Annotated in this window: 44 protein-coding genes, 30 tRNA genes, 2 pseudogenes and 2 riboswitches (1 of these 78 running past the window's edge); of the genes and pseudogenes, 65 read left to right on the top strand and 11 right to left on the bottom strand. The window is 38.3% G+C overall.

The annotated features are described in order from the left end of the window. Together LQ50_RS14400 and LQ50_RS14395 are read right to left on the bottom strand one after the other, a co-directional pair. Positions 1 to 997, bottom strand: the 5' portion of a protein-coding gene (locus LQ50_RS14400; RefSeq protein ID WP_034630576.1) for a glycoside hydrolase family 1 protein. Its footprint begins 446 nt before the window's first position; the window shows 997 of its 1,443 coding nt (coding positions 1-997); it begins with the start codon at positions 995 to 997; the stop codon falls past the left edge of the window. Positions 998 to 1,243: 246 nt separating this feature from the next. Further along, the gene (locus LQ50_RS14395) at positions 1,244 to 2,122 is read right to left on the bottom strand and encodes a Cof-type HAD-IIB family hydrolase (protein ID WP_034630574.1); all 879 of its coding nucleotides are present in this window, start codon (positions 2,120 to 2,122) and stop codon (positions 1,244 to 1,246) included. A gap of 299 nt (positions 2,123 to 2,421) precedes the next feature. On the opposite strand from LQ50_RS14395, the gene licT reads away from it, so the two are divergent. The 3 genes and pseudogenes from licT (at position 2,422) to LQ50_RS14375 (ending at position 6,931) form a co-directional block, all read left to right on the top strand. Further along, positions 2,422 to 3,270: a BglG family transcription antiterminator LicT gene (gene licT, locus LQ50_RS14385; RefSeq protein WP_034630570.1), complete on the top strand. Its 849-nt coding sequence runs from the start codon at positions 2,422 to 2,424 to the stop codon at positions 3,268 to 3,270. Positions 3,271 to 3,463: 193 nt separating this feature from the next. Beyond that, positions 3,464 to 5,404: a beta-glucoside-specific PTS transporter subunit IIABC gene (locus LQ50_RS14380; protein ID WP_034630569.1), complete on the top strand. Its 1,941-nt coding sequence runs from the start codon at positions 3,464 to 3,466 to the stop codon at positions 5,402 to 5,404. Between the two features lie 91 nt (positions 5,405 to 5,495). After that, positions 5,496 to 6,931 (top strand): annotated as a pseudogene (locus LQ50_RS14375) (6-phospho-beta-glucosidase). Between the two features lie 335 nt (positions 6,932 to 7,266). On the opposite strand, the gene LQ50_RS14370 reads toward LQ50_RS14375, so the two are convergent. Further along, entirely contained in the window at positions 7,267 to 8,523 is a 1,257-nt protein-coding gene (locus LQ50_RS14370) for an ATP-binding protein (RefSeq protein WP_034630566.1), read from the bottom strand. A 230-nt stretch (positions 8,524 to 8,753) separates the two neighbouring features. On the opposite strand from LQ50_RS14370, the gene LQ50_RS14365 reads away from it, so the two are divergent. The 14 genes from LQ50_RS14365 (at position 8,754) to LQ50_RS14300 (ending at position 23,570) form a co-directional block, all read left to right on the top strand. Further along, a complete protein-coding gene (locus LQ50_RS14365; protein WP_034630565.1) occupies positions 8,754 to 10,145 on the top strand; it encodes a M14 family zinc carboxypeptidase in 1,392 nt (463 codons plus the stop codon). Between the two features lie 49 nt (positions 10,146 to 10,194). Further along, positions 10,195 to 11,802 carry an amidohydrolase gene (locus LQ50_RS14360; RefSeq protein ID WP_034630563.1) on the top strand — a complete coding sequence of 536 codons (1,608 nt, stop codon included), beginning with the start codon at positions 10,195 to 10,197 and terminating at the stop codon, positions 11,800 to 11,802. Positions 11,803 to 12,099: 297 nt separating this feature from the next. Further along, a complete protein-coding gene (locus tag LQ50_RS14355; protein ID WP_161784685.1) occupies positions 12,100 to 13,479 on the top strand; it encodes an MFS transporter in 1,380 nt (459 codons plus the stop codon). Positions 13,480 to 13,860: 381 nt separating this feature from the next. Next, positions 13,861 to 15,492, top strand: coding sequence for a DUF2339 domain-containing protein (locus LQ50_RS14350; RefSeq protein WP_034630561.1), 1,632 nt, complete (start codon positions 13,861 to 13,863; stop codon positions 15,490 to 15,492). Between the two features lie 181 nt (positions 15,493 to 15,673). Continuing rightward, entirely contained in the window at positions 15,674 to 16,672 is a 999-nt protein-coding gene (locus tag LQ50_RS14345; RefSeq protein ID WP_034630559.1) for a LacI family DNA-binding transcriptional regulator, read from the top strand. A gap of 34 nt (positions 16,673 to 16,706) precedes the next feature. Beyond that, complete coding sequence (locus LQ50_RS14340; protein ID WP_034630558.1) at positions 16,707 to 17,660, top strand: sugar kinase; 954 nt, start codon at positions 16,707 to 16,709, stop codon at positions 17,658 to 17,660. Positions 17,661 to 17,675: 15 nt separating this feature from the next. Continuing rightward, complete coding sequence (gene hxlA, locus LQ50_RS14335) at positions 17,676 to 18,314, top strand: 3-hexulose-6-phosphate synthase (RefSeq protein WP_034630556.1); 639 nt, start codon at positions 17,676 to 17,678, stop codon at positions 18,312 to 18,314. Beyond that, positions 18,298 to 18,855 carry a 6-phospho-3-hexuloisomerase gene (gene hxlB / locus LQ50_RS14330; protein ID WP_034630555.1) on the top strand — a complete coding sequence of 186 codons (558 nt, stop codon included), beginning with the start codon at positions 18,298 to 18,300 and terminating at the stop codon, positions 18,853 to 18,855. The genes hxlA and hxlB overlap by 17 nt, the downstream gene beginning before the upstream one ends. A gap of 55 nt (positions 18,856 to 18,910) precedes the next feature. After that, positions 18,911 to 19,957: a TRAP transporter substrate-binding protein gene (locus tag LQ50_RS14325; RefSeq protein ID WP_034630553.1), complete on the top strand. Its 1,047-nt coding sequence runs from the start codon at positions 18,911 to 18,913 to the stop codon at positions 19,955 to 19,957. A gap of 73 nt (positions 19,958 to 20,030) precedes the next feature. Further along, positions 20,031 to 20,510, top strand: a complete 480-nt coding sequence (locus tag LQ50_RS14320; protein WP_034630552.1) for a TRAP transporter small permease — start codon at positions 20,031 to 20,033, stop codon at positions 20,508 to 20,510. Next, positions 20,510 to 21,796 carry a TRAP transporter large permease gene (locus tag LQ50_RS14315; RefSeq protein WP_034630549.1) on the top strand — a complete coding sequence of 429 codons (1,287 nt, stop codon included), beginning with the start codon at positions 20,510 to 20,512 and terminating at the stop codon, positions 21,794 to 21,796. Before LQ50_RS14320 ends, LQ50_RS14315 begins: the two co-directional genes overlap by 1 nt. 30 nt (positions 21,797 to 21,826) lie before the next feature. Beyond that, positions 21,827 to 22,105: a cupin domain-containing protein gene (locus tag LQ50_RS14310; protein WP_034630546.1), complete on the top strand. Its 279-nt coding sequence runs from the start codon at positions 21,827 to 21,829 to the stop codon at positions 22,103 to 22,105. 106 nt (positions 22,106 to 22,211) lie between these two features. After that, a complete protein-coding gene (gene rpiA / locus LQ50_RS14305; RefSeq protein WP_308417926.1) occupies positions 22,212 to 22,904 on the top strand; it encodes a ribose-5-phosphate isomerase RpiA in 693 nt (230 codons plus the stop codon). 30 nt (positions 22,905 to 22,934) lie between these two features. Continuing rightward, positions 22,935 to 23,570, top strand: a complete 636-nt coding sequence (locus LQ50_RS14300) for a bifunctional 4-hydroxy-2-oxoglutarate aldolase/2-dehydro-3-deoxy-phosphogluconate aldolase (RefSeq protein WP_034630541.1) — start codon at positions 22,935 to 22,937, stop codon at positions 23,568 to 23,570. 108 nt (positions 23,571 to 23,678) lie between these two features. On the opposite strand, the pseudogene LQ50_RS14295 reads toward LQ50_RS14300, so the two are convergent. Beyond that, a pseudogene (locus LQ50_RS14295) lies at positions 23,679 to 25,812 on the bottom strand (catalase). A 67-nt stretch (positions 25,813 to 25,879) separates the two neighbouring features. Between LQ50_RS14295 and LQ50_RS14290 the strand changes: the two are divergent. Further along, positions 25,880 to 26,443: a hypothetical protein gene (locus LQ50_RS14290; RefSeq protein WP_034630539.1), complete on the top strand. Its 564-nt coding sequence runs from the start codon at positions 25,880 to 25,882 to the stop codon at positions 26,441 to 26,443. A 239-nt stretch (positions 26,444 to 26,682) separates the two neighbouring features. Here the strand turns inward: LQ50_RS14290 and LQ50_RS14285 are convergent, their stop codons facing one another. After that, entirely contained in the window at positions 26,683 to 26,961 is a 279-nt protein-coding gene (locus LQ50_RS14285) for a thiamine-binding protein (protein WP_034630536.1), read from the bottom strand. Positions 26,962 to 27,349: 388 nt separating this feature from the next. On the opposite strand from LQ50_RS14285, the gene LQ50_RS14280 reads away from it, so the two are divergent. From LQ50_RS14280 to LQ50_RS14270, 3 genes are all read left to right on the top strand, one after another. Then, positions 27,350 to 28,348, top strand: coding sequence for a DUF4003 family protein (locus LQ50_RS14280; RefSeq protein WP_034630533.1), 999 nt, complete (start codon positions 27,350 to 27,352; stop codon positions 28,346 to 28,348). Between the two features lie 185 nt (positions 28,349 to 28,533). Further along, entirely contained in the window at positions 28,534 to 29,298 is a 765-nt protein-coding gene (locus LQ50_RS14275; protein WP_034630531.1) for a MerR family transcriptional regulator, read from the top strand. Positions 29,299 to 29,768: 470 nt separating this feature from the next. Continuing rightward, a complete protein-coding gene (locus tag LQ50_RS14270; RefSeq protein ID WP_034630528.1) occupies positions 29,769 to 30,995 on the top strand; it encodes a dicarboxylate/amino acid:cation symporter in 1,227 nt (408 codons plus the stop codon). A 111-nt stretch (positions 30,996 to 31,106) separates the two neighbouring features. Here LQ50_RS14270 and LQ50_RS14265 read toward each other — a convergent pair whose 3' ends face one another. Further along, on the bottom strand, positions 31,107 to 31,562 hold the full coding sequence (locus tag LQ50_RS14265) for a DinB family protein (protein WP_034630526.1): 456 nt from the start codon (positions 31,560 to 31,562) through the stop codon (positions 31,107 to 31,109). A gap of 234 nt (positions 31,563 to 31,796) precedes the next feature. On the opposite strand from LQ50_RS14265, the gene LQ50_RS14260 reads away from it, so the two are divergent. From LQ50_RS14260 to tenA, 4 genes are all read left to right on the top strand, one after another. Beyond that, complete coding sequence (locus LQ50_RS14260; RefSeq protein ID WP_034630523.1) at positions 31,797 to 33,023, top strand: Bcr/CflA family efflux MFS transporter; 1,227 nt, start codon at positions 31,797 to 31,799, stop codon at positions 33,021 to 33,023. Positions 33,024 to 33,090: 67 nt separating this feature from the next. Next, positions 33,091 to 33,513, top strand: a complete 423-nt coding sequence (locus LQ50_RS14255; RefSeq protein WP_034630521.1) for a DUF4430 domain-containing protein — start codon at positions 33,091 to 33,093, stop codon at positions 33,511 to 33,513. Positions 33,514 to 33,515: 2 nt separating this feature from the next. Then, the gene (locus tag LQ50_RS14250; RefSeq protein ID WP_034630518.1) at positions 33,516 to 34,031 is read left to right on the top strand and encodes an ECF transporter S component; all 516 of its coding nucleotides are present in this window, start codon (positions 33,516 to 33,518) and stop codon (positions 34,029 to 34,031) included. 237 nt (positions 34,032 to 34,268) lie between these two features. Further along, positions 34,269 to 34,378, top strand: a riboswitch (TPP riboswitch). 104 nt (positions 34,379 to 34,482) lie between these two features. Then, positions 34,483 to 35,151 (top strand): thiaminase II, encoded by a 669-nt coding sequence (gene tenA / locus LQ50_RS14245; RefSeq protein WP_034630517.1) that lies wholly within the window; start codon positions 34,483 to 34,485, stop codon positions 35,149 to 35,151. 109 nt (positions 35,152 to 35,260) lie between these two features. Here the strand turns inward: tenA and LQ50_RS14240 are convergent, their stop codons facing one another. After that, positions 35,261 to 36,544 carry an Nramp family divalent metal transporter gene (locus LQ50_RS14240; RefSeq protein ID WP_034630515.1) on the bottom strand — a complete coding sequence of 428 codons (1,284 nt, stop codon included), beginning with the start codon at positions 36,542 to 36,544 and terminating at the stop codon, positions 35,261 to 35,263. Between the two features lie 466 nt (positions 36,545 to 37,010). Here LQ50_RS14240 and LQ50_RS14235 point away from each other — a divergent pair, with 466 nt between their 5' ends. The 25 genes from LQ50_RS14235 (at position 37,011) to LQ50_RS14115 (ending at position 45,192) form a co-directional block, all read left to right on the top strand. Further along, entirely contained in the window at positions 37,011 to 37,553 is a 543-nt protein-coding gene (locus LQ50_RS14235; RefSeq protein ID WP_034630512.1) for a DUF2179 domain-containing protein, read from the top strand. A 137-nt stretch (positions 37,554 to 37,690) separates the two neighbouring features. Beyond that, positions 37,691 to 39,004, top strand: coding sequence for a putative bifunctional diguanylate cyclase/phosphodiesterase (locus tag LQ50_RS14230; RefSeq protein WP_034630510.1), 1,314 nt, complete (start codon positions 37,691 to 37,693; stop codon positions 39,002 to 39,004). A gap of 170 nt (positions 39,005 to 39,174) precedes the next feature. After that, on the top strand, positions 39,175 to 41,067 hold the full coding sequence (locus tag LQ50_RS14225; protein ID WP_052144772.1) for a putative bifunctional diguanylate cyclase/phosphodiesterase: 1,893 nt from the start codon (positions 39,175 to 39,177) through the stop codon (positions 41,065 to 41,067). A gap of 296 nt (positions 41,068 to 41,363) precedes the next feature. Next, a complete protein-coding gene (locus LQ50_RS14220) occupies positions 41,364 to 41,867 on the top strand; it encodes a MarR family winged helix-turn-helix transcriptional regulator (protein ID WP_034630508.1) in 504 nt (167 codons plus the stop codon). A gap of 191 nt (positions 41,868 to 42,058) precedes the next feature. After that, on the top strand, positions 42,059 to 42,559 hold the full coding sequence (locus LQ50_RS14215) for a CBO0543 family protein (RefSeq protein WP_034630506.1): 501 nt from the start codon (positions 42,059 to 42,061) through the stop codon (positions 42,557 to 42,559). 275 nt (positions 42,560 to 42,834) lie between these two features. Beyond that, positions 42,835 to 42,910, top strand: a tRNA-Ala gene (locus tag LQ50_RS14210). 5 nt (positions 42,911 to 42,915) lie between these two features. After that, a tRNA-Ile gene (locus tag LQ50_RS14205) sits at positions 42,916 to 42,989 on the top strand. Between the two features lie 12 nt (positions 42,990 to 43,001). After that, positions 43,002 to 43,094: transfer RNA gene (locus LQ50_RS14200), tRNA-Ser, on the top strand. Between the two features lie 406 nt (positions 43,095 to 43,500). Beyond that, a tRNA-Met gene (locus tag LQ50_RS14195) sits at positions 43,501 to 43,574 on the top strand. 74 nt (positions 43,575 to 43,648) lie between these two features. Continuing rightward, positions 43,649 to 43,722: transfer RNA gene (locus LQ50_RS14190), tRNA-Trp, on the top strand. A gap of 23 nt (positions 43,723 to 43,745) precedes the next feature. Then, positions 43,746 to 43,818: transfer RNA gene (locus LQ50_RS14185), tRNA-His, on the top strand. A gap of 5 nt (positions 43,819 to 43,823) precedes the next feature. After that, positions 43,824 to 43,898 (top strand) — tRNA-Gln (locus tag LQ50_RS14180). A 2-nt stretch (positions 43,899 to 43,900) separates the two neighbouring features. Further along, positions 43,901 to 43,972 (top strand) — tRNA-Gly (locus LQ50_RS14175). A gap of 10 nt (positions 43,973 to 43,982) precedes the next feature. After that, positions 43,983 to 44,053, top strand: a tRNA-Cys gene (locus LQ50_RS14170). A gap of 22 nt (positions 44,054 to 44,075) precedes the next feature. Beyond that, positions 44,076 to 44,164, top strand: a tRNA-Leu gene (locus tag LQ50_RS14165). 8 nt (positions 44,165 to 44,172) lie between these two features. After that, a tRNA-Arg gene (locus LQ50_RS14160) sits at positions 44,173 to 44,249 on the top strand. A gap of 16 nt (positions 44,250 to 44,265) precedes the next feature. Continuing rightward, a tRNA-Pro gene (locus LQ50_RS14155) sits at positions 44,266 to 44,342 on the top strand. A gap of 168 nt (positions 44,343 to 44,510) precedes the next feature. Next, positions 44,511 to 44,581: transfer RNA gene (locus LQ50_RS14150), tRNA-Gly, on the top strand. Between the two features lie 16 nt (positions 44,582 to 44,597). Continuing rightward, a tRNA-Ile gene (locus LQ50_RS14145) sits at positions 44,598 to 44,671 on the top strand. Between the two features lie 6 nt (positions 44,672 to 44,677). Next, positions 44,678 to 44,752, top strand: a tRNA-Asn gene (locus LQ50_RS14140). A 1-nt stretch (position 44,753) separates the two neighbouring features. Next, positions 44,754 to 44,844: transfer RNA gene (locus LQ50_RS14135), tRNA-Ser, on the top strand. Between the two features lie 23 nt (positions 44,845 to 44,867). Further along, positions 44,868 to 44,942 (top strand) — tRNA-Glu (locus tag LQ50_RS14130). 8 nt (positions 44,943 to 44,950) lie between these two features. After that, a tRNA-Val gene (locus LQ50_RS14125) sits at positions 44,951 to 45,026 on the top strand. Positions 45,027 to 45,030: 4 nt separating this feature from the next. Then, positions 45,031 to 45,106: transfer RNA gene (locus LQ50_RS14120), tRNA-Thr, on the top strand. Between the two features lie 4 nt (positions 45,107 to 45,110). Further along, positions 45,111 to 45,192: transfer RNA gene (locus tag LQ50_RS14115), tRNA-Leu, on the top strand. A gap of 488 nt (positions 45,193 to 45,680) precedes the next feature. Here the strand turns inward: LQ50_RS14115 and LQ50_RS14110 are convergent. Together LQ50_RS14110 and LQ50_RS14105 are read right to left on the bottom strand one after the other, a co-directional pair. Continuing rightward, positions 45,681 to 45,977: a 2Fe-2S iron-sulfur cluster-binding protein gene (locus LQ50_RS14110; RefSeq protein ID WP_034630505.1), complete on the bottom strand. Its 297-nt coding sequence runs from the start codon at positions 45,975 to 45,977 to the stop codon at positions 45,681 to 45,683. 5 nt (positions 45,978 to 45,982) lie between these two features. Then, entirely contained in the window at positions 45,983 to 47,644 is a 1,662-nt protein-coding gene (locus tag LQ50_RS14105; RefSeq protein ID WP_034630504.1) for an FAD-binding protein, read from the bottom strand. A 179-nt stretch (positions 47,645 to 47,823) separates the two neighbouring features. Here LQ50_RS14105 and LQ50_RS14100 point away from each other — a divergent pair, with 179 nt between their 5' ends. The 5 genes from LQ50_RS14100 (at position 47,824) to LQ50_RS14080 (ending at position 53,697) form a co-directional block, all read left to right on the top strand. Further along, positions 47,824 to 48,564, top strand: coding sequence for a maleate cis-trans isomerase family protein (locus LQ50_RS14100; protein WP_034630503.1), 741 nt, complete (start codon positions 47,824 to 47,826; stop codon positions 48,562 to 48,564). A 17-nt stretch (positions 48,565 to 48,581) separates the two neighbouring features. Then, positions 48,582 to 49,313, top strand: a complete 732-nt coding sequence (locus LQ50_RS14095; RefSeq protein WP_034630501.1) for an aspartate/glutamate racemase family protein — start codon at positions 48,582 to 48,584, stop codon at positions 49,311 to 49,313. A gap of 240 nt (positions 49,314 to 49,553) precedes the next feature. Further along, positions 49,554 to 50,765, top strand: a complete 1,212-nt coding sequence (locus tag LQ50_RS14090; protein WP_034630500.1) for an ATP-binding protein — start codon at positions 49,554 to 49,556, stop codon at positions 50,763 to 50,765. Between the two features lie 198 nt (positions 50,766 to 50,963). Next, the gene (gene trpB, locus LQ50_RS14085) at positions 50,964 to 52,115 is read left to right on the top strand and encodes a tryptophan synthase subunit beta (protein WP_034630498.1); all 1,152 of its coding nucleotides are present in this window, start codon (positions 50,964 to 50,966) and stop codon (positions 52,113 to 52,115) included. A gap of 159 nt (positions 52,116 to 52,274) precedes the next feature. Continuing rightward, positions 52,275 to 52,354: riboswitch (ZMP/ZTP riboswitch) on the top strand. Between the two features lie 146 nt (positions 52,355 to 52,500). After that, entirely contained in the window at positions 52,501 to 53,697 is a 1,197-nt protein-coding gene (locus LQ50_RS14080) for a phosphoglycerate dehydrogenase (RefSeq protein WP_034630496.1), read from the top strand. A gap of 155 nt (positions 53,698 to 53,852) precedes the next feature. Here the strand turns inward: LQ50_RS14080 and LQ50_RS14075 are convergent, their stop codons facing one another. Both LQ50_RS14075 and rsbQ read right to left on the bottom strand, forming a co-directional pair. Further along, positions 53,853 to 55,064 carry a SpoIIE family protein phosphatase gene (locus LQ50_RS14075; RefSeq protein WP_034630493.1) on the bottom strand — a complete coding sequence of 404 codons (1,212 nt, stop codon included), beginning with the start codon at positions 55,062 to 55,064 and terminating at the stop codon, positions 53,853 to 53,855. Continuing rightward, entirely contained in the window at positions 55,064 to 55,909 is an 846-nt protein-coding gene (gene rsbQ, locus LQ50_RS14070) for a sigma factor SigB/phosphatase RsbP regulator RsbQ (RefSeq protein WP_034630491.1), read from the bottom strand. Before rsbQ ends, LQ50_RS14075 begins: the two co-directional genes overlap by 1 nt. 328 nt (positions 55,910 to 56,237) lie before the next feature. Between rsbQ and LQ50_RS14065 the strand changes: the two genes are divergently transcribed. From LQ50_RS14065 to LQ50_RS14020, 10 genes are all read left to right on the top strand, one after another. Then, a tRNA-Ala gene (locus LQ50_RS14065) sits at positions 56,238 to 56,313 on the top strand. 11 nt (positions 56,314 to 56,324) lie between these two features. Next, a tRNA-Met gene (locus LQ50_RS14060) sits at positions 56,325 to 56,398 on the top strand. Positions 56,399 to 56,536: 138 nt separating this feature from the next. After that, positions 56,537 to 56,608 (top strand) — tRNA-Gly (locus tag LQ50_RS14055). Between the two features lie 23 nt (positions 56,609 to 56,631). After that, positions 56,632 to 56,720 (top strand) — tRNA-Leu (locus tag LQ50_RS14050). A 10-nt stretch (positions 56,721 to 56,730) separates the two neighbouring features. After that, a tRNA-Arg gene (locus LQ50_RS14045) sits at positions 56,731 to 56,807 on the top strand. 16 nt (positions 56,808 to 56,823) lie between these two features. Further along, positions 56,824 to 56,900 (top strand) — tRNA-Pro (locus LQ50_RS14040). Positions 56,901 to 57,067: 167 nt separating this feature from the next. Continuing rightward, a tRNA-Gly gene (locus LQ50_RS14035) sits at positions 57,068 to 57,138 on the top strand. Between the two features lie 16 nt (positions 57,139 to 57,154). Next, positions 57,155 to 57,228 (top strand) — tRNA-Ile (locus LQ50_RS14030). A 76-nt stretch (positions 57,229 to 57,304) separates the two neighbouring features. Next, positions 57,305 to 57,379, top strand: a tRNA-Glu gene (locus tag LQ50_RS14025). 8 nt (positions 57,380 to 57,387) lie between these two features. Further along, positions 57,388 to 57,463: transfer RNA gene (locus LQ50_RS14020), tRNA-Val, on the top strand. Positions 57,464 to 57,671 lie beyond the last annotated feature (208 nt).

Below are 57,671 nucleotides of genomic sequence, written 5' to 3'. Positions count from 1 at the left end.
AAGCTTTTTCATCATCTGTTAGCACCTTTTTTTCTGTGCGAGACATATAATAGCTTAACGAGATGAAGTCTACTGTGTATTGTTTAAGTGTTTCAAAATCGCCATCTTCCATCTTAATTGTAATATTGTTTTCTTTAAAAAAGCGTTTTGAGAAGGCTGGATATTCCCCGCGTACATGAACATCACCACAAATATAGTTAAAGACTTGCTCTTCTTTCATCGCATGTAGGACATTTTGTGGATTGCAATCATACGCATAAACAGGCATATAAATTAACATACAACCAATTTGCGAACCAGGAATGATTTCATGACAAGCCTTAACAGCTAAGCTGCTCGCAACAAACTGGTGATGTAGGGCTTGGAAGCTTTCTTGGAGACGAACATCTTCTGTGGCAGGGGAGAACCCAAGACTCATAATTGGAAGATGTGTTGCTCCATTGATTTCGTTAAATGTTAGCCAGTATTTTACTTTGTCTTTATAACGGTTAAATAAAGTAATGGCATAACGCTCGAAGAATGAGATCACTTCACGGCTTTTCCAACCACCGTACTCTGTAATTAAATATAAAGGCATTTCATAGTGTGAGATCGTTACAACTGGTTCGATTCCATGTTTTAAACATTCATCGAAAACACGATCGTAAAAAGCTAGACCTGCCTCGTTTGGCTCAAGCTCGTCTCCTTTAGGGAAGATACGTGACCAAGCGATCGACATACGGTATGTTTTAAATCCTAATTCAGCGAATAACGCGATATCCTCTACATAACGATGATAGAAATCGATCGCTTCGTGATTTGGATAGGTTGAGTATTTTTCTGTGTCAATTTTAAAGTCGAATCCAGGTTTTGAGATGACATCTAAACGGACTTTCCCGCCAGGCATCACATCTGCTAGGTTCATTCCTTTGCCGTCTTCAAGATAGGCACCTTCTACTTGATTAGCAGCTGTAGCACCGCCCCATAAAAATCCTTCTGGGAATTGATAGTTATTCATATAGAAAACCTCCATATCAAAATTTGAAATGATTTAAAATGAATCGTCATTCACTAAGGCAAACAAAAAAACCTAAACCACGTAAGGAAGACATACTAGTCTTTAGGAGATACGTGATTTAGGTTTTGCCTGTGTGAACAGTTACAATCCTAAATGGGTTGTTTGATTATTTGCGATAACTATATCATGATTTTTTTTTGCTAGCAAGAAATTTGTAACCGTTTTTTTATCCGAATCTTGTTTATCTTACTTAACGAGCTGTTTGCTGTTGCCTTTAAGTACTTCTTCAATGGCAACGGCTACGCCATGTTCTGTATTCTTTTTTGTCGTAAAATCAGAGATTTCTTTAAGTCCTGGAGCCGCATTTTCCATCGCAACTCCTAGCCCAGCAACTTCAAGCATCGAATAATCATTGAAATTATCACCAATGGCCATGACATCCTCTAGCTTGATTCCTTGTCTATTAGCATAAAAAGTGAGGGCTGCTCCTTTATTTGCATCCCGGTGGTTAACTTCGAGGTTTTGGTGACCAGAGGAGGTGATAATAAGATCATGCTCACCTTTTAACTGTTCACGAATGAAATTTAAAGAATCTTCTTCTAGAGAAAAGGCAAGAAATTTAAAGACGTCAATGTTGTTATTATTAAAAATATGGTCAAAATCATCGACGGTTTGAATCTTTTCATCTTGAAAACGCTGCTTCACTTTTTCTTTCAGTACGTCTATTTCCACATCTCGATAGTGGTACTTCATGACATCAACTAATATATCAATAAAAGTCTCCCTATTGACTGAATAACCTCCAGCGCTAGTAAAGATTTCAAAATAAATAGATTGACTTGTGCATGCTAGTTCAATTTTCCTACATGCATCCTTATCTAGAGGAATATTACGAATTAATTCTCCATTTTTTAAATAAATTTGTGCCCCGTTCAAACAAATAATGGGACAAGATAGTCCAGCTTCTATTAAAGGTTTTGACGCAGCTTCGTATGATCGTCCTGTTGCAATGACAACCTCAATGTTTAACTCCTGGGCTTTGCGGATGGCTTTTACATTTTCTGGACTAACTTCGCTTAACTCGTTTAAGAGCGTACCGTCCATATCTGTTGTGATTAATTTCATCGTTTTCGCCTCTCTATCAAATATAATAACTTACGAATAAAGAGTATACTAGTTTTGAGAAAATGAATAATATTTTTTTTGAAAGAGTTGTTGACAATGAATAATTTGTCATGGTATAAAATTAGTAAGCGATTTCAAATGAATATTTTCTTAGACGGATTGTTACTGTTCGGCAGGCAAAACCTAAGTTTGTTTCGGAGGCTCTATATAGGGTATTCTGTATACAAGGTTGGGTTTTTTTTATACCCTTTTTTAAAACAGAAAGACCGAAACAGAACAGAAGTAGGGCGGGTTAGATTATGAAGATAAAAAAAGTGTTTAACAATAATGTCGTTATAGCCAATAATGAGGAAAACCAAGAAGTGGTTGTGATGGGGCGTGGGCTCGCTTTTCAAAAAAAGGCAGGAGAGCCAGTTGATACTTCTAAAATAGAAAAGACGTTTGTGTTGGAAAAAAAAGGTGTTTCTGATAAGTTAGCCAAGCTGTTAAACGATACTTCTGAAAGATATTTAAATATATCGTCTAAGATATTAGATTATGCCAAGTCGCGATTGCCATACAAATTAGATGATCATCTATATGTGGCATTAACTGACCATATTAGCTTTGCCATAAGTAGACATGAACAGGGGATTCAATTGAAGAATCCTCTATTATGGGAGATTAGAAAGCACTATAAGCTTGAATTTCAGGTAGCATTGAAAGCGTTATCTATTATTCAAGAGGAAACAGGAATTTTGTTCGGTGAAGATGAAGCAGGATCGATTGCGCTTCACTTAGTCAATAGCCAGCTATCTGGTGAGAATATGGCTGAAGCTATACAAGTAACAGAAATGGTTAACAATATTTTAAATATTGTCAAGTACCATTTTGGAATGGAATTAGATGAAAGCTCGATTAATTATGAACGTTTTCTCACGCATCTTCGCTTTTTTGCGATGAGGTATGTACGGAAAGAGCGGGTCATCGCATCGGAGGATCATTTCCTCTACGAACAACTGAAACAAAAGTATCCTGACGCCTTTTCATGCAGCGAAAAGATTAAGGTGTACCTAGAAAAGAGCTACAAATGGGAAATTTCTACGGATGAAGTGATCTATTTGACGTTGCATATTCATCGTGTGACACAGCGTTATCAACAAAGTTGAGGAAATGTCAAAGTTGCAATCATTTGTGTATTAAATAAGATTATTAACTTAATATCTTTACCTAGGAATGTTACCTTAAGTGGGCTTAACCTGGTCTGATTGGAAGCACAAGAGCTTATTCTGTGCGCTCAATCGGATCAGGTTTTTTATTTGCAAAATATACGAAAGATAAATATGAAAGTGGGGGTTAGTCATGAAATACGAACAGTTAGCCAAGTCCATCATTGAGAAAATTGGCGGGAAAGAGAACGTAAAAAGTGTTGTTCATTGTATTACAAGATTGCGATTTAAATTAAAAGATGAGAACAAAGCGCAAACAGAGGCTTTGAAAAATATGGATGATGTTGTAACCGTTATGAAAAGTGGTGGACAATATCAAGTTGTTATCGGGAATCATGTACCTGATGTGTATAAAGCGGTTGTTGCTGTAGGTGGATTTGCAGATCAAACTCAGCAAAATGAAGAAGACGCAAACGAAAATAAAGGGAGCCTTTTTAGTCGCTTTATTGATATTATCGCTAGTATCTTTACACCAATCTTAGGGGTTCTGGCAGCTACAGGGATGATTAAAGGGTTTAATGCGCTGTTTTTATCTGTTGGTTGGTTATCAGAGAGTGATGGAACCTATCAAATTTTAAACATTGTTGGGGATTCATTGTTTCATTTCTTACCAATATTCTTAGGTTACACGGCGATGAAGAAGTTTGGTGGGTCGCCATTTATCGGGATTGCAATCGGTGCGTCGCTAGTGTATCCAGCAGTTGACACATTGATGACAGGAGATCCGCTTTATGTCTTATTTGCAGGGACAATGTTTGAATCACCTGTGTATGTAACATTTTTTGGAATTCCAGTTATATTAATGAGTTATGCTTCCTCTGTAATACCAGTTATTCTTGCAACATACTTTGGAGCGAAGATTGAAAATTGGTTTAAGAAGGTCATTCCTGATGTTGTGAAAACATTCTTAGTACCGTTCTTTACATTGCTTGTTCTAGTACCATTAACATTTATCATCATCGGTCCAATTGCTACATGGGCTGCACAAATTGTTGGTCAAGCAACGGTGTTTATCTATGAGTTAAGTCCAATTATTGCAGGGGTATTTATCGGTGGGTTCTGGCAAGTATTCGTTATGTTCGGTCTACATTGGGGTCTAGTGCCGGTAGCGATTAACAACCTATCGACATTGGGGGCTGATCCTGTATTAACGATGATGTTTGCGGCTTCCTTTGCACAAATTGGTGCGGTGCTTGGGGTTTATTTAAAAACGACCAATCAAAAATTAAAATCACTTAGTATTCCAGCATTTATCTCAGGGATCTTCGGTGTAACAGAGCCTGCAATTTACGGCGTAACCCTCCCTAAAAAGAAACCATTTATCATTAGCTGTATCGCTGCAGGTATTGGTGGAGGAATTATAGGATTTTTTGGAACTAAAACATATATGATTGGTGGATTGGGAATTTTCCAAATCCCATCGTTTATTGGTCCAAATGGCCTTGATATCACTTTATGGGGTGCTTTAATTGCTATGGTTGTTGCATTCGTATTGGGTACAGTCTTTACGTATTTATTTGGTGGGGTAAATAAAGAAGAAACTCCGCTTGAGAAAGCAGAAGTAGCAGCTACGGAAGCTCCAGTAGAGCCATTAGCTCAAATTAATAATGCAGCAGATGTGAAGGGTGAAGTCGTTTCAAGTCCTTTTGAAGGGAACGTAGTACCACTTGATGAAGTGAAGGATGATGCCTTTGCAACAGGAGCGCTTGGAAGAGGGGTTGCTGTTGTACCGACTGAAGGAAAATTAGTTGCACCTGTGTCAGGGACGGTCTCAGCCTTATTCCCATCAAAGCATGCTGTTGGAATAATCTCTGATCATGGAGCTGAATTATTAATCCATGTAGGTATGGACACGGTTCAATTGCAAGGTGAGTTTTTCACAGCTCATATTCAGCAAGGAGACCGTGTAGAAAAAGGACAACTTCTGATTGAATTCGATATTAATGGAATTCAGGCTGCTGGGTTTGACATTACGACACCAGTCATTGTAACGAATTCAGGTCAATATAACTTGATGTCAACAGAAGAATCAGTAGTAAAACATGGTGATAGCTTAATTACTTTAATTAAATAATTAGAAGAAGATGATTGTGACCAGAAGGGAATATAAGTTGTAATTTTTACACCTTCCTTCTGGTTTCTTACAAATAGAGAGGAGTTTTGTTATGTCTACTTATCAATTCCCTGACAATTTCTTATGGGGAGGGGCTATTGCTGCCAACCAAACAGAAGGGGCTTATTTAGAGGGGGGAAAGGTTTAACATTAGTTGATTTATTGCCAACGGGGAAGAAACGTTGGGACGTTATGTTTGGAAAGGTAGATCAGTTTACACCGCTAGAAGGAGAGTTTTATCCTTCTCATGAAGCAATCGATTTTTACCATCGTTATAAAGAGGACATTGCCCTTTTTGCCGAGATGGGTTTTAAGGCATTGCGTGTGTCGATTGCCTGGGCTCGAATTTTTCCAAATGGCGATGATTTAGTCCCGAATGAAGCAGGCTTGCAATTTTACGATGACTTATTTGATGAACTTTTAAAATATGGAATTGAGCCTGTTGTTACAATTGCTCACTTTGATGTTCCAGTCAATCTTATTGAGAAATACGGAAGCTGGAGAAATCGCAAGCTTGTAGGATTTTTTGAAACATATGCGAAAACGATTTTGGAACGTTATAAGGATAAAGTGAAATACTGGATGACGTTCAACGAAATTAACATGCTTCTACATCTGCCATTTGTTGGTGCGGGACTTGTGTTTAAAGATGGGGAAGACCAGAAGCAAATTAAGTATCAAGCTGCCCATCATCAGTTAGTAGCAAGTATTTTAGCGGTAAAGGCATGTCATGAAATCAATCCAGAGGCAAAGATCGGCTGCATGCTAGCTGCAGGCATGACGTATTCGTACACGTGTAACCCAGATGATGTTATGGATGCGATGGAAAAGGATCGTGAATCGTTCTTCTTTATCGATGTACAGTCTCGCGGAGCATATCCAGGTTATGCAAAACGTTTCTTTAAAGAAAATAACATTACGATTGAGATGGAAGCCCAAGACGAAGCTCTATTAAAAAATCATACGGTCGATTATATTGGCTTTAGCTATTATGCAAGCCGTGTAACGAGCACAGAGCCAGAAGTATTGAAGAACCAAACCGCTGGTAACGTCTTTGGTTCTATTGAAAATCCATACTTAGAAAAATCAGAATGGGGCTGGACGATTGATCCAAAAGGCTTCCGTATTACAGCAAATCAATTATATGACCGCTATCAAAAGCCGTTATTTGTTGTAGAAAATGGCTTAGGTGCAGTTGATGAAGTGAATGCAGATGGCGAAGTACGTGATGACTACCGTATCGAGTATTTACGAAAGCACGTAGCTGAAATGGGTGAGGCGATTGAAGATGGAGTCGAAATCATCGGTTATACAAGCTGGGGGCCAATTGATATCGTTAGTGCTTCTACTGGAGAAATGAAAAAACGTTATGGCTACATTTATGTAGACAAAAATAATGAAGGAAATGGCTCGTTAAAGCGTATAAAAAAGAAGAGCTTTCATTGGTACAAGCAAGTGATTGAATCGAATGGAGAGAGTTTAGATTAGTGGGGGGTATGTCTACTGAAAAGATGGAGATGGCCTTAATCCGTCATTATAGTAATTAAGATCGTCTCGTATGGAGAAGCTTGTTGACCCAATAGGGAAACAAGCTTCTTCGTTTTTTAGAAGGACAACTTTTTTATGAGATTATAAAAATGAAGAAGGTTGATGACGCCCGAAAAAGAGAGAGAAGGAAGAGAACGGTAGTCAAAGGAGGTGGATGACTACCGAAAAAGGAAGAAGGAGAAGAGAACGGTAGTCAAAGGGGTTGGATGACTCCCGAAAAAGGAAGAAGTCAAACAGAACGGTAGTCAACAAAGCCTTAAAAACCCACAATACCTTTACCCCCTACACAACGGCAGCAATACTGAAACCGTTGTTCCCTCGTTAAGTATACTTTTCACTTTAATCTCACCATGTAAGTGCCCAATCGTTTTATAACAAAACATGGTTCCGAGCCCAGTTCCTTGATCCTTTGTTGTATAAAAAGGGGTGCCTAACCGTTGAATTTCCTCTTCGCTCATTCCTTTGCCTGTATCCGTAATATCAATTTGGACATAGCCTTTTGTTTTAGAGGAGCTTAACGTCAATGTTCCTTTTTCATCAATGGACTCAATGCCGTTTTTGATTAAATTTAAAAACACTTGACTTAATTCGCTACGATTAGCTGTAACATAATAAGTATCTTGTAATTGATTCAAAACGGTCACACCTTTTAATAAAGCGTACGATTCCGTTACGTAAATGACATGGTTACAGAGTTCGATCATATCTATTTTTTCTAAGTCTGTCGTATTTGTTTTAGCAAGAGATAGATAGTCATGAATGATTTTTTCTGCTCTTTGTAATTCGGAGTCCATTAATGCAAGAGAGCTAATTTGTGATGTTGTTAAATTCGATTCGTTTTTGAATATATGGATAAACCCTTTGACTACGGTTAATGGATTTCGAACTTCATGTGCGACAGATGCGGCTAATTCGCCTACAACCTTTATTCTCTCCGCTTGTTGAAGCTTCACTTTGCTATGTTCTGCTTCTCGTAATGATTCAATGATGAAAATCATAATAACAATTGTAACTAGATGAGAGAGAGTAAAATAGATGATAAAAATAGGGAGAGTTACAGATTCTATATATGGTTGAGTATAGAATAGTCCCGCTAGGACTAGTAATGTATTTATCAATGTTAAAGTGAAACTTGTCCTTAATTTATCCTTAAAATTAGAAATCCTGTAGTTTTTCAAATAAAGAAGAACTGTAATGAAAGAGATGCTATAAGTAAATAATGTAATGAAGAACCCGTAATCCACTCCTATAATAAAACGATAAATGAAGATACAGGCTGTTGCGAGAATCCCCATATTAAGTCCACCGTATAAAAAAGCCAAAAGCCATGGAATGGTTCGTAAATCATAGATATGACCATTACTTAGTTCAAGAGGATAGGTCATAGAAAGAATGATTGAGACACAACATAATAACCCAAATAATAAAGAGTTCTCTTGTGTGTATTCCTTCTTAAAAAAGTAAGAATAATAGACAAATACAGGAACTAACACGACGAGTAGGACAAACAAGTAATTATCGAAACTAAACATATTTCTCTCTCCCTGATGTGTGTGAAAATCTATGGGTTAATCTTACCATAGATTGTTAAAGGGAAGAACGATACGAAGTCGTTTTAGTTGTCGGAACTTGAAATGCAGAAATAATTTGTTAATTTGAGAGTACAGCTATAGACTTAATAGAGATAGAAATTTTAGATTAGAAAGCGATCTTGAGGAAGTGGTTCGTTCCACTTCGTCTCTAAAATAAAAGGAGAGATACGATGGTAAACTTCCAAACGATTATTGATAATGTACCAGATTATAATGCTTTTTTGACGGTAAATGAGTTAGACAAAAGTTCATTTAAGTTAGCAAAGGAATTTCCTCATGCCGTATCGATCCATGAAGTTGGACGATCTCGAAAAGGACATCCGATTCAATGCCTGAAGATTGGTGATGGTTCCAAAAACGCCCTTTGCTTTGCATTTCCCCATCCAAATGAGCCGATTGGAGCCATGACGATGGAGTACTTTTCTTTTGAACTTGCAAAAAATAAGGAGCTTCGAGATGAGTTAGATTTTACATGGTATATCATTAAATGTATTGATCCTGATGGAGCTAGATTAAATGAAAATTGGTTTAAAGGACCATTTACTATACATAATTACACGAAGAACTTCTTTCGACCAGTAGGGTATGAGCAAGTTGAGTGGACTTTTCCTATCGATTATAAGGAGTTGCATTTTAACAGCCCTTTGCCGGAAACAAAAGCATTAATGAAGATGATGGAAGACATCAAGCCTGATTTTGTCTATTCTCTCCATAATGCAGGGTTTGGAGGTGCGTATTGGTACATATCTCAGGACATTCCAGAGTTGTATGAGGGACTTTTGCAGTCAGCGGTTAAACAGAAAGTAGCGTTAAGCTTAGGTGAACCAGAAGCCCCGTTTGTTACTCAATTTGCTCCTGCGGTATTTCAAACAATGGGCTTAGCTCAAGTGTATGATTATACTGAAACGTTTACTGGGAAAGTTCCGCAAATGGATACCGGTACGTCTAGTGCTGACTATGCATCAAGACAATCGGAGGATTGCGTGACCCTTTTGACAGAACTTCCTTATTTTTTTGATAAGCGGATTGAAGATATGAGTGAAGGAGATATGACGAGAAAAGAAGCCATTAATAAAAATATTGAGATGAATGAAGCGCACTTTTCGATCATTGATGGTTTTTTAAAAGAAGTACGTCCATATATCACGAAGGAAAATCCATTCGTAAAGCTAGTAGATCAAATCATGTTACACGAGGAAGAGAGTAACACAGCTAAGAAAAATTGGGCGAATAGTGACCCTGCATTTGATCAGAAGGCAAAAGTTTCAAACATATTCGATAATTTATTAACAGCAAAATTTTACAATGGATTAGCCCTAGGTTTAACTGTTAGAACCATTGAGTATGAATTGGAACGTTTAAAGAACGAAGATTCAAAGAATCCGGAAGGGATTTCTTTGCTTGAAGATCAACATGATAAAAGTGCTGCGTTATTGAAATCTTTTTGTGAAGAGTTAGAGAGGGAGTTAGATTATTCGGTTATTCCCATTCAAAAGTTAGTCCGAATTCAATTAGAAAGTGGGTTGCTTGTAGCGGAATACATTCATAAGAAAAAGAGTTAAGTACAAGAGGGAGACTAAAAATGCACAGCAGAATGGAGAGGAGTAAAATATGAAGTCGCTTTTTTACAACGGTCTAATCTATACATCTAATCCAAAACAACCATATGCAGAAGCAATGGTTGTTGAAGATGGCATGATTACGTCTATCGGCAACCTTGCTGCATTAGATAAGGAAGCTACGGGAGAGCGTATTGATTTATGCGGTCAAAGAGTGTTGCCGGGATTTATTGATGCACACATGCACCCGCTCATGCTAGCGGAAGTAGATGAAAAAATATTTTGTGGGCCACCTAATGTGTTTTCCATTCAGGATCTAAAAGAAAAAATACAAGAAAAGTTGGTGAACGCTAAGGGGAAGCATCATCAATGGATTCTAGGTTGGGGATATGATGAGGTGAAATTAGCGGAAAAAAGAACCCCGACTAGATGGGATTTGGATGAGATTTCTATAGACGTACCCATTATCCTGACAAGAACTTGTACTCATATCGTTGTTGCAAATAGCATGGCAATGGAGTTAGCAGGCATTACAACCGAATCTGTTTCTCCATATGGAGGAGAAATCGAAAAACGATCGGATGGAGAGTTAACGGGAATTTTCAAAGAGACAGCAAGAGAGCTTATTTATCAAGTGATGCCACAAAAAACGAAGGAAGAAAAAGCAAACCTGTTGGTAACATTAAGTCATAAATTATTATCCCAAGGAATCACTGCGACAACGGATCTTATGGCAGACCCATCCAGAGATTATGATTTATTTAAAATGGCATTTGATTTAGGCTATAAGCAGAAAACTGTGCTTTATTATATGTGGGACCAACTTAAGCACTGCCCGGAAAAGCTTTGTGAAACCGACAAAGAATCTTATCCAAATTTAGAAGTAGGTGGAATCAAGCTATTTGGTGATGGCAGCGTTTCAGGTAGAACTGCATGGGTTTCTGCTCCATATGTAAATGAAGATAAAAATTTTGGGTTGTCTACCACTTCTGTTAATGAACTATTAGGTGCAGCAAAAAGAGCGAAGGAATATAATGTTCAACTAGTTATTCATGCAATGGGGGATGTGGCCATAGAACAAATCGTAGACACATTCGAAGATATAAAGCCATGGCTTTGGGATGCTCCCTCCATTCGAATTGAGCACGCAGCTTTTCTATCAAAACAAACGTTACTTAAAGCCATTAATGCTCGAATCGGATTTGTTACACAACCAATCTTTTTATTTGCTGAATACGATAGCTATATTCATAATTTAGGAAAGGAAAGAACCGATCAGTCGTATCCATTTAAGACCATGGTGGAATTAGGAGCAGATATGTGCTTTTCTTCGGATGCTCCGGCAACATCTTGGCAGGATACATCAAACCCACTTATAGGAATCCAGGCAGCCGTTACAAGAACAGCCTATACCGGCGATGAGTTTAACATAAATGAGAGGCTTTCAATAGAAGAGTGTATTGACCTGTATACAAGAAAAGCAATGGAAATGACCCGTATTCCGAAGATTGGACAGCTGAAGGAAGGTTATTATGCAGATTTTATTATATTAAATAGAGATATTCTACATGTACGCTCTGAGGATATTGATAAAATAAACGTGATGGAAACATATATTCAAGGAAAAAGGGTCTTTTCAAAAAACGAACTTGTTGTATAAGTGCAGATGATTTTAGAGGGATGTTAAAAAACTTACCATAATTCCTATAAAGTAGTTAGACGGAAAGAAGCAATTTCTTTTATGTATAAGCCCCCATGGTGTTCAATGAACAGCATGGGGGCTTCGAGCATTTTCAAATGACCCTCGATACATAATTTTTTTATTTTTAAAAAGTAATTGTTTCAACAGGAAAATTTTTCGGAACAAGAGTATAATGAATTCGAGATAAAGATTAAGGGAGCGTGTAGGTGCAAAAACAATTTATTCTATATGATTAGGAAAGGGGAGATGAATGTAATGACAACTCTTGCTGGGCAAGCGGGTCTTGAAAAGAGCCTGAGTGATTCGGAAAAGAAGAAGGTCCTTTTCTTAATTTGTTCGGTATTATTATTTTCAGTGATGAATGGAACGATGTTCATGATTGCTGTACCGGATATCGCCCTTTCGTTTTCCCTTACCCCGTCACAGGTGAGCTGGGTCGTCACTGGGTATATTGTGATTTATGCCATTGGTGCTTTGATGTACGGGAAGCTGGCGGATATTTACCCTTTAAAAACGCTATTGACGATCGGACTTAGCTTTTTTGCATCCGGTTCGATTTTAGGTTTTTTCGCACCGAATTTTGAGATTGTCGTTCTCGCACGTATTATTCAGGCAGCGGGGGCATCTTCAATCGTTGCATTGGTGTTCATTGTGCCAACGAGATATTTCCAGGAAGAAAGAGGGAGGGTACTAGGAATTGTTTCGAGTACGATGGCTTTTGCTTCTGGAGTTGGGCCGGTCATTGGCGGATTTGTTGCTGGTGTGTTGAACTGGCAGTTTCTTTTTTTAATTTCTGCTCTAGTCATCTTTGCGATTCCATTTTTCTGGCTATGGATGCCAAAAGAGGAGAAGAAAGAAGGCAAAGTGGATGTATTCGGTGCGGCATTGATTGCTCTAGCGGTCGCGGCACTCATGCTTTTTATCACCATGTTTAATTGGTGGTTTTTCGTAAGTAGTATCGGGTTCTTTGGTTTGTTTGCTGGGAGAACGTTGAGTAGTGATAATCCATTTATTCGACCAGACTTGTTTAAGAATGTCCCTTTTAGAACGACCATTATAGCTGGTTTTTTGGCTATTATGACGATGTTTGGCATGATGTTAATGTTGCCACTGATGTTAAGTGAGGTAAATGATTTAAATACGTTATTTATTGGGCTGACGATTTTTCCGGCTGCGATGGCTGCAGCTTTTATTGGGAAGGTGGCAGGAAGGTTAACGGAGCAGCGCGGAGCAAAGCAAGTTGTCTATATTGCTTTTGCATTAATGATGATCGGATTTATGTTGTTGTCAACATTTATTGGAAGTCCTGCTTGGGTCATTGGACTTGTGGTGATTATATGTTATATTGCTTTTCCGTTCCTTCAGACAGGAACGGCGACATTAATTTCAACCTCTCTCCCTAGGAATGAAATAGGGATCGGAATGGGGATTTACAACTTATTTAATTTTATGTCTGGTGCCATTGGGGGAGCGATTATTGGAAAAGCCTTAGATTATGATAGTGGCGTGTTGCTTAACCCGTTTTCTTTTGCCCAAGGTCATGCGATGATGTATAGCAACGTTTTCATTGGGTTAGCGGTATTAACAGTATTAAATGCTTTATATTTTAATAGGGCTTTTAGAAAGTCTGGGTGAGATTTCTGCGGGAAATTTCTATATGGATATAAAACAGACACATTCTCTCCATTGTGAGAATGTGTCTGTTTTTGTGGCTTTTTGTGATTAAGTGTCACAATTTGACTCTTGAAAGTACTGGTACAATGGGATTATTGCATAGGAAATATATGAATGGGGGGAGGATCGTACTTCAAAGGTCTATGCTTTTTGCTATCAATTCAACATGAAATTCACTTATCTTTTTTACATCAAAAGAATAATAGAGTAAAATGATTAGTAATATTTACCATAATCAATTATTTGTTTTTTGAAAAATTTGCCACTTGATAAAAAACAGATATTATTACGTATGCTTCTAAAAACAGTAACTTCCTAAACTACTGACAGTTGGAGGTAGAAATGACAAATGATCAAAAAGTTCAAGAATTAGAAGAGCGGATCGTAAAACTAGAAAGTGAAATGACGCGACTTAATGGATTGTTAAAGGATACTGTCGACACAAAGCCGCCATTGAAGGAAGAGAAGAAAATGAATCAGCCGCTACCTGCGAACAAAAGGCCACAACCTAAAAAAGAAGTCGATTATGAAACATTAATTGGGCAAGTATGGCTGCCTAGAATCTTTATTATTGTCTTAATTGTAGGGGTGTTGTGGGGATTTAAAGCACTAATTGACATTGGCTTTATAAATGAATGGGTTCGAGTGCTTTTAGGTTATGTCGTATCTGTCTTATTGCTTTGGGTGGGGCACAAGCAATTCCGATCTAAGCGAAACGCCATTGGTCAAGTTCTGTACGGTGGAGCGATTGTCATCTTGATCTTAAGCACATTCGCTGGGAATGCTCTTTATGGAATGATTCCTGGCTATGTTGCGTTTGTTCTGAATGTAATTTGGGTGATTGCAGGTATGTATTTGGCTCATAAACAACAGTCACAATCGATCGCTGTGTTAGCTTCGATTGCAGGTTTCCTGGTCCCTTTCTTAGTAAAAGGGACGTCGACTAATCTTTATTTGTTTGTTGGTTATGAAGTTTTGTTCTTTCTTGGTTTGCTTTATTTCTCTATTTTAAAAAAATATGTGTCTCTTTTCTACGTTTCTACTATATTTATGCAGCTTTCATTGTTTTCTTATTTGGTGATATCTGGTCATAATAGTGAAGTTCTTTTAGCTGGAGTTGTTGCTCAACACATGTTCTTATTCGTTGCCCTAATCATACGAAACGTCTTTATGTCTCATCAAAAAGCTATACTGTTAACTAGTTTTGTTTTAACTCATATTTGGGTTGGTTTAACCGGTCATATTGATCAAACCGTCTTTCTAGTTGTCGCTTTAGTCATTTATGGTGTGTATTCGTACATTCAAAAGCAAACAGCAAACCTTCATGTGTTCTTGCCAATAACGACTTATGCTTTAGCGATGTTGATTGTTGATGTTATTCAGTTTGATCAAGTCAGTGTATTCTTGCTTATTCATGGAATGGTTGCTCTATATGTTGGCTTTTATACGAAAGGGAAGTTGCAATTAGTTTTCGGATTATTGGTGTATGTTTTTGGGGCACTAGTTACTGTTCTTTCGCCTATTGCTCAGGTGATTTCTTACGAAAGTGTAGCTTGGCTGGTGTTAATTAGTAGCTTGGTTGTTATAAGAAAAAGGCTGTCAACTTTTCAATCTGCTAACGAAAGAACGCTTGACCATCGAGCATTAATGAATTTCCTTTTTGGATGTACGGCTGTATTCATACTGATTTTCATCACGCAAATAGGAAATGCTGCTACAGACACTTACTCCTATACCGTTCAAAATGTTACTGTTTCAGCACTGTGGGCTTGCTATGCTATTTTGGGTGTTGTCTATGGCGTGCTAAAAGATAGTAAGAGCATACGTCTATTGGGGATTGTTTTATTGTTTTTAACATTGTTAAAAGTGATCTTTGTTGATATTGATGCCATCTCAATGATAGTCAGAGGACTTTTATTTATCGTCTTAGGGGCAATTGGAGTAGGGCTTTCTCGGTTTTTCTATAAGAAATAAAGGTTCGGCATTTGTGTCGAGCTTTTTTATTTTGGGTTTACTAAAAGTCGAGGTAAGCGAATTTTTATTATTTTTTTAAAAATGTATTGTAAAACGCTTTCATTTGTTTTATACTTTCTCTAAACCGGTTTAGTAAAACGATTTAGTAAATCGATTTAGAAAAGGTATGAGGTACTTAATCATGAAAACAGTTACGATTACAGATGTTGCCAAGCATGCAAATGTATCTAAAAGTACGGTTTCTCAGTATTTAAATAAGAGATTTGATTACATGGGGGAAAAAACAAGAGAAAGAATTGCGGTAGCGATTAAAGAGCTAGGTTATCAACCAAATATTGTGGCCAGAAGCTTAAAACAAAAGTCTACGTCAACAATTGGTGTGATTGTCGCAAATATTCTTCATGCGTTTTCTACACAAGTGATTAGAGCCATTGAAGATTATTGTCATGAATCTGATTTTCACATTATCGTTTGTAATGCAGATGATAACCCTGATAAAGAAAAAAAGTATATTGAGATGTTACTAGCAAAGCAAGTTGACGGACTAATTGTTTTCCCTACGGGGGACAATGTTGAGTTATATGAAAAAATGGTGAAGGATCAATTTCCAATCGTGTTCGTTGATAGAACGGTCGATAGCGTAAACGTTCCAGCTATTGTGTTAGATAATGAAAAAGCATCAAGCTTAGCGGTTAGTCATTTGGCAGAAAAAGGATACGAACGTATTGGAATCATAACACCGTCTCTAATAAAAGGGGTTACAGCTCGAATGGGACGAATTAATGGGTTTCGACAGTCAGTGAAGGAGCAAAACTTACCAATTATTGAAGATTTTATCAAAAGTGTAGAAATAAATGAGGTCCAATCAACTTTAGAAAAAATGATGACGTTACCAGTTCCGCCGCAAGCCATTTTGGCAGGGAATGACCGTGTATTAATGGAGATTTTGAAATATACCAAAGCTAACTCTATTAATATACCAAATGATTTAGCGATTATAGGCATTGATGATGTTTCCTTTGCAAGCATTTATAGTCCTGCATTAACCGTCGTTTCTCAACCTGCGTTTGAGATGGGAAAGCAGGCCGCAACTTTAATTTTATCATTCATTCAAAAAAAGGAAGAGAAGACGTTAGTTTATACATTTGAACCGACATTAATAAGTAGGGAATCTTGTTAATAGGGCGGAATCAGGAAAGAGGGGGAGTGATCTTATGGTGGATGTATTAACAATTGGGGACGCGATGGTCTCTTTAAATCCACAGGCAAAAGGTCCATTAAGATTTGTTTCAACCTTTGAACGTAAGGTAGGAGGGGCTGAGCTAAATGTAGCCATTGGATGTTCAAGGTTAGGGCTCAGTGCAAAGTGGATTAGTCGGTTAGGGAAGGATGAATTTGGAAGATATATATATAATTTTGTTCGTGGGGAAGGCATTGATGTCACGGATGTAGGGCTCGTGGATGGGTATCCAACATCGGTTCATTTTAAAGAGATATTAGAAGATGGAAGTGGCAGTACGTACTATTATCGTTCGAACTCTCCAACATCAACGTTAACAGTTGATGAGTTGAATGACTCACAATTTGCTGGGGCAAAGCTTCTTCATATAACGGGTGTTTTCCCAGCAGTTGATAAAATTAAAAATATCGGCGTTATAAAGAAAGCGGTTGCTTTAGCGAAAGAACATAATCTGCTCATCTCATTTGATCCCAATATTCGCTTGAAAATGTGGTCAAAGGAAGAAGCAAGAGAAGCCTTAACTGAACTCTTACCATATGTAGATATCTTATTAACAGGTTTAGACGAAGCAGAAATCATATTTGGTACAAATGATCCTAGAAGTGTTATTGAAGAGAGTAGAAAGTTAGGAATTTCATATGTGGCAATAAAGCAGGGTGAAAAGGGATCTATTGGTTATCACAACCATGAATGTATAGAATCTGCACCAGTCAAACCAAAGAAGGTTGTCGATACCGTTGGAGCTGGTGATGGATTTGATGCAGGCTTTATTTATGGAGTATTGCAGCAATGGCCCTTGGAGAAAATCTTGCATTTTGCAAATACGATTGGATCTATGGTCGTAAGTGTTTCAGGTGATAATGAAGGATTGCCTTACTTAGATGATATTCTCGTACAGTTAGGTGAAAAAGAGTTTATCGAACGATAGATTGGAGTGGAGCTTATGAACATTCAATTGGCTCTTGATAGGTTAAGTAGAGAGGAATGCTTTACCGTAATCAAGGAAACAGAACCATACATCGACTGGATTGAAGTGGGGACCGGGGTTATTAAGGAATATGGAATGTCCATTGTAAGAGAAATAAAGGAAGCGTTTCCTAATAAGATCCTTGTTGCCGATATGAAAACATGTGATGCTGGTAAATTTGAAGCGGCTCAAGCATTTGAAGCAGGGGCGGATATTACGACTGTCATGGCGTTTTCAGCAGATAAAACAATAGCCGATACGTTAGAAGTGGCTAAAAAACAAGGAAAACGAGTGATGATTGACCTGCTTGGTATTACAGAGCCTACACGTATAGAAGAGCTTGAGCGATTAGGTGTCGATTTAATTGGACTGCATTTTGGCAAGGATATGCAGCTTGAAGGGGAAATGCATACGGATTTATTCAATTTGGTAGAGAATTATTCTACTTTTGAAGTAGCTGTTGCAGGTGGGATAAATGTAGAATCCTTACCTGATATTTTAGAAAAATCACCAAATACGATCATTGTCGGAAGCGCTATCTCAAAAGCTGAAGATCGTACGGGAGTGGCTAAGAAAATGAAAGGATTGATCAATGCGTATGAAGTCAATTATTGAGACGGTTGCAAGTGAGATGAATACGGTTTTATCTCAAGTAAAGGAAGAGGAAGCATTGCTATTTAGTCAAAAGCTTCAGTCGGCTAAACGCATTTTTGTTACTGGTGAGGGACGATCGGGGCTAATGGGCAAAGCATTTGCCATGCGACTGATGCATGGAGGCTTTCATGTTTATGTGATAGGTGAAACGATTACTCCAAGTATTGAAGCAGGTGATCTTCTCATTGCTATATCTGGTTCTGGATCGACAGGCGCGATTATTCAATTTGCGTCAAAAGCGAAAGAAGCTGGGGCTGAGGTGCTATTAGTAACGACGAATCAAGAATCTAAAATAGGCTCGATTAGTGATGGAACGTTAGTTATTCCGGCAGCAACCAAGTATCGCAGGCCTGAGGAACCTGAAACGATTCAACCACTTGGTAACCAGTTTGATCAAGCCGTTCATTTAGTGTTAGATGCGATCATTATCGGCACGTTAGAAATGGCTAAAGACCAACCAAGCTTTGCAGAAATGACAAAGCGTCATGCAAATCTTGAATAGCAATTTGTCAAAATTACGATTTTCATAAAAAAAGAAACTGAGGGGGAAGTACATTATGAAAAAGTTTTTCTCAAAAACAGCAGTTGCAGTGTTAGCACTTTCGACGATTTTAGCCGGGTGTGGTGGTGGACAACAAGAAACAAGTGGCAACGGAGAACAGTCAGGTGAAGCAGTGGATAGCCTAAAGATCATTGCAGCGCACAATCAAACATCACCGGACAATCCATACCAAACTGGTTTGTTGAAGTTTCAAGAAGTAGCAGAAAGTGAATCTGAAGGTGCCATTGAAGTAGAGGTTCATGCTGGAACATTAGGTACGGAGGAATCGGAGTTAGTTGAAAGACTTAAGCTAGGTGGTGCAGATGTTGTCCTCGTATCGCCAGGATTTATGACATCTGCTGGAATTGATGAAGTAGATTTATTCGCACTTCCTTATCTATTTGAAAGTTATGAGCACTGGGAAAGTGTCGTTGACGGAGAAGTAGGGGAAGAACTAGCAAACATCATTAATGAAAAATCAAATAACGATTTTAAAGTTCTTGGGTACTGGACTGCTGGTGTAAGACATTATTATGGTAAGAAGCCGCTTGAGTCCATTGATGATTTAAAAGGAATGACAATTCGTACACAAACTTCTGGTGTAGTAGCAGATTATTGGCAGCAAGTGGGCGCGATCCCTACTTCAGTAGCATGGGGTGAATTGTATCAAGCATTGCAACAAAATGTTGTAGATTCAGCTGAGAATGCGTATCCGTACTATATTCAACAAAATCATCATAGAACTCCAAATGGAAAATATACAACGGAAACAGGACATGACTACACGACTCGATTATTACTAATTAGCGGCGATAAATTTGACTCATTAACAGAGGATCAGAAGGAAATCATTCTTGCAGCTGCAGATGCTTCTGTTCAAGCAGAACGCGAAGCATTATATGAGCAAGAAAACGAGTATAAAGAACTTGCGCTTGAAGAAGGTGCTGAAATTAATGAAATCGATCGTGCGCCATTTATTGAGATTGCAGCACCATTAAATGAAAAAGCAGCTCAAAACATGGGAATTGAAGAATTACTACAAAAAATTAACGACTTAAAATAATCAAAAAATGAGGGGAAGGGTATAGGACAAATACGTCCTTCCCCTTTACTTTCTAAAATAAGAAGGTGAGAGCATGTTTATTAAACGACTAGAAAAAATTCAATTAACACTTGGTGTAACCTTTTTAACCGTATTCTTTGTTGCTGTTATTATTCAGGTCATCACTAGATATGTTGGAGTGTCTGTCATATGGACGGAAGAAGTAGCCAATTACTCATTTATATGGGCTGTATTTATGGGAGCGGCTGTGATGGTCAATCGAAAAGATCACTTTAACTTTGATTTACTTGCTAAGAAGTTAAAGGGGAATGCTAAACACTCGCTTCATATGGTGGTCGATGGGATCTTATTGCTTTTCTGTGCAGCTTTATTTTTCTATAGCTTAACAGCCTTAACCACATTCTGGGACTATAAGTGGGTTTCATTACCTTCCATGAAAATGGGGTATGTATGGCTCTCTTTACCAGTTATGAGTATAACAATGGTGATTTATTTATTGTCACATATTACAGCTACGTTGAAAAAAATAACAGCAGGGGAGGCGACTGAATAATGGGGTTCATCTTAATTGCACTTTTTCTAGTTTTGATGTTTATTGGCGTGCCTATTGCATTTGTTATTGGAATTGTCGCCTTGCTTGGGATCTTAAACATTCCCTATATTCCTGAAGTGTCTGTCCCTGTGAAAATGCTAAATGGTCTTGATTCATTTGTCTTATTAGCAGTACCTTTGTTTATTCTTGCAGCTAATTTAATGAATCATGGACAAATTTCTCAAAAATTGATTAATTTCTCGCTTTCTATTGTTGGTCATATACGTGGTGGTCTGGCGCATGCCAACATTTTAGTATCTATGATTTTTGCCGGAGTTTCAGGAGCATCTCAAGCCGACACAGCTGGAGTAGGTAAAATCCTCATTCCAAATATGAAAAAACAAGGATACGATACAGAAACAGCGGTAAGTGTAACGGCAGCTTCTTCTACCATTGGAGTAATTATCCCTCCAAGTATCCCAATGATCATATTTGCTGGTTTAACGAATGCATCAGTAGGAGCTTTGTTTCTTGCAGGGATTATACCAGGAGTTCTTGTGGGGCTTGGTATGATGATTTTAATTTACTATTATTCAATTAAACGAGGTTATCCGAAATATGAGAGAACGTCGCTAAGTAAATTCTCTAAATTATTGGTTGAAACATTACCAGCATTATTTACACCAATCATATTAATTGGTGGGATTGTAACCGGTTTCTTCACTGCGACAGAAGCAGCGGCATTTGCATCTTTGTATACTTTGTTTGTAAGTATGTTTTTCTATAAAACAATTAAAATAAAGGATTTACCAAAGATATTAGTTGATACGTTAACATTGAGTTCCTTATCGTTGTTTGCTCTAGCAGCAGCTAGTGCATTAGGAGAACTAATGAGTTACTATCGGGTCTCTACTTGGGTACAAGATTTCTTTACGACTAATATTGATAGTAAGTTTTTATTCTTAATCATTATTATTATCTTCTTCTTGTTTATCGGAACTTTCATGGACGCCATTCCAGCGATGATTTTATTTATTCCTGTGATTTTGCCTGTCGCTCTCATGTATGAAATAAGTCCTGTACTTTTAGGGTTAATTACGATCATGACATTAGCTATTGGTCTTATCACTCCACCGTATGGGTTGTGTTTACTATTGGCTGCCAAAATAGGAAATCTCTCCATTGAAAAGTCATTTAAAGCGGTTATTCCGTTTATAGCAGTAATTCTTGTTGTACTTGGATTTGTAGCGTTTTTCCCAAGTATTGCTTTCTATATTCCTAAACTATTTAATCCAACTCTGTTTTAGCAAAAGTAAGTGTGAAAGGAACGTGTTGTTATGGTAGAAAGAGAAGTCTTAACGCATGAAGGATCGTTAATGTTTGTAAAGGTTGCATTAAAAAAAGGTTTTCACGGAGATGTCGACCAACATATTCATGAACAGGTTAGTTATATTAATAAAGGTTCAGTTGAATTTGAAGTAGGTGGAGTTACGTCTGTTCTTAAAGAAGGGGATGTACAGTACATTCCTTCGAACGTTGAGCATCGTGTAAAGGTTCTAGAGGACTGTATCATTCTCGATGTCTTTACCCCTATTAGAGAGGATTTAGTTGAATAGAAAAAGAAAGAGAAGAGATCTTTAAAGACCACTGAAAAGGGTGGAAATTGTCCCTTTTTTAGTGGTCTCGAGATCTTTTCTTCTCTTCTTTATTCTTTAGTAAGGAGTGATTCGATTGACTGATCAAGTCGAGCTAAGAAAGAAACGTGCAGGTGAAAAAGCAGTTGAATGGATAGAGGATGGGATGACGATCGGTCTAGGTTCGGGATCTACTGTTTACTGGACGATTAAAAAATTAGGGGAATTAGTGAACAAGGGGATGAAGATTAAAGGAGTTCCATCCTCAATTCGAACAGAAGGATGGGCTAACCAATTTGGTGTTCCCTTAACGGATTTCCAGCAAGGAACAGAGCTTGACTTGGCCATTGATGGTGCAGATGAAGTTGATCCCTCTTTCCATTTAATTAAAGGTGGAGGAGGCTCTCTTGTTCGAGAAAAGATAGTCAATGCGGCTTCTAAGAATCTCATTATCGTTGTGGATGAATCGAAGGTAGTTAGCAATCTCGGTGAATTTGGTGTGCCAATAGAAGTCGTACCATTTGGGTGGGAAGTTACCGAGCGACGTATTTCACAGATGGGTTGTCGCAGCATTCAACTTCGAAAAAGTGAGAATGAGATATACGTGTCTAATAATGGAAATTATATTTTAGATTGTCATTTTGGGTACATTGAAAATGCAATGAATCTTCATGCTCAATTAAAGCAAGTCGTGGGTGTAGTTGAAACGGGACTTTTTATTGGAATGACAGATCACGTGATTGTGGGCAAAGACAATGGAGTTCAAGTTTTAAGAAAATAGTGCATAAAAAAATGAATGGAGGAGGAATTTATGACTTTATTACAAGAGATAAAAGATAGTGGCGTTGTCGCCATTATTAGAGGGGCAACTGTCGATACTATTGTTCCTATTTCAAGAGCTCTCCGTGACGGAGGGGTAAAGACATTGGAAATTACAGTTGAAACGCCCAAAGTACTTTCGCTTATTGAAAAGGTGTCTACGGAATTAACTGATGTGATTGTGGGGGCTGGTACTGTTTTAGATCCTGAAACGGCACGCGCAGCCATTATGTCAGGAGCCAAATTTGTTTTCTCTCCGACGGTCAATCCAGAAACGATTCGGATGACAAAGCGTTATGGTGTTGTTTGTATTTCTGGGGCATTAACACCAACGGAAATTTTAACTGCTTATGAGAGTGGGGCTGATGTAATTAAAGTGTTCCCAGCTAATGTATTTGGACCGTCTTATCTAAAAGATGTTCACGGACCTCTTCCTCATATTCCTCTTATGCCAACAGGAGGCATTAATGTTTCGAATCTTGCAGATTATATAAAAGCAGGTGCGGTGGCAGTAGGGCTAGGAAGTGCGCTTGTTAATACAAAACTAGACATGAATGAGGAAAATTTAGCAGCGTTAACGAGAAAATCAAAAGAGTTTGTTCGTGCGGTGCAGGTGGCAAGGGATTAGCATTTGGTAAATATTATAGTTGCTAGTAAGACAAACCAGACATTTATTGTCTGGTTTGTCGAGTTTGAAAAAAGCTAAAGGAATCTTTGGGTTTTGGGAAACGACCATTTAAAAGAATGAGGATATACCTACTTCCCGCTTCCAATGACGGTGTTTAGCGATAGCTTGAGAAAAAGATTGGATGAAACTAGTCATGTTTGATGCATTTCTAATCGTAATAACCCCTAATGAGTTAACGGGTGATGCCGTGCTTTCGGTCGAGGCAATGGCAATTCCGTATATTTGTGCATCGGCTATCAAATCCACACCTTCATTTGATGCTCCGATCGTTTTCGCATGGGTGTAAGTCTCTTTTATAAAATGTAAAGCTTTTTCATCGTCGGATAATTGCTTTACACTTTTCTTCCCCCCTGGAAGATAGATGGCATCATACATGACAGATTCCCCTGTAGAAAAGGTCTTATCTACTTTAAATTCGTGACCAGTAGTACTTTTGATTGTACCAAGTGAAGTACTAATGATCTCCGTTGTTACCCCAAAATTCTTTAAACGGTTTATTACTTGGGTGATTTCATCCTCGTTTACCCCATTTTCTGCTAATATAGCAACTTTTCTTGATAGTGTTGAATGTTTTGTATTCATTTGACTGACAGCTGGAGATTGTCCTTTTACTCCAGTGCCCCCTGGTATCATAGGAGGATCTACCCCTATACCAGCAGCTATTGCAATGGCTAGTTGGTTATCGACTTGATTAAACACTTCTACGACACGTTCCCTTATTTCTTTACTTTCAACATTGCCAACTTCAAAGTGAAAGGCGTTAATAATGTGCTGTTTTTCAATGTCAGACATACTGTTCCAAAAGAAGGTAGCCTGGCTAAAGTGGTCATGAAAGCTCGGACTTCGTTCGCGAATTTTTCGACCATCCACTTTTTCAGCATAGTGTACGTAACCACCTTCTTTTTTTGTAGATGGTCTTGGGTCATTATCTTGCAGCGAATTAACAGAATAGCTTGTGACACCTCGGTTGATTGTCATGCGATGAAAGCCATCACGTTGATTGTTAACAACAGGTGAAACGGAGCGATTGATCGGGATCTCATGGAAGTTTGGGCCACCTAATCGAATTAATTGAGTGTCTAAATAGGAAAAGAGTCTGCCTTGAAGGAGGGGATCGTTTGTAAAATCAATACCTGGTACAACATTGGCAACATGAAAAGCAACCTGTTCCGTTTCTGCAAAAAAGTTATCGACATTTCGATTTAATGTAAGTTTCCCGATTTTTTGGACAGGGATTAACTCCTCAGGCCAGAACTTTGTAGGATCTAAAATATCAAAATCAAATGCAAATTCATGTTCTTCTTCAAGGATCTGTACACCGAGTTCGTATTCTGGGAAGTATCCAGCTTCAATGGCGTTCCATAAATCACGACGGTGGTAGTCGGGATCTTTTCCGGCTAATTGTTGAGCTTCTTCCCAAACTAATGAGTGCACACCGAGTAGGGGTTTCCAGTGAAATTTAACAAATCGAGCCTTTCCTTGTTCATTGACAAGTCGAAACGTATGAACGCCAAAGCCTTCCATCATACGGTAACTTCTTGGAATTCCTCGATCCGAAAGCACCCATAATACCATATGAGCTGTTTCGGTATTATTAACGACAAAGTCCCAAAAGGTATCATGTGCTGTTGCAGCTTGAGGAATTTCTCTGTTAGGTTCAGGTTTGGCTGCATGAATCACATCGGGAAACTTCATGGCATCTTGGATAAAGAAGATAGGGATGTTATTGCCAACTAGGTCAAAGACTCCTTCTTCTGTATAAAATTTTACTGCGAATCCTCGCACATCACGTATCACGTACAGTATCAGCCGAACCTTTTGACCCTAGAACCGTAGAAAAGCGAACGAAGACAGGAGTTTGTATAGATGGATCTTGTAAGAACTTTGCTTGAGTAAGCTCCGGAACTGGTTCATAAACTTGAAAAAAGCCGTGGGCACCACTTCCACGCGCATGGACGACTCGTTCTGGAATCCGCTCGTGATCAAAATGAGTCATTTTCTCTCTAAAATGAAAATCCTCCATGATGGTTGGTCCACGTGTTCCCGCCTTTAGGGAATCATCGTCATTTGATACACGAATTCCTTGATTAGTCGTCATTCTTTTGCCGCTATGATCAACGGTAAACGACTCTAGTTGTTCATCTTTAGAGTGGTCTGGTTTATTAAGTATAAATATTTTCACGGATATTTTTCACGATTTCTCGTCAAGATAGACATGAACGCTATATTGCTATCTAGGGGGCGACAAAATGGAGTTCAATGAATATTGGGATCAAATATATGAAAAAAGCCATGAGATGGATATGTTAATTACGTCATACTGGCAAGAATATTCTCATATGGGGACATGGCAGTTTTGGGTTGTTACATTGTTGTTAGTAGGACCATTAATTTTACTTTGTTTTACAGTCGATCGTAAGAGAATTTTTGAGTTGTTTTTCTTTGGATATACCGTTCATATCTTGTGGTCATACATGGTTATTTTTTTACAAAATCATAGTTTTCTGATTCATAAGTATTTCTTTAATCCGTATTTACCATTTGCATTAAATATGACGGCATCGGCCCTTCCTGTAGCCTTTTTACTTTTGTATCAATACTGTACCAATCATAAAAAAAACTTCTATTTATACACAATCATATTAAGTGCTGTGTTTGCCTTTGGTTTTGCAACCATTGAGGAGATGTTAGGGCTTCTGGAGTTCAATAAAGGTATGAATAAATTTTACTTGTTTCTTATTGATTTGGTGATTGTGTTTATTACATATTGGTTTACTAAATGGGTTTTAAAAATTAGGAGGAGGGCAAGTTAGGGACGGGTGCTTACAATAAGGAACAAATATAATTTACAATGAATTTATACTAAATGAGTAATCCTTCTATTTACGAAGGGTTACCTCTTTTTGTTTAAAAAGGTCTTATCTAATTAATGAACGTTGAAACATACTAAATTGAAACCAGAACAGTCCCTATATCCAGTCCATGAAAATCAAAATCTAATTAAAGAGACGAAAATCAATTTGATTTTCGTCTCTCACTAATGCGTTGTACTTTAAAATACTTTTTCTTCGATTGTGATACCACTTGGCTTATAATGGATTTTGATATTGGTGATACATTCAGACGCACCGGTGGAAATGGCTAGATGTTGCGCATCCTTAATGACTTCAATTACCTCGTCTAAGTCTCCTTCAATAACTGTCTCCATTGGTCCAATATAAAATTCTAGTCCCGTCTCTTTTACGAGATTTAGTACTTCAGGAATCATTCCATCCGTATGCATATCTTTTCCCTCTGGTAAAATTTGAAATCCAGCTGTAACTGTAGCCATTATTTTCCTCAATCCTTTCTGTATCGTTATTGAATTTCTTTATAAGTAAACTCCAAGGGGTTATCTAAAAAATGATGTGGATGCAGGTCCAATGACCAAATCAATTGTACGTTTAAGTTGCTTCATTACGACCAACTCCTTTCGTTTGTATAGTACTCTAATACCCTACTTGCTTGTTGTAAAACATATCCGTTCATTCAGTATGTTAGTAGAATGGCTCCAGAAATGGAGATGATCGTTTAAGGTGCAAGAAAAACAAATGAGAAGCATCTCCTTTTACATAAATATAAATAGGTAATAAAATCTGGACTTTGAAACCTTAAAGCTAGTTCTTCGTAAATATACATTATCGTAAAGAAGGAACTTGAAGGTAAAGGATGTGTCACGAATGGGGAAGGACCTAGATCAAATTGTAAATGAGTATTCATCCATTTTTCGGCAACTAAAAAAGAGACTGAAATGGCACTTTACAGATGAGCGTACTTTGATGATGGTCGCATCGTTATACGTAACAAGAAATAAAGAATTTAGACCCTCATCTTTTCTTGAAATAAGTGATTACATTAAAAATAATGTAGGCATGTTCTCGTCATTAAAGTCATCTCAGCGTTTTATCTCAGCGGCGATGCTTGATGTGAATTATGATCAACCGAAAGAGAAGTTTCATGAATATGTTGCAGTATATGAGAAGTTGGTTGAAGGTGGATTTAAAAGAGGAAACTTTACATTTATGGCGGCCTTGTGCCTTCTTTTAGGGGATACCAATGAAACGAATCATAAATGGATGATTGAAAGAGCCATGGCAGTATATAAAGGAATGAAAAAAGATCATTTCTTCTTAACAGGAGAAAGTGATTATCCTTTAGCGGTTCTTTTGGCCCAAGTAAACAGGGATATTGATGAGATGATGGATGATATTGATTATTACTATAAAGCGTTACCTCCGCATGGATTTCGGAAAGGGAATGACCTTCAATTTTTGTCACATATACTTTCATTAGATAAAAATGTTGATTCGGATATACTCATTCATCGTATTTCTGAATTAACGAATATGTTTAAAGAAGCTGGTAGAAAAATAAAGCCAGTATTTTATCCTACCATTGGGTTGCTTTCATTGTTAGAGAATGGTTTGGAGGAAGTAGATAACGTAATGGCTTTATTTAAACGTCTAAATGTGGAAAAAGGCTTTAGGTGGCATAAGGATGTTAATTTTATTATGGCTGTTACTTTTATTGTGAAGGATAAAGTGGAAGATACCTCTTTAATTAGCACAGGTATTCAAACGACGATTGAAACGATTATCCAAGCTCAGCAGGCTGCCATGTTTGCAGCAATGACAGGTGCTGCAGTGGCTGTTTCAAGCAGTAATGGAGGGAGTTCATAAATGCTGGTAATAAGCTAGCACCTTTTAGAAGAGAAACAATCCTTGCAATACTTAAAAAGATCAGAGCTCTTCCACAGGGTGGAATTATACCTTTTGGGAGAGCCCTTTTTTAAATTTGAAAAAGAATTCTTCTTGACCTTTACGCGACGTAAGGCTTTATCATGAAATTGTTAGGAGGATAGTAGATGGAATACACAGTCAAAAAATTGGCACAGTTATCAGGTGTCAGTAGCCGTACACTTCGTTACTATGATCAAATCAGTCTGTTGAAACCGGCCAGAATTAACTCCTCTGGCTATCGAATTTACGGACAAAAAGAGGTAGATCAGCTGCAGCAAATTTTATTTTATCGAGAATTGGATGTTGGCTTAGGAGAGATTCTCAATCTGATGAATAAACCGTCCTATGATCAATTCGAAGCATTACAAAATCACTACAAAGAATTAAAAAAGAAACGTGCCCGATTGGATAGCATTATTGAGACGGTTGAGAGAACCATTGAAAGTAGAAAAGGAGGAGTAGCCATGCAGGATCAAGAAAAATTTAAGGGGCTTAAGGAAAAATTAATTGAAGAAAACGAGCAAACGTACGGGGAAGAAATTCGTGAAAAATACGGGGATGAGATGGTAAAGGCTAGCAATGCAAAGTTAAGAAATATGTCTCAAGAAGATTATGAGAAGATGACGAACTTAGGGAATGAAATATTTTCGTTGCTAAAGAAAGCATTTGAAACCGGAGATCCTTCCTCGGATCTAGCATGGGAGCTTGCTGCAAAGCACAAAGAGTGGCTTATGTATTCGTGGCCTAGTTATACGAAGGAAGCACATGCGGGGCTTGTAGAAATGTATGTGGCGGATGAGCGGTTTACAGCTTATTATGACAAATCTGTTAAAGGTGGAGCTGGATTTTTGCGAGATGCTGTTTTGATTTATTTAGGGAAGAAGGAATAGAGGAAATCATCAACAAAGCAGCATTGAACATGATAGACTACCTGACAGAAAAAATACCTGTAAAAAATCCCCCCTCCCTATACAGGAGGGGGGATTTTTGATTGAATTTGAAAGAGTTTGGACAGGATATTGAACAGTTGCGAAAGTATATTCGTGAAATTCGACAGCAAATGGTCCAAATTGGATAGAAAGACTGATGTGAAGGGAATTTATCTAGGTCTTTTATGGTAGGGTTACAGAAAAAAGAGGGATTCATTCGGGAAAAGTCATTAGTAAGTCATAATTTAAATCAAGATTAAGTAAATCATTTAGAGAACATTCGTACAAAAATAGGTCGATCTCCATTCTGATGCTGCACTTAAAAAGATAAATACATTTGACGTCAAATAAATAAAATGGAATCATAGTACTTGGCGAATTTAATTTGTAGCATCGAATGAGATGGTCTACATCATGAGAGGAGTAGAAAAATGGGATTAACTAAGAAGATTATTATTGCGCTGATCCTAGGGGTAGCTGTAGGGCTTGGGTTTAACCTATTTGCTCCGGGAGCATTTGGTCCTTTGGATTCATATGTATTGACTCCACTAGGGCAAATATTCTTAAAGCTAATTACGATGTTGGTTGTGCCACTTGTGTTCTTTTCGATTGTCTTAGGAACAGCTGGAATGAGTGATACGAAAAAATTAGGGCGAATTGGCATTAAGACAGTAGGATTTTATTTATTATCGACGGTTGTCGCGTTATGTATTGCATTTGGTGTGGCTCTAACAATTCAGCCTGGACAAGAAGGGTTGATGGGGACTGAAGAGGCTAATTTCGAAGCGACAGAACCGCCTCCGGTCATGGAGACTTTATTAAACATCATTCCAACCAATCCAATTGATGCCTTAGCAACTGGTCAAATGTTGCAAATTATTTTCTTTGCTATTTTTATTGGGTTTGCATTAGCGCATCTTGGTGAAAAGACTAAAGGAATTCATAAGCTAATCGAGCAAGGAAATGAGATTATGATGTTCCTTGTTACTATTGCGATGAAGCTTGCACCATATGGAGCCTTTGGTTTAATCGCATCAGCCATTGGGAAGCTTGGTTTAGATGCATTATCTTCGATGGCAATGTACATGCTTTGTGTGGTGTTAGCGTTGATTCTTCACGTGGCTCTCGTGTATTCGGGTGTTGTTTATGCTTTAGGGAAAATGAGTCCACTTCATTTCTTTAAAAACTTTGCGCCAGCTATGACCGTTGCATTTAGTACATCAAGTAGTAATGCAACGCTTCCGCTTTCTATGAAAACGGCCCAAGAAAAATTAGGGGTATCCAAACCAATTTCTGGTTTTGTGCAACCGCTTGGGGCAACAATTAACATGGATGGTACAGCTATTATGCAAGCTGTGGCGACTGTGTTTATCGCGCAAGTTTTTGCTGAACCACTCTCAGTTGGTGCGTTAGTTACCGTTGTGTTAACGGCAACTCTTGCTAGTATCGGTACCGCTGGAGTTCCTGGGGTTGGGATGATCATGCTTGCGATGGTCTTGCAATCTGTCGGGTTGCCAGTAGAGGGTATTGCTCTTGTGTTAGCTGTAGACCGAATCCTTGATATGCTTCGTACATCAGTCAACATTACTGGAGATGCAGCATGTGCTGTATTTATCGAGCGAAGTGAAGGTGGAAAAGAAAAAGTAGAAACAGTATAAACGTTGCAGGGCGTTATAATCGTGATTGATTACGGTTATAACGCTTTTTCGATTTCTTTAGAAATAAGACACCTACTACTCATTGTAGAGTAAAGGTGTCACTTGTCTTTCTTATTTTCTTATAAACATCGGCAAGTCAGTATGTCCCATTCCACGAACGTAAACAAACAAATTTCCTTTATGATTAATCTCGTGATCTATAGCCAAATTAATGATTTTTTCGGCAGGGAGTTTCAAGCCAAGAACTGCAGTAAGGTCAATGATCTCGTCAAGGTCTTCTTCTGCTAATGACTCGATGATTTTCACAGACTCTTCAGTGTATAGCTTCGCAAGTTCCGTTAAGTTTATATCTGCATTTTCATCATGGAGTGGGGTGGGAGTCCTCTTTGCTGCTGCTGATACAAATTGATAAAAGGATGTTAGCATATGAACGACAAGCTCTTTAGCTGACATGGAAGTATCTGTTGGCTTGTAGTTATAATGGTTATTGCCAATCTTTTCAACTAATTCATTTGTAACAAGACGGTGTGCTAGAAAGTAGTCCTTATAATGAGTGCTTTTTTTCATCTGAATCCTCCTTGAGTATGATCATTCCCATTTAAAGGTAAATGTTGTAAGGGCAATCGTCAAGCAATAACACTTTGACTAAAAAGAGCTCTATTATTTAATCTTTAAACTTTTTGTATTATACTTTGTAAAGTCGGTTACTTGTAACATTTTATATCTATGTGACTAGCAATGACAAAGATTTTTTTATAAGTTGTTAGGTTCGTAAAATTCTAGGGAAGGTGCTTATGATTTATGTTACATAATCCAACTGGGAAAGAGCGTATAGGATTAGCTTTTCTGCTCGGTATGCTGGCGATATTAGGTCCGCTTAATATTGATATGTATTTGCCAAGCTTTCCAGAAATAGCTGATGATCTAGGGGCCAGGGCCTCTCTTGTACAACTTAGTTTAACAGCATGTTTACTTGGCCTTGCAGTTGGACAAGTCGTTGTTGGCCCAATTAGTGATGCACAAGGGAGAAAAAAGCCATTATTGATTTCCATCTTTTTATTTGCTATTTCTTCATTGCTTTGTGCACTGGCTCCTAATATAACCATTTTGGTCATAGCTCGATTTTTACAAGGCTTTACGGCGGCTGCTGGGGTTGTTTTATCACGCGCTGTCGTTCGTGATGTGTTCAGTGGTCGTGAGTTGACGAAGTTCTTTGCACTTTTAATGGTTATTAATGCAGTTGCACCAATGGCTGCTCCGATGGCTGGTGGGGCCATATTGCTTCTCCCTTTTGCAAATTGGAGTACGATTTTTTACTTTTTAGGTTTGATTGGTCTTTTCATTGTGTTAGTTGTTGCACTGAAATTAAAGGAGACATTGCCTCCAGAAAAGCGGATTCCAAGTACAATTGGACATTCTGTTCGGACAATGGGGAGCTTGTTTAAAGATCGGTCTTTCATTGGATATGCATTAACGGTTGGGTTCATTCATGGTGGAAGCTTTGCTTATGTCGCCGGGACTCCTTTTGTGTACCAAGGAATTTATAATGTTTCACCGCAAGCATTTAGTGTTTTATTTGGGATAAATGGACTGGCTATTATCCTAGGGAGCTTCATTATCGGTCGCTTAGGTGGAATTGTTCACGAACGAAGCATATTGCGCGTGGCGGTGATTATTTCCGTTAGTGCAACTGCATTCTTATTATTAATGACAATTATTGAAGGACCATTAGCCACGCTTGTGATTCCTATTTTCATTTACATGACAGCTATGGGGATGATTTTAACGAGTACATTTACATTGGCGATGGAGCATCAAGGACACCGTGCGGGAAGTGCAAGTGCGGTACTAGGGACGCTTGCCTTATTGCTTGGCGCTATGGTCTCACCACTGGTTGGGATAAATGAATCAACTGCTGTGCCAATGGGAGCTATTTTGTTTTTTACTTCATTACTAGGGTCTGTTGCTTTCTTTAGGTTGACAAAAAAGCAATCAGAAAAACAGGTTGCTAAAGATATGGTAGGGTGAAGTAGAATACATTCTTACAAGTAACGCGGACAAACTATTGATGATTGATTATTTGGGAGGAATTGTAATGAGACTTTGGTTTTCTATTTTATTTGCTGTCATGCTAACATTAACTGGTTGCGGAGCGAACAATGAAACGGTGGAAGAGCCCGTTCAAGATGAGTCTAGTGAAGAGGGACAAGAAGAAGGTCTAGAGGAGCTTTCTGCTACTGTTGTATTGAGTGAGGAAGATCATGAAAATATTCTGAGTGAAGATACGGTAACGTTCGAACAAGGACAAACGCTTATGGAAGTCATGGATGAGAATTATGAAATTACAACGGCATATGAAGGTGCATTTATCTCAGGAATTAATGGAATTGAAGCAGATGATGAAACATCAAGTTATTGGCTCTATACAATCAATGGAGAAGAAGCGTTAGTAGGAGCTACTGAATATGAACTCGAACATGGAGATCTGATTCATTTTCATTACGATTCAATTGAATAGCCATGTCTATTCGCAGAATCACGTTACTTGCCATGCTAAGTGCGCTTTGTGTGGTTGGTCGAATGGCTTTCGCCCATATTCCTAATGTTCAACCTGTCACGTCTATCATTATTATTACGGCCATGTTTATGGGTCCTGCTAATGGCCTCATTTTAGGATTCATTAGTACGGTATTAACGAATATGACTTTAGGAACCGGTATTTGGACGATTTGGCAAATCATTTCTTGGTCTATGATCGGGCTTGTTTCTGGTTGGATTGGAAGAGCCCATGAAAAATGGGGCATTCCTTTTGTCGTTCTTATCATGTATGCAGGATTTTGTGGTTACTTTTATGGATTTGTCATTTCGTTAAATATGCTTTTATTGAGTGATCGTTTTCTAGCTTATTATTTAGCTGGTGTACCATTTGATACAAACCATGCGATAGGCAATATGATTTTCTTTTCACTCCTATACCCTGTAATGAGTAGGATTTTTATTCATTATTTGAAAAAAGGTCCATTTTCATCAATCTAATGGGAATGTTTGCTTCAAAGAGGCTTGGTTAGAGGCGGAATTTAAAATTATAACAAATTGAGGCGGAAAAATAGCTTTCCGTCTCTTTTTGGATTATGAGAAGAATGAGAGCCCAAAGCGTTGGGAAAATGGAGGGAAGGTAACGCATTAGAACGATGATGGGACCAAGAACTTGTTAAATGAACAGAATATTGCACAAAATTGCAATATATGTTACGCTTTGCTTGGAAAATTCAAGAAAAGTATTAGGGGAGCTATGAGGTTGGCTGAGAGGATATCCTGATGAAGATATCGACCCTTAACCTGATCTGGGTAATGCCAGCGGAGGGATGTTTATTAGGATTACATGATTAACATGTAACGTCTACATGCCTCTGTGGTGTGTAGACTTTTTTTAATGAGGCATTTTATAGGAAATGAACGTAAAAAGAAGTAAGAAGGGATGAGCACGATGAAATTTTCAGAGCAACTTCGAAATAGAGTAGATGCGATTTGGAATGCAAGCTTTGAACACCCATTTGTTACAGGAGTAGCAGATGGCTCATTGCCAATTGAGTGTTTTATTTATTATGTACAGCAGGATTCTTTTTATCTGTCTAGGTTTGCCCAAGTGCAAGCAATTGGAGCGGCGAAAGCACTGGATTTCTATACAACATCACAAATGGCCTTTCATGCTAGAGCAACCTTTGATGCAGAGCATATGCTTCATGAAGGGTTTGCCAAAGATTTAGGTCTTGAAAAAAATAGTGAAGGTCACATGGCAAACGTGCCTGCTCCGACGGCAGTTGCCTATACGAATCATATGTTATCTGTTGCTTATAAGGGTTCTTTAGGGGAAGTCATTGCGGCTATCCTTCCATGTTATTGGTTGTACTGGGAAATTGGAGAGAAGTATAAAGGATCTACCCCAGGGCATCCCGTTTATCAAAAGTGGATTGACACGTATGGAGACGAATGGTTTGCAACGTTAGTTAAGGAGCAAATTGACCGTTTAGATGACTGGGCAAAGCGTGCTTCTAATGAAGAGATGAAACGAATGGAAGATATTTTTGTAACAAGCAGTAGGTATGAATACATGTTCTGGGAGATGTCCTATACGTTAGAAAAGTGGCCTGTGTAAGGCAGGGCAGAATGGACATACTCAGTGATTTTGAGCACTCTTTGAATAACAGATTAAACAGTTATTAAATACACAAGGTGAACATTGAATGTTCACCTTGTGTTCATTCTTAAATAGCTCCAATAAGTTGCAGAAGGACGCGTACGGCAAGGACACTTACAATGGCTAAAATGATCCCGTATCGGATGTTTTGTACGAGTGTATTTTTATAGAAGCCAAGTTTTCCTTTTTTATTTGAGAGAATCCAGATAAAACCTACAATGATTGGCAAAAGCAAGCCATTTAATGCTTGAGCTGAAATGATTAACTCGATGGGCATTTGTCCAAATAAAAATACGATTAACACTGGTAAGATTGCAGTAGCAATCATAATTCCTCGATTCATGTGAGCTTTTGCGTCCTCTGATGTGCCGAACGCTTGACCAAATAACATGGGCTGAACACTAAGGTTAAATAGGCCAGATGAAAACCCGGCAGCCCATAGACCTAAAGCAAAAAGGATACCCGCATATTGACCAAGAACCGGTGTAAGTTGACCAGCCATGTCTCCAGCACTTGTAACAGTTGCGCCCGTGCCATATAAAGTAGCTCCTGCACAAATCAAAATGGAAAGTGTAATAAATGCAGTAATAATGAAGTTTACGCGAAGATCAGCATGTCCCCGTCTAATTTTTTCTTCTTGGCTTATAGAGTGATCTTGACTGTACTTTCTTTTAGTAAAAGCAGATAGAGCTAATACCGTGTTAGGTGGAAGAGTTGTAGCAATAAGAGCTAAAACAAGCCAATAATCTCCTCCGGGAATTTGGAATGAAAAGCCTGTTGTTGCTATTTCACTTGCGCTTGGTCCTGATGCTATCACTGTAATAAGAAAGGCAGCTGCCATAAGTACAATGATTGTTCGGTTAATATTCTCAATTAATTTATATACTCCAATTAAAGAAATGGCTAGTGCTCCAAAAGATAATAGGGCAACCCACGTAACAAAAGAAACATTTGGAGCAAAGAAATTAAGCGCCATGGCTGCACCTAAAAAGTTCCCTGCTTGAAACGCCAAAGCCCCTATCAAGAGTGCAATATAAAGAAAGATCGCCCATCCTTTTCCAATTTCGTTACGAACGCCTTCCATCGCACCAGTAGAGGTTTGAATGGTCCATTTAATTACAGGTTTTTGTACAAAATAAGCGATAAAACAAGCTAGCACGATAATCCATGCACCTTGATATCCGTAGGTAGCTCCTGTAACAGAGACTGTTGTAATTGTTCCTGGGCCAACAATGGCTGCAGCTACTATTGCACTTGGGCCCCAGGCTTGCCACCAAGGTCTTCGATCAGTTGATGATGTTTTCTCTTTCATCTCTAACTCTTTATCTACTTTCCGTATAGCATTGCTCATTCAATTCACGCCTTTCGTTATGTATAGAATTTTGGTGTTTTAAGTTACGTTTATATTAAAAATATAAACATATATCTTCTTTTTGTTCTGTTATGTTGTTATATAATCTACTGATGTATTTTTGTAGAAAGTGTGAAAAGTGAATCACCATATGATTTAGTTAAAATGAAAATCATTAAACATGTGTGAGATTTATTCACGGGTTTTGTATTAAGTTATTCCCTTATACATCGTTCTTTCAAAAAAGGTGAAATAGAAAAAAGATCATTGTTTGTCTTTTACTTCCTTATTTTGCATAAAAGGTGAAGTTAATTGTTTGTTTTGTCTTTAGGCTACTTCATGTTTTAATTGGTTTTGATTGTGTAATTTTTATAGCAAATCTGTACTAAATGTTAGTTGATAAAATTATATTGTAGAAATGTCTTATTTCTTGGTTTGTCTTGAATCGCCAAGAGGAGGGGAGAACTTGAAGGAGATTTTATTGATTATCATACTTCAGCTAATTTACGTCCCCATTTTCACACTGAGAACGATCTTTGTTGTGAAAGGTATGAGTGTCATTGCGGCGCAGCTTGCTGTGATAGAAGGGTTGGTTTATGTATTTGGATTATCCATTGTTTTATCAGGCAACCCCTCCACAATCGCAATGTTTGTCTATGCAGTCGGTTTTGGCATAGGGATCTTATTAGGGGCATACGTTGAAAGGAAATTAGCGATAGGTTATACCTCTTTGATTGTAAATCTAGAAAGGAAAAATGAAGAGTTAATTTCTTTTTTACGAAATGAAGGATTTGGTGTAACGGTGTTCGAAGGAGAAGGGAAAGAGAGTAAGCGATACCAGCTTGAACTCTTAACTAAAAGAAGTCGTGAAGACGAATTAATGAACTTGATAGAGGAGTATGAGCCGAAAGCTTTTATCATCTCCTATGAGCCAAGGAAATTTAAGGGAGGTTTCCTTGTAAAAGCAATGAAGCGAACACGAAGAAAGAAAGAGATTGATAAGGAATAATAGCATACATTCAGGCCAGATCGTAGTTGAAGAAGCGGAAATATGATTTATCCTTGTCAGAATTAGAACAAAATGATTACATAGATCTATGAAGAAAAAAATAAATAGCATATTTGCTATTTAAATGGGATGGTTAAATGAATAAACAGACCCCTCTATATATAAAGGAATTAATCGATGAAATAACAGGGTTTCCGAATGAATATTTGCTTTATGATCGATTGCATATGAATTTAGCTTATTGTGATCGGTTTAAAACAGCTACAGCTGTATGTTATGTAAGGTTATTTCAGCTTAATACTGAACTGAATGTACTAAGTTTTCTTCGTAAACAAGTAGCGGACCGTTTACGAACGAGTATTAGGGATGTAGATACAGCTTGCTTTTTGTCTGACACTGATATAGTAATCTTGTTAACAGATGTAACAGAGCACGAATGTACGGTAATTGTTGAAAGAATTATTGGAGCTTTATCAGGAACCTATACGTACAAAAATAATCAGAGCACGTTAGGAACTTGTATTGGCGTTTGTATTTATCCTTATGCGCACTCTAGTAGTGAGGACTTGATCATGTTAGCTAAATCTCAAATGTATGAAGCATTGGAATTGGGCATAAACCAATACAAATTGTATCAAGGCAATGTTAAAGAGTCTGCTTTTCGTAAAGTCGTGATTGAAGTGGATTTGCCACATGCATTAAGAGATGATGATTTTTATATGGAATATCAGCCACAAGTCGGTTTGAATGAAAGGAAAGTCATAGGTGTTGAAACGTTGATTAGGTGGAAGCATCCCAAGCTAGGGGTGATTGGTCCCGATGAGTTTCTCCCATTAGCGGAGAAAATAGGGATGGCTAATAGGATCTTTACTTGGGTAATCAGACAAGTCTGTTGTAACATCAAAGATATGCCAGATAAACATGATGATGTATTCTTTTCGATTAACCTTTCTGTAAATCAGCTTTTAATGGACTCTTTTGAAGAAACGGTCCAAGAGATTATTGCTGAGGCGAATATCGGGAAGCCGAATTTTATTTTTGAGATAACCGAGAATATTAGTATTTATAAAAGAGAAGATGTGAAATCCAAATTGCAATTTTTACGGAATAAGGGTTATAAAATTGCGTTAGATGATTTTGGAAACGGCTATTTTTCCTTTTCTGACTTTGTCGATCTTCCAATCGATCATATAAAATTGGATAAAAGGTTTATAACAAGCTTAATGAAAAACAATAAACTCACAAACGTTATTATTCCAATTAAACAGATGGCCACTAACTTAGGGTTTAAACTAGTAGTTGAGGGAATTGAGGGGCAAAGTCAGTTTGCTGAGTGGCGAAAATTAGATATCGATGTTTTTCAAGGCTACTTTTTTAGTGAACCAGTGCCATTTGAGCAGTTGAATGATGTGATTTTTAAAGTGAATAGAGAGATAAAAAATTGCTTGTAGTTATTCAAGTTTCTAAAAAAGTATTCGAGGGCAACCGTCAATGGTTGTCTTTTTTGTGGAGAGAGACTTGGGTTTGTACTATCTGTGTACAATACTAATAGCAATAGCAGGCAGAGTTATGTACAATTTTAATAGTATGTATTTCGCTTAGAACGGGAGGATTTGTAATTTTGAGTTATCGAGGACGACTTTATACATCAATAGCTACAGTAGCTCTTGGATGTTATTCGATAGGCACTCACTATCTAATAGAGAAAGCTATCCATCCATGGGAACTAGGGGCATGGATACTTGGTTTAATTGTTGCATTTCTAGTTGGTAAGAAGTTTGATGAGAAAACATATCATTATCGAAAGCAACTATTAGAAAAGCAAACGAAATTAGAAGAACTAAATGATCAAATTAATCATGTATTTCATAATATCGAAGCAGGTATTTGGTTTGTTAATGTGAATAATGGTCAAGGAGACGTTTCCGCAGGCCTTGGTGAAATTTTCGGAGTAGATCCTAATGTTTTCAGGCGGAATTTCCACATCTGGAAGGAGATGATTCATCCAGATGATAAAGACATCATTAAAGATGTTGAACAGGCTATTTTAACTAAAGAAAAAACGAGCTTTCAATATCGAATTGCTCGGTCAAGTGGGGAAGTTCGCTGGGTAGAAAACAGAATCAGACCTCAAAGAAATGAGGAGAATGAAGTATCCATGGTGTATGGCGTTATTTTTGATATTACCGAACAAAAGAATGCACAAGACAAAATGAAGTATATGGCCTATCATGATATGCTTACTGGCTTACCGAACCGTTATAAGTTTACGGAGTTGTTAGAGGAATCATTGGGAAGGTGCAAGCGCGGCTCCCACAATTTAGCTGTGATGATGATTGATTTAGACAGGTTTAAATTTGTTAATGATACGATGGGGCATAACCAAGGCGATATCTTGTTAAAGTTAGTGACAGATAGAATCCTGAAAAGAGTGCGTAAACAAGATGTAGTGGCCAGGCAAGGGGGAGATGAATTTATTATTCTTTTAGAGGATGTTCATAAAGGTGAGGTGAAGGAAGTCGCAGAACAAATTTTGACTGGATTTACCACATCTTTTTTATTAGAAAAGGAAGAATTTTTCACATCTCCTAGTATCGGAATAAGTATGTATCCACATGATGGTCAAGATTTAAAGACTTTAATTAAGCATGCCGATACGGCCATGTATTTAGCCAAAAAGCGTGGGAAGAACAACTATCAATTTTATGAATATGAAGACAAACACATTCTCGACCGACGAACAAAGATAGAACGTGATTTAAAAAAAGCTCTTAGGAACAAAGAGTTCTATCTGCACTATCAGCCTAAATTGAATTTAGTAACAGAAGAAATTTACGGAGTAGAGGCACTCATTCGTTGGAAGCATCCTGAATTAGGGATTATTTCTCCAATTGAATTTATTTCAATAGCAGAGGAAACGGAAATGGTTGTACCGTTAGGGAAATGGGTGTTAAAAGAAGCTTGTAGGCAAAATAAAGAGTGGCAGCAATCCTCTGATGTAAGAGTGAAGGTAGCTGTTAATATTTCAGCGATCCAGTTTGAAGCGAATGGATTTGTAGAAGAGGTAAAAGAAGTTCTTAGAGAGGTCGAGTTAGCTCCGGAATACTTAGGGCTTGAAATAACAGAAAGTGTGATGCAAAACACGAAACGCTCTTCTGCCATCATTCATGAATTAAAACAGTATGGGATAAAAATTTCTATTGATGATTTTGGGACGGGGTATTCTTCGTTAAGTGTTTTAAATCAATTGCCAATTGATTTAGTTAAGATTGATAAAACATTTATAAGTGAGATTATCTCAAATTCTAATACGGCCTCATTGGTGAAAACAATGATTGAAATGGGGAGAAACTTTGATTTTGATCTTATTGCAGAAGGAATTGAAGATGAACAGCAAGCCGCGTTTCTCATTCAGAATGGGTGTAAATATGGACAAGGGTATTATTATAGCCCGCCACTGCCGGCTCCTGAGGTTGAAAAACTTTTAACAAAATTGCCTTCTAGATTAACTTAGTGGTTATTTTATGCCATATAAGAAATAAAAAGACGCCCGAATGGGCGTCTTTATGCGTATTGCGGCGAGAGACAGCACTCCACATAGTGCATTGCCAAAAAGGCGCGTCAATCTCGTCTTATGCAAATTAGCTCATCGCTAGATTAGTATATCATTTTTCTTGATAAAAAAGAAGTTGATTTATTCTCCAATTTTTTCTTGAGTAAGTTTATTAATAGAAAGAGATTAAAATAGATAAAAATTGGAAATAACTTGTATTTAAGATAAGTTATTTTACTTAGGTAGGGGGGAGTTAGATGAGCGTACAGAGAGACCAACTAGCAAACGGCTATGCCTTATTTGCGCTAATAAGAGGACTTAATTTTGAAATGGAAAAGGATATACGACGACAAATTGAGAAAAAGAAGCTTACTTTTCCTGGTTTTCGTATTCTTTGGATTTTATATTTCGATTCGAATTTAAGAATGTCAGACCTGACTTATCTAGCTCAAACCAATATCTCAAATGTGTTTCGACAGTTAACAAAGTTGAAAGAATCAGGATTAGTTGTGATAAACAGTGGAAACGATGCACGAACAAAAGAAGTTACTTTAACAACGAAAGGTCAAAAGGTTGTAGGAGAATTTATTAATCAAAATGCCGACAACTCTGAGATTGAATTCATTCATTTAATAGCTAAAATTTCTAAAGAAGATTTGACGAAGATAATGGAGGTATTATCGGATCTGAGTCAGGAATTAGTTGGGAAGGATTTTAGTGAATTTGTTTGTAAGTCTGCTTCAGACATTAAGTCTAACTAAGACTTCATTATAAGAGATTGGTTCGTAAAATGAAAATAAATGGAACTGTTTAGTTGAGGATTCTATATGAACCTCAACTTTTTTATTTTGCATTCGCAAATAAATATGTCGATTTGTGTCATAATATGAAGAAAATAGACTTCCTTTTTATTAATAATAGGTTCGTTTTAATTACTTAGGAGATGTTAAAGATGCCTTATAAAAAAAGAGAAAATGTAGTCGTTGCTTCATCTTGCATCATTATTATATTGCTTTTATTTAATTTTGTTCCTCGAAATAAAATGAGGGAAGCTCATATATCCTTTTTATTTCAGCAGGCTATGACATGGTTTTTCGGCTTATTGGTTGTAGAGAAAGGCTTGATTAAGTATCCATATCGAACATTTTTTAAGAAATCAAACAAATCAAGCTTTGCATTTGAGTTCTTTATCTATCCAGCAATAACAATCCTATTTAATCTCTATTATCCAGAAAGAAGAAGTTGTCTAAGTAAGATTTTTTATATTTGTAGTTATAGTGGAGTTATTACCTTTTTAGAAACGTTCACAGAGAAATACACAGACTTAATTGAATACAAGAAATGGAATGGATACTGGAGTTTTATTACTTTATCCATTACTTGTTTTATATCGAGGGTTTACTATAGGTGGTTCTTTAAGAAGGAAGATAAAATGAGACTGGGAAATGAGTGATAGAAGAATTTAAGTGAGTAGAGGCTAATGCAGTAGCTTTTAAGGGAGGCCTAAGAGTTTACATTTCTAAATGAAATTAATTTTATAAACATATTGAGATTGTTCTGTAGTTATGGTAAATTAATAAACCTAGTCGCAAAAAAATCGTTAACTTATGTGAGATAATAATTTATGTTATGAATGAATAATATTTTATTTTTGGGGTAAAAAAAGGTAAAAAATGTTGCGCGGAACAATGTATTGTGCTAATATAATTATTGCCGGTCAACGGAAATGGGGCCTTAGCTCAGCTGGGAGAGCGCCTGCCTTGCACGCAGGAGGTCAGCGGTTCGATCCCGCTAGGCTCCACCATTCTTGGACCTTTAGCTCAGTTGGTCAGAGCAGTCGGCTCATAACCGATTGGTCGTAGGTTCGAGTCCTACAAGGTCCATGTGAATATTGCGGAGGAATACCCAAGTCCGGCTGAAGGGATCGGTCTTGAAAACCGACAGGCGGGTTAAACCGCGCGGGGGTTCGAATCCCTCTTCCTCCGCCATCTTCAAAATGACGCGGGGTGGAGCATGCAGCAAACCATCGTCGAATAAGCTTCGACATGTCTTGACGCAAACACTGCGAAGCATTACTAGAAGAGGAAAAGACAACTTCTTCGAAAAACATCATCAAGTTGCTTTATAACGACGCGGGATGGAGCATGCAGCAAACCATCGTCGAATAAGCTTCGACATGTCTTGACGCAAACACCACAAAGCAAAGCTAGAAGAGGAAAAGACGACTTCTTCGAAAAAACATCATCAAGTTACTATATAACGACGCGGGGTGGAGCATGCAGCAAACCATCGTCGAATAAGCTTCGACATGTCTTGACGCAAACACTACGAAGCGTTACTAGAAGAGGAAAAGACAACTTCTTCGAAAAACATCATCAAGTTACTATATAACGACGCGGGGTGGAGCAGTCTGGTAGCTCGTCGGGCTCATAACCCGAAGGTCGGCGGTTCAAATCCGTCCCCCGCAATACCAAAATGGTTTGGTAGTTCAGTTGGTAAGAATGCCTGCCTTTCACGCTGGCCTCTTCTTGACTGCCAATTTAGGGGCATAGTTTAACGGTAGAACAGAGGTCTCCAAAACCTCCGGTGTGGGTTCGATTCCTACTGCCCCTGCCAATAATTAAAAACTTACTTTTATGGCGGTTGTGGCGAAGTGGTTAACGCACCGGATTGTGATTCCGGCATTCGTGGGTTCAATTCCCATCAGCCGCCCTTATTGGGCTATCGCCAAGCGGTAAGGCAACGGATTTTGATTCCGTCATGCGTAGGTTCGAATCCTGCTAGCCCAGCCAATGCGGAAGTAGTTCAGTGGTAGAACACCACCTTGCCAAGGTGGGGGTCGCGAGTTCGAATCTCGTCTTCCGCTCTTATGAAATGGCGGTATAGCCAAGTGGTAAGGCATGGGTCTGCAAAACCTTGATCCCCGGTTCAAATCCGGGTACCGCCTTTGTCATTATGTTTAAAGTCCTGCCGGGGTGGTGGAATTGGCAGACACACAGGACTTAAAATCCTGCGGTAGGTGACTACCGTGCCGGTTCAAGTCCGGCCCTCGGCACCAAAAAAGAAGCGCCCTTAGCTCAGCTGGATAGAGTGTTTGACTACGAATCAAAAGGTCGGGAGTTCGAATCTCTCAGGGCGCGCCATTCTTATTAGAGAAAACGGGAAGTGGCTCAGCTTGGTAGAGCACCTGGTTTGGGACCAGGGGGTCGCAGGTTCAAATCCTGTCTTCCCGACCAGAAACTGAATATGCGGGTGTAGTTTAGTGGTAAAACCTCAGCCACGAGCGAAACATCTGCCGAATAAGCCTACGAGTTGTCTCGACGCATTTGCTTCTATGAGATACTAGAAGAGGAAGAGACATGTTAGTGCGTTTTTGAAATTTACGATATATTATAACTTGATATGCGGGTGTAGTTTAGTGGTAAAACCTCAGCCTTCCAAGCTGATGTCGTGAGTTCGATTCTCATCACCCGCTCTTATTACATGACTGTGGGCCTGTAGCTCAGCTGGTTAGAGCGCACGCCTGATAAGCGTGAGGTCGGTGGTTCGAGTCCACTCAGGCCCATTTTATTCCACAGTAGCTCAGTGGTAGAGCTATCGGCTGTTAACCGATCGGTCGTAGGTTCGAGTCCTACCTGTGGAGCCATGGAGAAGTACCCAAGTGGCTGAAGGGGCGCCCCTGCTAAGGGTGTAGGTCGTTTACGCGGCGCGAGGGTTCAAATCCCTCCTTCTCCGCCATGGACAAGTTAATTATTTAAATTGGCCCGTTGGTCAAGCGGTTAAGACACCGCCCTTTCACGGCGGTAACACGGGTTCGAATCCCGTACGGGTCACCAACACAAATGGAGGATTAGCTCAGCTGGGAGAGCACCTGCCTTACAAGCAGGGGGTCGGCGGTTCGATCCCGTCATCCTCCACCATTTTGCCGGCCTAGCTCAATTGGTAGAGCAACTGACTTGTAATCAGTAGGTTGGGGGTTCAAGTCCTCTGGCCGGCACCACTACGCGGGTGTGGCGGAATTGGCAGACGCGCTAGACTTAGGATCTAGTGTCTTATGACGTGGGGGTTCGACTCCCTTCACCCGCATTATTTAAATCAAATAATTTTACTTACGTTACTATGTAGAAAAAAGACAATCCAATCGATTGTCTTTTTTCGTATGCGCAAACCGAATGCTATAGGCACACTAAAGAGCAAATTGTGTAATGAAGCAACATCTTATCGATTAAGCCGGTAGTAAGGAGGGGAGACATACTACCTCACAAAGTATTACGAAGAAAAGAATACAAGTAGATCAAAAACGTTTGCAATACTCATAAAATCGATTTCGACAGCAAGTTAAGGAGTTTGGACTGAAAATTAAGAGGTTTGGACAGAATATTCGTCCATTTGGACTGAATAACCAGCTAGTTGGATAGTAAGATTCGTAAGTTTAATTTATTTGATGATAAATCAAGACATCTTCGCTATACATTTAGAGTACATACATATAAAACGTATAATAAAGTGTATCTCTCTTAATTTAAAGGACATTCAAAGCTACGAATGTAATAGAATGGCTTCATTGAATGTTGTTAAATGTCCTTCACAAGATCTCTAAGAGTACTTCCTTTTGGAAGAGGGGCTAAGGAAAGTCGATTGTCTTTTGCGGGTTTAGCCATGATCATGCAGCTTAAACCAGGCTTCCCATTGATCATCATCATACATGTAGCGCATAAACCAGTACAACAGGAAAATCTGTAGGCAATGGAGGGATCATGAAACCTGTAGATTTCCTCTAATATAGTAAGAACAGTCATGTCTGAGCTGTAATTGACCTCATAGACATTTGTATGTGTAGTCGTTCTTTGAATTTCAACTTGAAGTTTCATAATGATTACACTCCTTTGACGGGGGATGTGCTTCGTTTTATTTGTCCATTATTCTGTTCTACAAATGTATGGTATATCTTAGTAGTAAGGGTTGGGTGGTCGGTATTATAATGGGCACCTCTGCTTTCCGTTCTTAATGCTGCAGCTTGGGCGATCGCTTGAGCGGTTCGAACCATGTGTTTGGCTTCAATTGCATCTAGGATCTCCCTTGATAGGGTATCTCTGTTTGTTATATTTATTGTAGTAAATTGTATTTTCATTTTTTGTAAAAGTTCTTTTGCTTCGGCAATGCCTTTATTGGAGCGGATGACTCCAAGGTTATGACCTAGAATCGTTTGGATTTGTTGTTTTAATTCATAGGGCCTTACATTACCGCGCGTTGGTGATAATAAAAATGGCCAATCTACCTCCATACGTTTTGCAATTTCAGATTGGGTTATAGGAGGGACTTCGGCTATCTTAGAAGCTTCGGCCGCAGCAGCTATTCCTGCTTTTGCTCCAAAAACGAGGCATTCAGAGAGTGCATTATTCCCGAGACGATTTCCTCCGTGTAATCCGCCTGCTGTTTCGCCTGCAACATATAGACCTGGAATAGACGAGGAAGCATTGGAATCAATTTGAACTCCACCCATCATGAAGTGAGCAGCAGGGGCGATTTCAGCATGCTCTTTTGATAAATCGATGCCGCGGTCTTCACAAAGCTTGTATTCATGAGGAAATTCGTTTCTTACTTTTTCAATTTGTTCTGTGGCATCAAGCCAAATACCTCCGCCTGCTGTGCCTCTACCAGCTGCAATTTCCGAATGGATAGCAATTGCTAGTTTATCTCTTGTTGTATTTTCTAGTGTTTCAGGTTCATATCGATTCATGAAGCGTTCACCGTGACGATTATAAAGTTTAGAATAATGATAGAAACTAATACAGAAACCTGAGAGTGAACGAGGTGCTACAAGACTAACAGGATAAAATTGAACCTGCTCCATATCGATAAGGGAGGATCCTGCCCCTAGAGCTAAAGAGAAGCCGTCACTCGTTGCTTGCACAGGATTACTTGTTACTGGATAAAGTTGACCGATTCCTCCTGTGGCTAGAATGACAGATTTGCTCTGCACAATATAAAGTTGGTTTTTTCGTAAATCAAATACAATAGCTCCGGTTACTCTCTGAGATGACGTAATGAGTTCAACGGTAATTACGTCGCTTAATGTTTGGATGTTTTTCATGGATTTTACTTTTTTTACTAAAGTTTGTGAAATTCCAAGACCTGTTTTTCCTTTTCTTGCACTTACTGACCGAGGTACCGAGTGACCAGAAGTAGAAAACACCGCAACCTCTTTGTCTTTTTTAACATCAAGTTTTAAACCCCACCTTATGATTTCTTGCAGTCGTGTTGGTAGGTCGGAGGAGAGTGTTTCAATGAGCTTAGGATCGCTAAGACCACGACCGCTTTCTTTTATATCGTTAGCATATTGCTTTTCACTGTCTAATGGATTTGACCATGCTCCTAAGCTTGCGATCTGAACAGCTCCAATGGTAGATCCACTTTTTCCTATTGCACCCTTATCGAGTACAAGTACGTTATTGGTTGAATTTCCAGCATATACCGCTGCAGTAAGACCAGCGGCACCAGAACCGATAATCAATATATCTGTTTTGATAACATCCATCGTAACAACTCTTTCTTTTAAGTATTTTTTACATATGTATGGTCAGTTTTCCTTTAATGATGACATGTTTTTGAATAGAGATAAATAGTTTACATATTGTTTTGTTGTGTCATTACCTTTGAAATTATGGAATAGGAATAATATAAATAGGGTTTAATTTCTGAGAATTGGAGGTCTATATGACACAAAACACTCAACCTATTAAAGTGGGGTTTCTTTATCCTGGTTATGCTGCCGAGGATGATTATCCCCTTTTGGGACAAATGGTAAATCCATCAGTAAATGTAGAACTAATTCATACAAAATTTAATGAGGATGCCCACACAGTAGAAGCGCTTAGTGAAATGGGAAGTCCGAAACGAATTAAGGAGGGGGCAAAGTCCTTAGTTGGTACAGGCATACAATCTGTTTTATGGACATCAACAAGTGCAAGTTTTGTACTTGGTTTAGATGGGATAAAAAAGCAAATAGCCACTCTTGAAGAGAATTTACACGTACCGGCTTCAACAACTGCTTTAGCTTTTGTTCGAGCCGCAGAAACGATAGGAGTGAAAAGAGTTGCTATTGCAGCAACCTACCCAGAAGATATCGCTCTATTGTTCAAAGCATTTCTAGAAAGCTTTGATATAGAGGTGTTGCAGTATTCTTGTAAGGGAATCGTTACAGCGGCGGAAGTGGGGACGTTAAGGAAGCGAGATGTACTCGAGTTTGCAGTAGAAAATGATTGTCCGAAAGCCGATGCTGTGTTTATACCTGATACAGCACTACATTCAGCTGCATGGATCGAAGAATTGGAACAGATGCTTAAAAAACCTGTTCTAACTGCGAATCAAGTCAGTTTCTGGGAAGCGCTACGCCTTTTGGGCCAATTCACTCCGCAAAAAGGGCTAGGAACCTTATTTAAAAAAAGCTGTAGCTAGAGAAGGGGATTGGACAGATGATCATAAGAGCAAACAAAGGGCAAGTGAGCTACGGAGAATCAATAGGGATCCTCATGCTTGATACATTTACACCTTTTATTCCAGGTGATGTAGGGAATGCGACAACATACTCATTCCCAGTCAGATACCAAACGGTCAAAGGTTTTACTTTTGACAAGTTACTGCAAAAAGATCGGTCTATGTTAGTTCCCATTTTAGAAGCGGGACATCAACTTGTGCAGGAAGGGGTTAAGGCGATTACAGCTGATTGTGGTTATATGGCGATGTACCAAGAAGAAATAGCTAATGAACTTCAAGTGCCTGTCTTTCTTTCAAGTCTCCTTCAAATTCCATTCATCTCAACAACCCTCAGGCAAGAAGATAAAATCGGAATTATATGCAGCAAGTCTTCTAACTTTGAGGAAGAACTATTATTAAAAATAGGCGTCAGCCCTAAGGTGCCACTTTGTATTAGAGGTATGGAGGATAAAGAGAATTTTCGAAAGGCAGCACACGATGAAATCGGCATTCTTGACCCGTCAAAGATCGAAGAGGAAGTTGTCGCGGTTGCTATAGAAATGATTCAATCGGAACCGTCCGTGAAGGTGATTTTACTCGAGTGCTCCAGTCTTCCTCCATATGCAGCTGCCATTCAGAAAGCTGTCCAACTCCCGATTTTTGATTATGTAACGATGATAAGATATGTACATTCTGCGATAGTTCAAACGCGATATAGTGGTCATATGTAAGTGATTGATTAGAGTGTATTTCTATTTATAGAAATACGCTTTTTAGTTCGTGAAGTTAGGATTTTAAATGGAACAATTGCGACAGTAAATGATAAAATGGAATACTAAGAAACTATATATTGAAATAAATTTACTTGAACTCATATAGCCATTTGTAATACGACTATTTTACTAATATAATGAACGATAGTTAGCAACGATATCGTATGATCAATAAAAAATGAGTTTTTAGGAGTAGGTATGAAGGAATTTTATCGAATTAACAAAAGGTTATATTATACAACAATGCTATTCATTAATCTTATGATGGTATTGGGTTTGTTAATAAATAACCCACTCATGAGTGATTTTGGGATTGGCTATATTTTACACTTGTTATTAGTGGTTATTTTAATTGTATGCTTATTACTTTATCCGTGGTATGAAACGCAAACTTTGAGACTGATCATTCTACTTGGTGTGTTTACTTACTTTTACACACTCTTTTTTCTTTATCCAGATACATGGTCTATTTTCTTGTTTTTATGTTTTATTCCGGCTGTATCGATCTTGTTTTTTGATTCTAGGTTGTTTTATTTTTCATTACTCATTAATGGAATTTCTGTTAGTGCTATTTTTCTCTATGTTTTTTTCATAGACCAAGGGATTCTTTTCCCCCATATTTATCTCGATTTGGTGGGGAACTTTCTTAATTTTATAGGAAGTCAATTAATCATCTATTTTATTTATTATTTGTCATATATGAGGTTAAAGAAAATGCAGTTGTATTATGAACAAATACAACAATCAGAGCGATTAAAAGCAACTGGCCAATTAGCAGCGGCTGTAGCCCATGAAGTTAGAAATCCATTGACTGTAGTTAAAGGATTTTTGCAGTTTTATGAAAAAGGTGCTTCCTATAGCAATGGAACAAAAGAACACTTTAAGTTAATGATTAATGAATTAGACTCTGCTGAACAGGTGATCTCACAATACTTGTCGATTGCCAAGCCAAGTGAAAATAGTACCTTAGAAGAGGTTAATATCAAAGACGTTCTGAAAAGTATTACTGATTTACTCCAATCTTATGGACTGCTTCACAATAATAAGATTGAGCTTTTTATTGAGGACAATTGTTATATTGAAGCGAATACCATAGAGCTAAAGCAAGTGTTTATCAATGTTATCAAAAATGCCATTGAAGTTTCTAAAGTTGGTGACCCTGTAAGAATTACAGGGGGAAAAAATAAAAATAATGTTGAAATCAAAGTTATTGATTACGGAATTGGTATGACAGAAGCAGAAATTAAGTCTCTTGGGACGCCGTTTTATTCACTAAAGAGCAAAGGGACAGGATTAGGATTAATGATTTGTTATAACATTATCGGGAAATATCAAGGTTCGATTGGCTTTACAAGTAAAAAAGGCGAAGGAACGACTTGTACTGTGCGCTTTCCGATAAAGAAAGGTTAATTAGATATAACACCTAGGAGGGCATTGAAAAGGGAAAGACTTTTCAATGCCCTTTGTCTTTGAGGAGGTTTAGTGTATTATACGATAGCTACCATTCAATAGAATGATTGAATTTAGAAGGGGATAGGGAAGTATATGTCGAATATTGAAAATAATTAACATAATCTTCAGATAAAAATATTAAGGAGAGAATGAGCGATGAGTGAAAAAGGATTTTTCGGACAATTCGGAGGAAGTTTCTTACCAGAAGATTTAGCGAAAGTATTAGCCGTCTTAGATGAACAGTTTGAAAAGTATAAAAATGATCCTGAGTTTATTAACGAATATAAATATTATTTAAAAGAATTTGTAGGAAGAGAAAATCCACTAACGTATGCCCGAAATTTAACAGAGCAAGTCGGCGGAGCTAAAATATATTTTAAACGAGAAGATTTAAACCACACAGGAGCGCACAAAATTAACAATGCAATTGGACAAATTCTATTGGCTAAGCGAATGGGTGCTACAAGGATTATTGCTGAGACAGGGGCAGGACAGCATGGTGTGGCAACAGCTACGGCTTGTTCAATCTTCGGAATCGATTGTACGATATACATGGGAAAAGTAGATACAGAACGGCAGGCATTAAATGTATTTCGCATGGAGTTGCTTGGGGCAAAGGTTGTTCCTGTTGATCAAGGGCAAGGGAGGTTAAAAGACGCAGTTGATGCAGCGTTAGCTGACTTAGTTGAAAATTATCAACATACATTTTACTTATTAGGTTCAGCAGTGGGGCCACATCCATTTCCAACGATGGTGAAGTATTTCCAATCCGTTATAAGTGAGGAGGCCAAACGACAAATACTTGAAAAAGAAGGAAAGTTGCCAACGGCAGTAGTAGCAGTTGCCGGGGGTGGAAGTAATGCAATAGGGGCATTTGCCCATTTTATTGATGAGGAAGACGTTCGTTTAGTTGGGGTTGAACCAGCTGAGGCACCAACGTTAACAGAAGGTGTACCTGCCGTTATCCATGGATTTAAATGTTTAACCTTAATAGATGAAAATGGGCAACCGAAACCTACATATTCGATTGCGGCAGGGTTAGATTACCCTGGTATCGGTCCTGAACATAGTTACTTAAAGGAAACAGGTCGCGCAGAGTACGCTACGGTTACGGGGGAAGAAGCGTTGGAATGGTTCCAGAAGCTTTCTAAGATTGAGGGAATTATTCCTGCTTTAGAAAGCGCCCATGCTGTTAGTCATGCTGTTAAGCTTGCAAAAGAGTTATCAACCGAAGATGTTATTATTGTAAATTTATCAGGGCGCGGAGATAAAGATGTTGAGCAGGTTTATAATATGTTACATAAGTAATTATTTATCTGCATTGATTGCGTTGATTTTGAATTAGTAGTTCAAGCTACTGAGTAATGTGAAAATGTTCCTAGAATGTTGTGTTAAAATTAATATAATTGAAAAAAATAATAATGGTTGATCGTTCTTTGATAATCTGATACACTGTAATCAAATCTAAAGGCTATGTGTAACTGGCGAAACGCGGATCACCGCGAGGGAGCACATAGTATCGTTAGCCGTTCGCCTGGGCAGAGGTAAGGGAAATTTCTTCCCTTGCCTCTTTCTGTTTTTTGAAAGGGGTAGGTACGCTTAGTTTACATATCCATATTCAAAGAACATAATAGAAAAGGAAGTAATAAGAAATGACCATAGACATAGAAGCAGAAAAAAAGGAGAGAATGATATGAGCGTAATAACATTAGAAAAAGTAAAAACAATCAAAACGTTAAATAATATAGCAGAAAGCGGGCTGAATGTTTTTAGAGATGATTATAAAATCGACAATGAAAGCGAGAATCCAGATGCCATTCTTGTGCGCAGCTTTAATATGCATTCACTTGATTTTGGTCATGATTTAAAGGCAATTGCTCGTGCTGGAGCAGGTGTTAATAATATTCCAGTTGATAAATGTACAGAGCAGGGAATTGTTGTCTTTAATACACCAGGTGCGAACGCGAATGCTGTAAAAGAGCTTGTTCTTACTACGTTAATGGCTTCTTCACGTAACCTTTTTGCAGGTGTACAATGGGCTAAGTCATTAGAAGGTGAAGGAGATCAAGTACCAAAGCTAGTCGAATCAGGGAAGAAGCAATTTGTCGGTAAAGAAATTAAAGGTAAGACGTTAGGAGTTATTGGTTTAGGTGCGATTGGTGCATTAGTAGCTAATGATGCACTTGATTTAGATATGGATGTCATTGGATTTGATCCATTTATTTCTGTTGATACTGCTTGGAACTTATCCCGTAACGTAAAGCGTGCCATGTCAATTGAAGAGTTATTTGCAAACTCAGACTACATTACAGTTCATGTTCCATTAACGGATGATACGAAGGGTATGTTTAATGAAGTTACATTTAGCATCATGAAGGAAGGCGTTCAAATTTTGAACTTCTCACGTGATGGACTTGTTAATGAAGAGGATATTGCTGTTGCACTTGAAAGTGGAAAAGTTGGTAAGTATATTACAGATTTTCCGAATGAAAGTGTGTTAAAAATGAAAAATGCAGTGCCGATCCCACACCTTGGTGCTTCTACACAAGAATCAGAAGAAAACTGTGCGTTCATGGCAGCTCGTCAAGTAAAAGAATTTTTAGAAACTGGAAATATTAAGAACTCAGTGAACTTTCCAAATGCTAGTCTTCCATATACAGGTAAGCGTCGTGTCGCTGCGTTCCATAAAAATGTTCCAAACATGGTTGGACAAATTACTTCAGCCATCTCAGACTATCATTTGAATATTGCTGATATGGTAAATAGAAGTCGTGGAGACTATGCCTATACAATGATTGATATTGAAGATAAAGTAAATGGAGATGTCATTCCTGGATTAGTGGATAAGATTAATCACATTGAAGGAATTGTTACGACTCGAGTTATATAAATACGAATGAATTGTAAATCAAACGAACGATTGTGTAATTGTTCGTTTGATTTTTTTGATGAGGTTTGAAATAACAACGGGGGTGTCTCAAAAGGTCAAAATTAGACCTTTTGAGACACCCCCGTTATCGTTTACTGTACTTAGTCTTGTCTTATTCATTTCAAATCTACGAGAATAAAACATTGATCATCGCTTTTATGACAGGCTTCTTTTTGATCCTGAAGTGTTTGTATGATCTTATTCTTAAGGCTTGAGATGGACACCGATTGATTGTTCTTTAATAAAGTAGTTAAAAGGTCAGAGCCAAGTGGGTCCGTAATACCATCTGTATACAAAAATAGTCTTCCACCTTCTGAATAGGGGAGGCTGTTTGTTTTATATACAAGTCCTTCAAAAGTTCCGAGAGGGGGAATTTTTGAAAAGAGCTCATGCAATTCTCCATTTGAATCCTGCCAAATTCCAGGAGGGTGACCTGCGTTAATATAATTGATCGTTTGCTCATTTGTGTCAATTAATAGATTAATTGCCGTACAATAATGCCATGCTTCCTGATTGTTTTGAAACAGCCGATGAAGATGATTATCAAGTTCCTTCATGACGGCCTCTGTTTTGACTCCTTTTGAAATAAGGCGCTGGAACAATGAATGAAGTGACATGGTAATCAGTGCAGAAGAAATGCCGTGTCCCATAACATCGAGAAGAATGATGCCATATCGATGTGAATCTAATTGATAAAACCCGTAAATGTCCCCTGATAATTCGTTAGATGCATTATAGTATGATTCTATATGTATTTGTTCGTTAACGATTGGTTCAGTTAGGGAAGTTTCTTGTATTTTTCTAGCAAGCTCAAGTTCTTTGGTTGTATTTATTTTGTAAGCTTGGTTTTGTTGGTTTAGTTCAAGAAGTTCTTTTTGTTTGATCTTCAAATTCTCAAGTGTTTCTTTTAACTCTTCATTTACCTTATCTTTAGCCAGTAAGGCTACTTCAGCCTCTTTCTTTGCCAAAAGCAGTTCATTTTCATACTCACTTCTTTTGTGTACAGGTAACAAGACACAATCTATTTCAGTCCTTCCATTTCTAATCTTAGGTAGGGCGTTAAGGATGACAGGTATTTCTTCGCCATTACTAGATTGCAAGGAAGTATGCAACTCTTCAACCTTTTTTTCGTGTCTCACAAGTGGAACAAAGTAGAGTTGATGAAAGAGTTGAGCAGGGACTGTCAAGATTGAATTGATATTCTCATTATGTAGTTGTTCAAGCCTGTATTTGAGCAGTGTAAGTAAAGTTTGATTGATCTTAAGGATTTTGCCATCTTCTGATAATGTTAGAAAACCACATGGTGCTTCGTTAATAGATTCATTCATTAAAAAAAGTCACCTCTATCAGCCTGTAGATACGTCTGTGAAGGTTTATTTATATATTGCTTGATCCATTTTACTGTTTCCTCAGGGTGGCTCATATGAGGGCAGTGTCCTGTTGCCGCCATTACTTTTAATGTACTTGAAGGAAGATTATGATGGAGGTACTCCCCAACTTCAATTGGTGCGATAATATCATCTGAGCATTGTAAAATAAGAGATGGGACGGTCACATTTAGTAAATCTTTCCTATTATCACTAAAAAAAGTTGCTTCGGCAAATTGACGAGCGATAATTGGGTCGGTTGAACAAAATCGATCTTCAAGTTCACTTCTGATTTCTGGGCGGTCTGTGTTATTCAATAATGTCCCTGCAAAAAGAGAGGCCCAGCCAATATAATTTTTCTCCAACATGTCTATTAAGCCTGTAAGTTGCTCTTTCTCAAACCCTCCATAGTATGTGGGAGGATCGTTTAAATAACATGGAGAAGGGCCAAGCATTATCAGGTCAGAGAAGAATTCCGGATGCTTTAGTGAGGCTAGCATCCCAATCATGCTCCCTACGGAATGTCCAACAAAAATGGTATCGTTTAGATCTAGTGCTGTACATACATCTATTACATCTTGTGCGTAACCATCAAGAGTACTATATCGATTTAAGTTATATGCTTGTAAATCAGAGTTTCCTGAACCTACATAGTCAAACAAGATGATTTTATAGTCTTTCTCGAATGCTTTTGCCACTGAGTTCCATACATTTTGATCACAGCCGAAGCCAGCTGCAAATAGCATTGATCGCGACCCGCTACCTTGAACTTTAATATTATTCCGCTTTATTATACATTGCTTCATACTAACTCCTTTTTAAATAGAACTTACTAATACTACTATTACATATCATAACATTTAACAGATTCAATGTATTGCCTTTACAGTAAAATACTAAAAGTACTATGCTAAAAACTAGTGGTCTTGTACTTGAGATTCTAAACGATTTTAAGGGTATCATAGAAACTTTTACGTTAATAATGTAAGGAAGGTATAATCACTAAGAGGGGAAATCATAATGGGCAAAAATAAATTTATGTTACCTATTGCATATAAATAGTTTATTATGATATATTATTTCTTGTCGCTACGAGAGTAGACAATGCGCAATAATAATTGTATTTTTTCTTATGGGGCCTTAGCTCAGCTGGGAGAGCGCCTGCCTTGCACGCAGGAGGTCAGCGGTTCGATCCCGCTAGGCTCCACCATAAGAGGACGAGGCGGCGTAGCTCAGCTGGCTAGAGCGTACGGTTCATACCCGTGAGGTCGTGGGTTCGACTCCCTCCGCCGCTATTTATCTATGAAACTTTACAACAAGAAAATACTAAACGATGCAGGAAACCATCGTCGATAAGCAACGACAAGTCTTTATGGCGATTGTGGCTCCGACATTCGTGGGTTCGATTCCCATCAGTCGCCCCATAAATAAATGCGGAAGTAGTTCAGTGGTAGAACACCACCTTGCCAAGGTGGGGGTCGCGAGTTCGAATCTCGTCTTCCGCTCTTTCATAAAATGTTTTAGTCCTGCCGGGGTGGTGGAATTGGCAGACACACAGGACTTAAAATCCTGCGGTAGGTGACTACCGTGCCGGTTCAAGTCCGGCCCTCGGCACCAAAAAAAAGAAGCGCCCTTAGCTCAGCTGGATAGAGTGTTTGACTACGAATCAAAAGGTCGGGAGTTCGAATCTCTCAGGGCGCGCCATTCTTATTAGAGAAAACGGGAAGTGGCTCAGCTTGGTAGAGCACCTGGTTTGGGACCAGGGGGTCGCAGGTTCAAATCCTGTCTTCCCGACCAGAAACTGAATATGCGGGTGTAGTTTAGTGGTAAAACCTCAGCCACGAGCGAAACATCTGCCGAATAAGCTACGAGTTGTCTCGACGCATTTGCTTCTATGAGATACTAGAAGAGGAAGAGACATGTTAGTGCGTTTTTGAAATTTACGATATATTATAACTTGATATGCGGGTGTAGTTTAGTGGTAAAACCTCAGCCTTCCAAGCTGATGTCGTGAGTTCGATTCTCATCACCCGCTCTTATTACATGACTGTGGGCCTGTAGCTCAGCTGGTTAGAGCGCACGCCTGATAAGCGTGAGGTCGGTGGTTCGAGTCCACTCAGGCCCATTTTATTCCACAGTAGCTCAGTGATAGAGCTATCGATTGTTAATCGATCGAGTCCTACTTATGGAGCCATCAAATTGGCCCGTTGGTCAAGCGGTTAAGACACCGCCCTTTCACGGCGGTAACACGGGTTCGAATCCCGTACGGGTCACCAACACAAATGGAGGATTAGCTCAGCTGGGAGAGCACCTGCCTTACAAGCAGGGGGTCGGCGGTTCGATCCCGTCATCCTCCACCATAATATTAGAGTAAATAAAATCAAGAGCCATTAGCTCAGTTACGAGCAAAGCGACTTGAATAGGCTACGAGTTGTTCTGACGCATCGTGCAACAGAGCGTTACGAGAAGAGGAAAGAACAGGTAAGACGGCGTAGCGAAACATCGTCCGTAAGCATCATGAAATACTCCTATGAAAAAACAGCAAGAGCCATTAGCTCAGTTACGAGC

The organism is Halalkalibacter okhensis (assembly GCF_000787375.1).
GTDB classification, from domain to species: domain Bacteria; phylum Bacillota; class Bacilli; order Bacillales; family Bacillaceae_D; genus Halalkalibacter; species Halalkalibacter okhensis.
This window is presented reverse-complemented; position numbering and strand designations above follow the sequence as displayed.

Coding starts and splice junctions, on each gene's coding strand:
- LQ50_RS14105 (WP_034630504.1), bottom strand. CDS start 47,644: ATGGATGTTATCAAAACAGATATATTGATTATCGGTTCTGGTGCCGCT.
- LQ50_RS14275 (WP_034630531.1), top strand. CDS start 28,534: ATGGAATACACAGTCAAAAAATTGGCACAGTTATCAGGTGTCAGTAGC.
- LQ50_RS14325 (WP_034630553.1), top strand. CDS start 18,911: ATGAAAAAGTTTTTCTCAAAAACAGCAGTTGCAGTGTTAGCACTTTCG.
- LQ50_RS14260 (WP_034630523.1), top strand. CDS start 31,797: ATGTTACATAATCCAACTGGGAAAGAGCGTATAGGATTAGCTTTTCTG.
- LQ50_RS14110 (WP_034630505.1), bottom strand. CDS start 45,977: ATGAAACTTCAAGTTGAAATTCAAAGAACGACTACACATACAAATGTC.
- LQ50_RS14255 (WP_034630521.1), top strand. CDS start 33,091: ATGAGACTTTGGTTTTCTATTTTATTTGCTGTCATGCTAACATTAACT.
- LQ50_RS14395 (WP_034630574.1), bottom strand. CDS start 2,122: ATGAAATTAATCACAACAGATATGGACGGTACGCTCTTAAACGAGTTA.
- rsbQ (WP_034630491.1), bottom strand. CDS start 55,909: ATGAAGCAATGTATAATAAAGCGGAATAATATTAAAGTTCAAGGTAGC.
- LQ50_RS14290 (WP_034630539.1), top strand. CDS start 25,880: ATGGAGTTCAATGAATATTGGGATCAAATATATGAAAAAAGCCATGAG.
- LQ50_RS14220 (WP_034630508.1), top strand. CDS start 41,364: ATGAGCGTACAGAGAGACCAACTAGCAAACGGCTATGCCTTATTTGCG.
- LQ50_RS14270 (WP_034630528.1), top strand. CDS start 29,769: ATGGGATTAACTAAGAAGATTATTATTGCGCTGATCCTAGGGGTAGCT.
- LQ50_RS14090 (WP_034630500.1), top strand. CDS start 49,554: ATGAAGGAATTTTATCGAATTAACAAAAGGTTATATTATACAACAATG.
- LQ50_RS14320 (WP_034630552.1), top strand. CDS start 20,031: ATGTTTATTAAACGACTAGAAAAAATTCAATTAACACTTGGTGTAACC.
- LQ50_RS14315 (WP_034630549.1), top strand. CDS start 20,510: ATGGGGTTCATCTTAATTGCACTTTTTCTAGTTTTGATGTTTATTGGC.
- LQ50_RS14300 (WP_034630541.1), top strand. CDS start 22,935: ATGACTTTATTACAAGAGATAAAAGATAGTGGCGTTGTCGCCATTATT.
- LQ50_RS14100 (WP_034630503.1), top strand. CDS start 47,824: ATGACACAAAACACTCAACCTATTAAAGTGGGGTTTCTTTATCCTGGT.
- LQ50_RS14265 (WP_034630526.1), bottom strand. CDS start 31,562: ATGAAAAAAAGCACTCATTATAAGGACTACTTTCTAGCACACCGTCTT.
- LQ50_RS14345 (WP_034630559.1), top strand. CDS start 15,674: ATGAAAACAGTTACGATTACAGATGTTGCCAAGCATGCAAATGTATCT.
- licT (WP_034630570.1), top strand. CDS start 2,422: ATGAAGATAAAAAAAGTGTTTAACAATAATGTCGTTATAGCCAATAAT.
- tenA (WP_034630517.1), top strand. CDS start 34,483: ATGAAATTTTCAGAGCAACTTCGAAATAGAGTAGATGCGATTTGGAAT.
- LQ50_RS14360 (WP_034630563.1), top strand. CDS start 10,195: ATGAAGTCGCTTTTTTACAACGGTCTAATCTATACATCTAATCCAAAA.
- LQ50_RS14240 (WP_034630515.1), bottom strand. CDS start 36,544: ATGAGCAATGCTATACGGAAAGTAGATAAAGAGTTAGAGATGAAAGAG.
- LQ50_RS14230 (WP_034630510.1), top strand. CDS start 37,691: ATGAATAAACAGACCCCTCTATATATAAAGGAATTAATCGATGAAATA.
- LQ50_RS14350 (WP_034630561.1), top strand. CDS start 13,861: ATGACAAATGATCAAAAAGTTCAAGAATTAGAAGAGCGGATCGTAAAA.
- trpB (WP_034630498.1), top strand. CDS start 50,964: ATGAGTGAAAAAGGATTTTTCGGACAATTCGGAGGAAGTTTCTTACCA.
- LQ50_RS14355 (WP_161784685.1), top strand. CDS start 12,100: ATGACAACTCTTGCTGGGCAAGCGGGTCTTGAAAAGAGCCTGAGTGAT.
- hxlB (WP_034630555.1), top strand. CDS start 18,298: ATGAAGTCAATTATTGAGACGGTTGCAAGTGAGATGAATACGGTTTTA.
- LQ50_RS14095 (WP_034630501.1), top strand. CDS start 48,582: ATGATCATAAGAGCAAACAAAGGGCAAGTGAGCTACGGAGAATCAATA.
- LQ50_RS14080 (WP_034630496.1), top strand. CDS start 52,501: ATGAGCGTAATAACATTAGAAAAAGTAAAAACAATCAAAACGTTAAAT.
- LQ50_RS14370 (WP_034630566.1), bottom strand. CDS start 8,523: ATGTTTAGTTTCGATAATTACTTGTTTGTCCTACTCGTCGTGTTAGTT.
- LQ50_RS14310 (WP_034630546.1), top strand. CDS start 21,827: ATGGTAGAAAGAGAAGTCTTAACGCATGAAGGATCGTTAATGTTTGTA.
- LQ50_RS14285 (WP_034630536.1), bottom strand. CDS start 26,961: ATGGCTACAGTTACAGCTGGATTTCAAATTTTACCAGAGGGAAAAGAT.
- LQ50_RS14380 (WP_034630569.1), top strand. CDS start 3,464: ATGAAATACGAACAGTTAGCCAAGTCCATCATTGAGAAAATTGGCGGG.
- hxlA (WP_034630556.1), top strand. CDS start 17,676: ATGAACATTCAATTGGCTCTTGATAGGTTAAGTAGAGAGGAATGCTTT.
- LQ50_RS14280 (WP_034630533.1), top strand. CDS start 27,350: ATGGGGAAGGACCTAGATCAAATTGTAAATGAGTATTCATCCATTTTT.
- LQ50_RS14075 (WP_034630493.1), bottom strand. CDS start 55,064: ATGAATGAATCTATTAACGAAGCACCATGTGGTTTTCTAACATTATCA.
- LQ50_RS14340 (WP_034630558.1), top strand. CDS start 16,707: ATGGTGGATGTATTAACAATTGGGGACGCGATGGTCTCTTTAAATCCA.
- LQ50_RS14365 (WP_034630565.1), top strand. CDS start 8,754: ATGGTAAACTTCCAAACGATTATTGATAATGTACCAGATTATAATGCT.
- LQ50_RS14250 (WP_034630518.1), top strand. CDS start 33,516: ATGTCTATTCGCAGAATCACGTTACTTGCCATGCTAAGTGCGCTTTGT.
- LQ50_RS14215 (WP_034630506.1), top strand. CDS start 42,059: ATGCCTTATAAAAAAAGAGAAAATGTAGTCGTTGCTTCATCTTGCATC.